The 46,579-nt window shown below is 59.9% G+C and carries 44 protein-coding genes and 1 tRNA gene; 14 read left to right on the top strand and 31 right to left on the bottom strand.

Features of this window, described 5'->3' with window-relative positions:
- The 3 genes from G5253_RS16655 to trhA form a co-directional block, all read right to left on the bottom strand.
- The coding region (locus tag G5253_RS16655; RefSeq protein WP_421203781.1) for a retention module-containing protein at positions 1-1,472 on the bottom strand (1,472 nt) is incomplete at its 3' end.
- 229 nt (positions 1,473-1,701) lie between these two features.
- Positions 1,702-3,363, bottom strand: a complete 1,662-nt coding sequence (locus G5253_RS16650; RefSeq protein WP_216952965.1) for a putative transporter — start codon at positions 3,361-3,363, stop codon at positions 1,702-1,704.
- 127 nt (positions 3,364-3,490) lie between these two features.
- Complete coding sequence (gene trhA / locus G5253_RS16645; RefSeq protein ID WP_158111314.1) at positions 3,491-4,126, bottom strand: PAQR family membrane homeostasis protein TrhA; 636 nt, start codon at positions 4,124-4,126, stop codon at positions 3,491-3,493.
- A gap of 175 nt (positions 4,127-4,301) precedes the next feature.
- Between trhA and G5253_RS16640 the strand changes: the two genes are divergently transcribed.
- The 3 genes from G5253_RS16640 to G5253_RS16630 all read left to right on the top strand — a co-directional run bounded on the left by G5253_RS16640 (position 4,302) and on the right by G5253_RS16630 (position 6,800).
- Positions 4,302-5,825: an aminotransferase class V-fold PLP-dependent enzyme gene (locus G5253_RS16640; protein ID WP_421203779.1), complete on the top strand. Its 1,524-nt coding sequence runs from the start codon at positions 4,302-4,304 to the stop codon at positions 5,823-5,825.
- Positions 5,826-5,915: 90 nt separating this feature from the next.
- Positions 5,916-6,479: a septation protein A gene (locus G5253_RS16635; protein WP_005354349.1), complete on the top strand. Its 564-nt coding sequence runs from the start codon at positions 5,916-5,918 to the stop codon at positions 6,477-6,479.
- Between the two features lie 24 nt (positions 6,480-6,503).
- Positions 6,504-6,800, top strand: coding sequence for a YciI family protein (locus G5253_RS16630; protein ID WP_216980214.1), 297 nt, complete (start codon positions 6,504-6,506; stop codon positions 6,798-6,800).
- Positions 6,801-6,887: 87 nt separating this feature from the next.
- Here G5253_RS16630 and cysQ read toward each other — a convergent pair whose 3' ends face one another.
- The 11 genes from cysQ to rpoE all read right to left on the bottom strand — a co-directional run bounded on the left by cysQ (position 6,888) and on the right by rpoE (position 16,566).
- The gene (gene cysQ, locus G5253_RS16625; RefSeq protein WP_421203777.1) at positions 6,888-7,655 is read right to left on the bottom strand and encodes a 3'(2'),5'-bisphosphate nucleotidase CysQ; all 768 of its coding nucleotides are present in this window, start codon (positions 7,653-7,655) and stop codon (positions 6,888-6,890) included.
- A gap of 202 nt (positions 7,656-7,857) precedes the next feature.
- Positions 7,858-8,595, bottom strand: coding sequence for a pyridoxine 5'-phosphate synthase (gene pdxJ / locus G5253_RS16620; RefSeq protein WP_421203775.1), 738 nt, complete (start codon positions 8,593-8,595; stop codon positions 7,858-7,860).
- 84 nt (positions 8,596-8,679) lie between these two features.
- Positions 8,680-9,390: a DNA repair protein RecO gene (gene recO, locus G5253_RS16615; protein ID WP_005335391.1), complete on the bottom strand. Its 711-nt coding sequence runs from the start codon at positions 9,388-9,390 to the stop codon at positions 8,680-8,682.
- Positions 9,391-10,290, bottom strand: a complete 900-nt coding sequence (gene era, locus G5253_RS16610) for a GTPase Era (RefSeq protein ID WP_042053921.1) — start codon at positions 10,288-10,290, stop codon at positions 9,391-9,393.
- On the bottom strand, positions 10,287-10,958 hold the full coding sequence (gene rnc, locus G5253_RS16605; protein ID WP_005335394.1) for a ribonuclease III: 672 nt from the start codon (positions 10,956-10,958) through the stop codon (positions 10,287-10,289). Before rnc ends, era begins: the two co-directional genes overlap by 4 nt.
- Complete coding sequence (lepB, locus tag G5253_RS16600; protein ID WP_005335395.1) at positions 10,959-11,882, bottom strand: signal peptidase I; 924 nt, start codon at positions 11,880-11,882, stop codon at positions 10,959-10,961.
- 3 nt (positions 11,883-11,885) lie between these two features.
- Positions 11,886-13,679 (bottom strand): translation elongation factor 4, encoded by a 1,794-nt coding sequence (gene lepA, locus G5253_RS16595; protein WP_005335396.1) that lies wholly within the window; start codon positions 13,677-13,679, stop codon positions 11,886-11,888.
- Positions 13,680-13,795: 116 nt separating this feature from the next.
- Complete coding sequence (locus tag G5253_RS16590) at positions 13,796-14,257, bottom strand: SoxR reducing system RseC family protein (RefSeq protein ID WP_040068038.1); 462 nt, start codon at positions 14,255-14,257, stop codon at positions 13,796-13,798.
- Between the two features lie 100 nt (positions 14,258-14,357).
- Positions 14,358-15,338, bottom strand: coding sequence for a MucB/RseB C-terminal domain-containing protein (locus G5253_RS16585; RefSeq protein ID WP_216980206.1), 981 nt, complete (start codon positions 15,336-15,338; stop codon positions 14,358-14,360).
- A 21-nt stretch (positions 15,339-15,359) separates the two neighbouring features.
- Positions 15,360-15,962: an RseA family anti-sigma factor gene (locus tag G5253_RS16580; protein WP_227342014.1), complete on the bottom strand. Its 603-nt coding sequence runs from the start codon at positions 15,960-15,962 to the stop codon at positions 15,360-15,362.
- A gap of 22 nt (positions 15,963-15,984) precedes the next feature.
- Positions 15,985-16,566 (bottom strand): RNA polymerase sigma factor RpoE, encoded by a 582-nt coding sequence (rpoE, locus tag G5253_RS16575; protein WP_005335411.1) that lies wholly within the window; start codon positions 16,564-16,566, stop codon positions 15,985-15,987.
- A 182-nt stretch (positions 16,567-16,748) separates the two neighbouring features.
- Here rpoE and nadB point away from each other — a divergent pair, with 182 nt between their 5' ends.
- Positions 16,749-18,356: an L-aspartate oxidase gene (nadB, locus tag G5253_RS16570; protein ID WP_005354382.1), complete on the top strand. Its 1,608-nt coding sequence runs from the start codon at positions 16,749-16,751 to the stop codon at positions 18,354-18,356.
- A 156-nt stretch (positions 18,357-18,512) separates the two neighbouring features.
- On the opposite strand, the gene G5253_RS16565 is transcribed toward nadB, so the two are convergent.
- Together G5253_RS16565 and G5253_RS16560 are read right to left on the bottom strand one after the other, a co-directional pair.
- Entirely contained in the window at positions 18,513-18,905 is a 393-nt protein-coding gene (locus tag G5253_RS16565; RefSeq protein WP_323876225.1) for a protein YgfX, read from the bottom strand.
- 19 nt (positions 18,906-18,924) lie between these two features.
- Positions 18,925-19,194 (bottom strand): succinate dehydrogenase assembly factor 2, encoded by a 270-nt coding sequence (locus G5253_RS16560; RefSeq protein WP_113739619.1) that lies wholly within the window; start codon positions 19,192-19,194, stop codon positions 18,925-18,927.
- A 111-nt stretch (positions 19,195-19,305) separates the two neighbouring features.
- Between G5253_RS16560 and ygfZ the strand changes: the two genes are divergently transcribed.
- Positions 19,306-20,214 (top strand): tRNA-modifying protein YgfZ, encoded by a 909-nt coding sequence (ygfZ, locus tag G5253_RS16555; RefSeq protein ID WP_021229471.1) that lies wholly within the window; start codon positions 19,306-19,308, stop codon positions 20,212-20,214.
- Between the two features lie 6 nt (positions 20,215-20,220).
- Here ygfZ and G5253_RS16550 read toward each other — a convergent pair whose 3' ends face one another.
- Positions 20,221-21,102 carry a LysR family transcriptional regulator gene (locus G5253_RS16550; RefSeq protein WP_005335421.1) on the bottom strand — a complete coding sequence of 294 codons (882 nt, stop codon included), beginning with the start codon at positions 21,100-21,102 and terminating at the stop codon, positions 20,221-20,223.
- A gap of 125 nt (positions 21,103-21,227) precedes the next feature.
- Here G5253_RS16550 and G5253_RS16545 point away from each other — a divergent pair, with 125 nt between their 5' ends.
- Positions 21,228-21,674: a PACE efflux transporter gene (locus G5253_RS16545; protein WP_005335423.1), complete on the top strand. Its 447-nt coding sequence runs from the start codon at positions 21,228-21,230 to the stop codon at positions 21,672-21,674.
- A gap of 162 nt (positions 21,675-21,836) precedes the next feature.
- Here G5253_RS16545 and G5253_RS16540 read toward each other — a convergent pair whose 3' ends face one another.
- Positions 21,837-22,193, bottom strand: coding sequence for a hypothetical protein (locus G5253_RS16540; RefSeq protein WP_069529227.1), 357 nt, complete (start codon positions 22,191-22,193; stop codon positions 21,837-21,839).
- A 244-nt stretch (positions 22,194-22,437) separates the two neighbouring features.
- On the opposite strand from G5253_RS16540, the gene cutA reads away from it, so the two are divergent.
- From cutA to G5253_RS16520, 4 genes are all read left to right on the top strand, one after another.
- Positions 22,438-22,755, top strand: coding sequence for a divalent-cation tolerance protein CutA (gene cutA / locus G5253_RS16535; RefSeq protein ID WP_421203771.1), 318 nt, complete (start codon positions 22,438-22,440; stop codon positions 22,753-22,755).
- Positions 22,752-24,551 (top strand): protein-disulfide reductase DsbD, encoded by a 1,800-nt coding sequence (locus tag G5253_RS16530; RefSeq protein ID WP_421203769.1) that lies wholly within the window; start codon positions 22,752-22,754, stop codon positions 24,549-24,551. The genes cutA and G5253_RS16530 overlap by 4 nt, the downstream gene beginning before the upstream one ends.
- Entirely contained in the window at positions 24,541-25,032 is a 492-nt protein-coding gene (locus G5253_RS16525; protein ID WP_421203767.1) for a GNAT family N-acetyltransferase, read from the top strand. Before G5253_RS16530 ends, G5253_RS16525 begins: the two co-directional genes overlap by 11 nt.
- A 70-nt stretch (positions 25,033-25,102) precedes the next feature.
- A complete protein-coding gene (locus tag G5253_RS16520) occupies positions 25,103-25,516 on the top strand; it encodes a hypothetical protein (protein ID WP_042080037.1) in 414 nt (137 codons plus the stop codon).
- A gap of 54 nt (positions 25,517-25,570) precedes the next feature.
- Here the strand turns inward: G5253_RS16520 and G5253_RS16515 are convergent, their stop codons facing one another.
- The 11 genes from G5253_RS16515 to G5253_RS16465 all read right to left on the bottom strand — a co-directional run bounded on the left by G5253_RS16515 (position 25,571) and on the right by G5253_RS16465 (position 39,630).
- Positions 25,571-26,158: a hypothetical protein gene (locus G5253_RS16515; RefSeq protein WP_421203765.1), complete on the bottom strand. Its 588-nt coding sequence runs from the start codon at positions 26,156-26,158 to the stop codon at positions 25,571-25,573.
- A 238-nt stretch (positions 26,159-26,396) separates the two neighbouring features.
- The gene (locus G5253_RS16510) at positions 26,397-27,701 is read right to left on the bottom strand and encodes an NAD(P)/FAD-dependent oxidoreductase (RefSeq protein ID WP_421203764.1); all 1,305 of its coding nucleotides are present in this window, start codon (positions 27,699-27,701) and stop codon (positions 26,397-26,399) included.
- Between the two features lie 159 nt (positions 27,702-27,860).
- A complete protein-coding gene (gene fbaA, locus G5253_RS16505) occupies positions 27,861-28,940 on the bottom strand; it encodes a class II fructose-bisphosphate aldolase (protein ID WP_005335434.1) in 1,080 nt (359 codons plus the stop codon).
- 115 nt (positions 28,941-29,055) lie between these two features.
- Positions 29,056-30,219, bottom strand: coding sequence for a phosphoglycerate kinase (locus G5253_RS16500; RefSeq protein WP_005340965.1), 1,164 nt, complete (start codon positions 30,217-30,219; stop codon positions 29,056-29,058).
- A gap of 61 nt (positions 30,220-30,280) precedes the next feature.
- Positions 30,281-31,291 (bottom strand): erythrose-4-phosphate dehydrogenase, encoded by a 1,011-nt coding sequence (epd, locus tag G5253_RS16495; protein WP_005335438.1) that lies wholly within the window; start codon positions 31,289-31,291, stop codon positions 30,281-30,283.
- Positions 31,292-31,351: 60 nt separating this feature from the next.
- Positions 31,352-32,281 carry an ROK family protein gene (locus G5253_RS16490; RefSeq protein ID WP_421203761.1) on the bottom strand — a complete coding sequence of 310 codons (930 nt, stop codon included), beginning with the start codon at positions 32,279-32,281 and terminating at the stop codon, positions 31,352-31,354.
- Positions 32,282-32,393: 112 nt separating this feature from the next.
- Entirely contained in the window at positions 32,394-33,461 is a 1,068-nt protein-coding gene (gene hemE / locus G5253_RS16485; protein ID WP_201908575.1) for a uroporphyrinogen decarboxylase, read from the bottom strand.
- A 182-nt stretch (positions 33,462-33,643) separates the two neighbouring features.
- Positions 33,644-34,423, bottom strand: a complete 780-nt coding sequence (nudC, locus tag G5253_RS16480; protein WP_421203759.1) for an NAD(+) diphosphatase — start codon at positions 34,421-34,423, stop codon at positions 33,644-33,646.
- 221 nt (positions 34,424-34,644) lie between these two features.
- Positions 34,645-37,809: a bifunctional proline dehydrogenase/L-glutamate gamma-semialdehyde dehydrogenase PutA gene (gene putA / locus G5253_RS16475; protein WP_421203757.1), complete on the bottom strand. Its 3,165-nt coding sequence runs from the start codon at positions 37,807-37,809 to the stop codon at positions 34,645-34,647.
- Between the two features lie 313 nt (positions 37,810-38,122).
- Entirely contained in the window at positions 38,123-38,728 is a 606-nt protein-coding gene (locus tag G5253_RS16470; protein ID WP_216952951.1) for a TIGR04211 family SH3 domain-containing protein, read from the bottom strand.
- A 152-nt stretch (positions 38,729-38,880) separates the two neighbouring features.
- Positions 38,881-39,630 (bottom strand): potassium channel family protein, encoded by a 750-nt coding sequence (locus G5253_RS16465; protein WP_421203755.1) that lies wholly within the window; start codon positions 39,628-39,630, stop codon positions 38,881-38,883.
- 100 nt (positions 39,631-39,730) lie between these two features.
- Here G5253_RS16465 and G5253_RS16460 point away from each other — a divergent pair, with 100 nt between their 5' ends.
- Positions 39,731-40,981, top strand: a complete 1,251-nt coding sequence (locus G5253_RS16460) for a methyl-accepting chemotaxis protein (RefSeq protein WP_421203753.1) — start codon at positions 39,731-39,733, stop codon at positions 40,979-40,981.
- 140 nt (positions 40,982-41,121) lie between these two features.
- Here the strand turns inward: G5253_RS16460 and gltX are convergent, their stop codons facing one another.
- Positions 41,122-42,537 carry a glutamate--tRNA ligase gene (gltX, locus tag G5253_RS16455; protein WP_058057262.1) on the bottom strand — a complete coding sequence of 472 codons (1,416 nt, stop codon included), beginning with the start codon at positions 42,535-42,537 and terminating at the stop codon, positions 41,122-41,124.
- 273 nt (positions 42,538-42,810) lie between these two features.
- Here gltX and G5253_RS16450 point away from each other — a divergent pair, with 273 nt between their 5' ends.
- From G5253_RS16450 to G5253_RS16440, 3 genes are all read left to right on the top strand, one after another.
- Complete coding sequence (locus tag G5253_RS16450; protein WP_421203751.1) at positions 42,811-44,913, top strand: methyl-accepting chemotaxis protein; 2,103 nt, start codon at positions 42,811-42,813, stop codon at positions 44,911-44,913.
- A gap of 99 nt (positions 44,914-45,012) precedes the next feature.
- Positions 45,013-45,681 carry a LysM-like peptidoglycan-binding domain-containing protein gene (locus G5253_RS16445; RefSeq protein WP_005349384.1) on the top strand — a complete coding sequence of 223 codons (669 nt, stop codon included), beginning with the start codon at positions 45,013-45,015 and terminating at the stop codon, positions 45,679-45,681.
- Between the two features lie 274 nt (positions 45,682-45,955).
- Positions 45,956-46,165: a cold-shock protein gene (locus tag G5253_RS16440; protein WP_005338972.1), complete on the top strand. Its 210-nt coding sequence runs from the start codon at positions 45,956-45,958 to the stop codon at positions 46,163-46,165.
- Positions 46,166-46,404: 239 nt separating this feature from the next.
- Here the strand turns inward: G5253_RS16440 and G5253_RS16435 are convergent.
- Positions 46,405-46,480: transfer RNA gene (locus G5253_RS16435), tRNA-Gly, on the bottom strand.
- Positions 46,481-46,579: the final 99 nt, after the last annotated feature.

The following is a 46,579-nucleotide window of genomic DNA, read 5'->3' as shown; positions in this document are numbered from 1 at the left end:
ACGGCGATGTCCTGCTTAGACTCGGCCGCGTTGATCACGTCGTCAGGGGTGATGTTGCCATCCAGGGTGATGCTGGCATCCGGTGGCGTGGTATCGAGCAAGGTGGTATCGTCGGTGGCGCTGGCAGGGTTACCCGCCGCGTCGATGACGCTGGCCACCACGGTCAGGTTGCCATCCGCCAGCCCGCTCAGATCGGCGCTGGTCTTGTAGTTGCCATCGACATCGGTGATGGCAGTGACTGTCAGGCTCTTACCGGCGGCATCACTGATCACTAGGGTCACGGTGCGACCCGGGCCCACATCGGAGGTGCCGCTGATGGGTGCGTTGGCCACATTGCCCGCGTTCACGTCATCCAGGCTCACCGTGATGTTCGCCGTGGTGTCCACGCTACCATCGTCGTTCGACGTACCTCTGTTGCCAGCCGGATCGGTGACGCTAGCCGTTACCTGATAGCCACCTTCCGCCAGCGGAGTAGTGACATCTACGCTGTAACCACCACCCGGTTGCACGATGGCGGTCAACGTTTGTTGAGTGCCATTGGCATCGGTCACGACCAGAGTGACCGTGCTGCCAGCAGGTGCATCCGTAGTGCCCGTAATGGTCGGGGTGGTGTCATTGGTATTGTCAGGTGCATCAACAGTAATCACCGGAGCGGTTACATCCACACTGCCATCATCGGTCGCGGTGCCGGTGTTGCCGGCCAGATCGGTCACGGAAGCCGTCACCTGATAGCCCCCTTCGGCCAGCGGTGTGGTGACATCCACGGTGAAGGTGCCATTAGGTGTGACAATAGCGGTCAGGGTCTGCTGATTGCCGTTGACATCGGTCACCACCAGGGTCACCGTGCTGCCTGCAGGCGCATCCGTGGTTCCGGTCAGGGTCGGAGTGGTGTCATTGGTATTGTCTGGCGCTACCACGGAGATGGTTGGAGGCGTAAGGTCAAATACCTCATCTTCTCCAGCCGCATCCAGCGGTGGCTCGCCATTGGCGTTGTAGATAGTATCGAAGGTGGCTTCAGCAATGGTTGCGGAACCGGTACGGTCGATGGTGACAAAACCGCCGTTGCCACTGGCTCCGGCGACACCACCAACACCACCAACACCACCACCACCGGCAGCAGGTGCACCGCCTGCGGCGGAGGCTTCAAAGGCCTGGGTCGGGTCAGCGCCACCCAAAATGGCTTCTTGCAGGGCACTGATATCATCGGGTGTGCCTGCGGCACTGTTTTGCGCCAGCTGGGGAGCATCTTCCTCTTCGGCAGGCTCACTCTGCTCGCTGGCAGGTTGCACATTGAAAGACTGTCCGCCGCCCATGAAACTGGCGCCATCCGGCGACATGATCACCGCCCCTTTCGGCAGCACATCCCCTTCCACCAGCAACTTGCGGCTACCATCTGCAGCCACCTGATAAACTTGACCTTTGAGCTGGGTGACGGTTACGCCCTGTTCCAGAGTAACGGAATTGGTAATCATGTTCTCTCCTGAATCCTGATTTGCATGCAAAAAGCCACAGCCTACTCTGCACAGAGAGAGAGCAAATAACCAGTTCGAAAATTCGAAAGAATAGACTGATTTGAGGCTGGACCGTTCAGCCAGACAGAAGGGTGACGAGGGGATTACCGAAAAATAAAAACTAAAATTATCAATACATTACATTATCATGACAGGAGCATGACAAGGCATGCTCCTGTCAGAATTAACCCTATGCACCGGCCCAGAGGATGATGGCCAGCAGTTGCGGCGAGATGATCCGCAAGAACATCACCAGCGGGTAGACAGTGGCATAGGAGAGCGCACTGGCACCACTGGTCGGGTGCATGGCGTTGGCAAAGGCCAATGCGGGAGGATCCGTCATGGAGCCAGCCAGCAAGCCACAGAGGGTGAGATAGTTCATCTTGCCATAGAGACGCGCCAGCACCCCGACCACCAGCAAGGGGATCAGGGTAATCGCTGCCCCATATAGCATCCAGGAGGGGCCATCACCGTTGATCAGGGTATCAACAAAGCCGGCCCCTGACTTGAAGCCAACCACCGCCAGAAACAGCACGATCCCGATCTCCCGCAGCGCCAGGTTGGCGCTGGGGGGCATGAACCAGTAGAGCTTGCCGATGCTGCCGATCCGCGACAGGATCAGCGCCACCACCAGCGGCCCCCCCGCCAGACCCAATTTGAGAGCGGCCGGGAATCCGGGCAGGTAGAAGGGGATGGAGCCGAGCAATACGCCGAGGCCAATCCCGATAAATACCGGCAACATCTGCACCTGTTGCAGTTTTTGCTGCACGTTGCCGACCACATTGGTCACGGCCTCGATGGCATCGAGACGACCTACCAGGTTGAGGATGTCACCAAACTGCAGACTGGTCTGGCTGGTCGGTACCAGCTCGATACCGGCCCGGTTGAGGCGCGAGATCACCACGTCATAGCGCTGTTTGATGTCAAGATCGCGGATCTTCTTGCCCAGCACCTGCTCGTTGGTCACCACGACCCGCTCCACCCTCAGGTCGGTACCGCGAGTCGATAGGGAAGTGTCGACCTCTTCACCCAGCACCAGCAACACCTTGTGCAGTGCATGGCGCTCACCAACTAGGTGCAGCAGGTCGCCCAGCTCGATACGGGAATCAGGGCGCGGCACCATCAGCTCGTCGCCACGCTTGAGCCGTGAGCAGATGACATCAGACTCGTCGAGACTCGGGATCTCGCTCAGCATCAAGCCATGCATGTTGGGGTTGCGTACCGCGATGTTGATGGTCTGCAAGCTCTCCTTGGTTTTACCTGTCTGCAACTCGAACTGGGCGGCTTCATCGTCGATCTTGATGCGAAAGAAGACCCTGACCAGCCACATGGTGAGCAAAATGCCGCAGATGCCGAATGGATAGGCCACTGCGTATCCCATCCCCATCAGCCCGGTTGAACCATGGGGAGCTCCCAGCTCCGCCAGGATCTGCTGACCCGCACCAAGAGATGGGGTATTGGTCACGGCACCGGAGAAGACCCCGAGGATCACCGGTAGCGGCACATCAAACAGTTGATGAAGTGCCGCCGCAACGATGCACCCCAGGATAACCAGCAAAGCAGCAAAGGCATTGAGCTTGAGTCCGGAGCTGCGCAATGACGAGAAAAAACCGGGGCCGACCTGAATGCCGATGGTATAGACAAACAGGATCAGGCCAAACTCTTGAATAAAATGGAGTGTTTGCTCATCGAGCGCCAGCTCTGACACCCCGGCAAAGTGACCCACTATGATGCCGCCGAACAGCACCCCACCGATCCCTAACCCAACGCCATAGACTCGCCAGTTTCCAAGCCAGAGTCCCAGCACTGCCACCAGCGACAACATGCTGATGGAAAGCGCGATTTCACTCATTTCGTGCATCCTTTGCGAATTGAACTGGCCCTAGCTTGTCAGCAAACGCTGATGCCAACTGTGTGATACCGCACGAATTTATCCTTTTACGCGCCAAAAATACCAATTAAGGGCTAGTTACAAGACGTTAGGCGACGTAGCCGTAAATGGCCATAAAGTGACAAACGCTGCCACCCAGCACAAAGAGATGCCAGATGGCGTGGTTATAGGGGAGCTGCTTGGCCACATAGAAGATGACCCCGAGGCTGTAGATAAGGCCGCCAAGCCCGAGCAGCAACAACCCCTCACCGGCCAGATGGATATAGAGCTGGTAGATGACCACCAGCGACAGCCAGCCCAACATCAGGTAGGTAAAGAGCGACAACTTCTTGAAGCGGTTGATAAACACCAGCTTGAACACCACCCCGGCCAGCGCCAGGGCCCAGATCACCACCATCAACCCCTTCGCCAACGGCGTATCGAGCGCCACCAGCAGAAAGGGGGTATAGGTGCCGGCAATCAGCAGATAGATGGCACAGTGATCAAACACCTTGCACCAGCGTCTGGCACGCCCTTCAGCCATGCTGTGATAGAGGGTCGAGGCGAGATAGAGCAATACCAAACTGCCGCCATAGAGGCTGTAGCTCACCAGCGCCTGCGTACCCTGTCCCCATCCCTTGATGAGCAACAGCACCAGCCCGACAATCCCCAGCAACAATCCCGCACCGTGACTCAGCCGGTTTGCCAGCTCCTCCCGGGGGGAGTAATCCATCACACCACTCATAACATCGACTCCACAATAACTGTGGCTCACTCTACCCAGCACCATTTCGGAGTACAAGTGTTCGCTTAAAAAATGGGGTGGCTGTCACCCGCCCCCCTTTGGTGTATGCTCTGCCGCCGATGCCCGAGACAAGCGGCATAGACACCTAACCCGGTGACCTGGTCTGGAGAACCTGATGAAGTTGACTGAGTTGTTTGCACAAGCGGATCCCGCCTTTGGCGAGGCGATGAACACCTTGCTGGAGAGCTTCCACCACTCCGACGACAGTCAGGCCCCCTATCAGCGCGACCTGTTCACCCACCAGCTCGATCAATCCCGCATGCCTGCAGTCGGCCAACCTATCGAGGAGTATCTGGCGCGGCTGGCTACTCTGGTACCCGGCGCCTCGCACCTCATCTCGCCACGCTACATGGGCCACATGACGGCGCCCCTGCCGGCCTATACCGCCGAGCTGTCGCGCCTGCTGGTGATGCTCAACCAGAATCCGATGAAGATGGAGTCCTCCCGCCTGCTCAGCTTTCTGGAGCGGGAGGTGCTGGCCAAGCTGCACCGCCTCATCTATGGCAGGGACGATGCGTTCTACGGCGAGCAGATGCATGCCAAGGATGCCGCCCTCGGCGTCATGACCAGCGGCGGCACCATCGCCAACGTCACAGCTCTCTGGCTGGCCCGCAACCGCGCCTGCGGCGACAACCTGTTCGCGCTCTATGAGCAAGGCTATCGCGGTGCAGTCATTCTCGGTTCACGGCTGATGCACTACTCCTTCGACAAGGGGATGGATCTGCTGGGACTGGGCGCCCGCAGCGTCTGGCGCCTCGAGACCGACGAGCAGAACCGGCTCAGTCTGGCTGCGCTGGAACAGGCGCTGATCCAGTGCAAAGAGCAGAAATTGAAAGTACTGGCATTGGTCGGCGTGGCAGGCAGTACCGACTTTGGCTCCATCGATCCCCTGCCTGAGCTGGCGGCCATTGCCGAACGAGAGCAGATCCACTTCCACGTGGATGCTGCCTGGGGTGGCCCGACCCTCTTCTCCCCCCGCTATCAAAACCTGCTGGCCGGGATCGAGCGCGCAGATACCGTCACCCTCGATGGCCACAAACAGCTGCTGGTGCCGCTCGGTACCGGCATGCTGCTCTGCCGCCAGCCCGACCTGATGATGGCGGTCAAGCGGGAGGCGCCCTATGCCATTCGCGCCACCTCGTTCGATCAGGGCCGCTTTACGCTGGAGGGCACCCGCCCGGCCAACGCCCTCTATCTGGACGCCGCCTTCCAGCTGTTTGGCCAGCAAGGCTATGCCGACCTGATCGAGGCCAACTACGACCGGGCCCGGCTGATGGCAGAGCTCATCGAAAGCGACCCCGCCTTCGAGCTGATGTCTGCTCCGGTGATGAACCTGCTCTCCTATCGCTGCATCCCGCCCCATCTGCAGGGCAAGGTGCTGGATGAAGCGGCCAATGCGCAGATCAACGACTTCAACGTAGCCCTGCAAAAAGCCCAGCGGGCCGAGGGGCACAGCTTTGTCTCCCGCACCCAACGAGCGGTGGTACGCTACGGTGCCCAACCGCTCACCCTGCTGCGCGCCGTGCTGCTCAACCCTCTGATTGAAGAGCGCCATATCCGCGACCTGCTGGCCGATCAGCTGCGACTGGGGATCTCCATTGCACGCCAACTGTTTGGCGACAGCGCGGAACCGGCGTAAAAATGAGCGGTCTTATTCATTTGCCGTTGTCCGCCATGCAGGTAGACTGGGCAAAATTTGCAGGCCATCTTTGAGGACTAGGCGCCAACAATGAAGCAATTTATTGAATTTATTCCACTTATCGTTTTCTTCGCGGTCTACAAGTTCTACGACATCTACATGGCTACCGGCGCACTGGTGGTGGTCACCGGTCTGCAGCTCGCCTATAGCTGGATCCGCTATCGCAAAGTCGAGAAGATGCAACTATTCACCTTCCTGCTGGTCGGCTTCTTTGGCGGCCTCACGGTTTTCTTCCACGATGACACCTTCATCAAGTGGAAAGTGACTGTCATCAACGTACTGTTCGCACTGGGTCTGCTCATCAGCCGCTACGGCTTTGGCAAGAACCTGATCAAACAGATGCTGGCCAAGGAGCTGCAGGCACCCGATGCAGTCTGGGACAAGGTCAATCTCGGCTGGGTCGGCTTCTTTACCGTCTGTGGCCTGCTCAACCTCTATGTGGCGTTTAACCTGCCGCAAGAGATGTGGGTCAACTTCAAGGTGTTCGGCCTGCTGGGGATGACGCTGGTCTTTACCCTGCTGAGCGGCGTCTATCTCTATCGCCACATCCCTGCCGAGCAGTTGTCCCAGCAAAAAGACGAACCCAAAAAATAACCCTCATCAGAAAAGGATCCTCTCATGTGGTATCTCATCTACTCCGAAGATGTCCCCGATAGCCTGCCACTGCGCAAGCAAGTTCGCCCTGCCCATCTGGCTCGCCTGCAAGCCCTGCAGGATGAAGGGCGCCTGCTGACCGCCGGTCCAAACCCGGCCATCGATGCCGAGGATCCGGCCGATGCAGGCTTTACCGGCAGCACCGTCATCGCCGAGTTTGCCTCGCTGGCTGACGCCAAAGCCTGGGCCGATGCCGATCCCTATGCTGTAGCTGGCGTCTATGCCAAAGTGACCATCAAGCCGTTCAAGAAAGTCTTTTAAAACTGCGTCAAATACAAAGAGGCCGGAACGGATGTACAACCCGCTCCGGCCTCTTTTTATTGCGCGATGCTCAGCGCACCAACAAGGTCACGCTCTGGCGACAAACCAGGGATTGAGGATATCGGGCTTGTTGTAGGCAAGGGATGAGCCATCGAGCTGGGTGACGCTGCCCCCCGCCCCCTCCAGCACCGCCTGCGCCGCACCAGTATCCCACTCGCAGGTAGGAGCGAGGCGCGGATAGAGCTCGGCGCCCCCCTCGGCGATGATGCAGAACTTGAGGGAGCTGCCCATGGAGACCAGCTCGATCTCACCAAAAGGTGCCAAGAAATCGAGGGTCGCCTGCGACAGGTGGTTGCGACTGCCCACCACGCGCCACGCCTCACCTTCACGATGAGGCTGGGTCTGGATGGGCTCGCGCTTGCCATCGGCGATGCGCCAGGCTCCGAGCCCCTTGCCACCGTACCAGAGCTTGTCCAGCACAGGCGCATAAACCAGTCCCCAACGCGGCACCCCCTCTTCAATCAGCGCGATATTGACGGTGAACTCGCCGTTGCGGGAGACAAACTCCTTGGTGCCATCGAGGGGGTCCACCAGCCAGTAGCGTGACCAGCCGTGGCGCGCCGCCATCACCTCGGGGCCCGACTCCTCCGACAGCACAGGGATATCGGGGGTCAGCCGCGCCAACGCCTGCACAATCACCTCATGGGCCCCCTTGTCGGCAGCGGTAAGCGGACTCTCGTCGCGCTTGTACTCCACCGCAAAAGGCTCGCTGTAGATCGCCATGATGGCCGCCCCCGCCGCACGGGCGACAGGTTCCAGATCGGTGATATCGGGGTGGTACAGGGGATGCTCCATAACAATCTCGTCCAACTCACAGGGTCAACCAGTGTAACCCTTTTGACATCAACTGCTTATAGCCGATTGTGCTGGGTTATTACAGCTCTATAGCCGCCAACCCATTGCCCTCACTTGAACAACACCTGAAATAACAAAGGACGCCGTGGCGTCCCTTGTTATTTCTAGCGGCCGGTCTCAGGCCGCGGGCCTATTTTGCAACTCAGATCCCCTGACGGGCTTCCTGCATCAGCAGACGCATATCGCTCACGGCCTTGGCCAGACCGTCGAAGGCGGCGCGGCCGATGATGGCGTGGCCGATGTTGAGCTCATAGAGCTCGGGGATGGCGGCGATGGCCTTGACGTTGTGGTAGTGCAGGCCGTGGCCGGCATTGACCTTGAGCCCCTTGCCAACGGCATAGGAGGCGCCGGCGGCGATACGCTTGAACTCGGCGTTGCGCTCGGCATCTGTGGTGGCATCGGCATAGCGACCGGTGTGGATCTCGATAAAAGGGGCGCCACTCTCGGCAGCCGCATCAATCTGGATGGGATCGGCGTCGATAAAGAGGGAAACCTGGGCCCCCACCGCGGAGAGACGGGCAACAGCGTCAGTCACCTTGTCCCGCTGACCGGCCACGTCCAGACCGCCCTCGGTGGTCACTTCGGTGCGCTTCTCCGGCACCAGACAGACGAAGTGGGGCTTGATGCGGCAGGCGATGCCGATCATCTCTTCGGTCACCGCCATCTCCAAATTCATTCTGGTCTGGATAGTCTGGCGCAGGATCTCCACGTCGCGGTCGGTGATGTGGCGGCGATCTTCACGCAGATGCACGGTAATGCCATCGGCCCCGGCCTGTTCGGCCACGAATGCGGCCTGTACCGGATCCGGATACTGGGTGCCACGGGCGTTGCGCAGGGTGGCGATATGGTCGATGTTCACACCCAGATAGATTTCACTCATTGAGAACTCCTTGAAAGGCTTCATCTGTTGACTGCGCGGTCAGCGAATCACCCCGCGCCAATATCCGTATGTCTGTAATCTGTGTCAGCCTTGCATACTGGCTTTGCGTTTTAAAAACAGCTCCCGGCTCTTTAGCTGGCGCTTGCCCAGATAGGGTTGCAGTGCCAATCGGCTGAAACGTTTGGCCGCCTGCAGCAAGGGAGGGGTATCGAAACGTCCCTCGGCAAAGGCGAGCAGGTGGGCACCGAGAAACAGGGTACGGGGATCCGGCGCCCGCTCGCAAGCAACAAAGCCCAATTCACGCTCGAAGCCATAGAGCAGGGTCGGCTCGATGGGCGACTCGTCGTCCGCCGTGTATTCGAAATCCACCGCATATCCAAGTGCTTGCAACAGCAGGAACTCGAAGCGGCGCAGCGGCAGCTCAGGCGTCTCGCCGTCGGCCAGCGCCATGATGGCACGAGCATAGGCGTCGAACACTTCGGGGAACGGGGTGTGCGCTTCCAGCAGGTAGTAGACCAGCTCGTTGAGATAGAGGCCGTAGAAGAGACGATCGCCGCCGAGACGCAGGGAGTGATCCGGGCATTCGACCTGGGTGAGGTTCTTGAGATCCCCCTTGCCGCGCCAGGCGATGGTGAGCAGGGTAAAAGGTTGCAGCAGCCCCTTGAGAGGGGAGCGTGGCCCGCGAGAACCGCGAGCCACCAGAGTAAATCGGCCACTATCCTGGGTGAAGACCTCGACCAGCTGGCTGGTCTCCCGATAGGGCCGACTGTGGATGACGAAAGCCGGGGTCAGCAATCAGTCGTCGCCATACCCGAGGCTGCGCAGGGCGCGCTCATCATCAGCCCAGCCCGACTTGACCTTGACCCACAGCTCGAGGTGCACCTTGTTCTGGAACAGACGTTCCATATCGAGGCGCGCCTCGGTGCCGATGGTTTTGATCTTCTCGCCCTTGTTGCCGATGACCATCTTCTTCTGGCCATCGCGCTCGACCAGGATGAGGCCGTGGATGTGGTAGAGACCGTTCTCTTCCACCTTGAAGCGTTCGATCTCCACCGTCACCGAGTAGGGCAGCTCCTCACCGGTGAAGCGCATCAGCTTCTCGCGGATGATTTCGGAGGCCATAAAGCGGGAGGAGCGGTCGGTCACGTAATCTTCCGGGAAGAAATGGACGTTTTCCGGCAGCAGATCCTTAGCCCACTCGCGGATCTTCTCCACGTTGGTGCCCTTTTCGGCACTGATGGGCAGAATATGGGCGAAGTTCATCTGTTGGCCCAGCCACTCGAGGTGGGGCAGCAGATCTTCTTTCTCTTTGACGTTGTCGATCTTGTTGACCGCCAGCACCACAGGGCACTTGAGATTGCGCAGCTTGCCCAGCACCATCTCGTCGTCTTTGGTCCAGTGGGTACCGTCGACCATGAACACCACCATGGCCACATCACCCAGCGAACTGGTAGCGGCACGGTTCATCAGGCGGTTGATGGCCCGTTTCTCTTCAATGTGCAGACCCGGGGTATCTACATAGATGGTCTGGTAGTTCTCCTCGGTATCGATCCCCAAAATCCGGTGACGGGTGGTCTGGGGCTTCTTCGAGGTGATGCTGACCTTCTGGCCAAGCAGCTTGTTGAGCAGGGTGGACTTGCCCACATTCGGGCGGCCCACGATGGCGACAAAGCCGCAGTAGGTGGTATCTGTCATGACAGTTTTTCCAATGCTTGCTGCGCCGCGGCCTGTTCGGCCTTGCGACGGCTGGTGCCGACCCCGACGAGGGGACCATCCAGACCTTCCACGTCACACTGGACGGTGAACTCCTGGTTGTGTGCCTCGCCCTTGACGTTGGTCACAGTGTAGGTCGGCAGGGATTTGCGGCTTCCCTGCAAAATTTCTTGCAGACGGGTCTTGGGATCTTTCTGCTCGATGCCCGGCTTGATCTCTTCCAGGCGGCTGGCGTACCAGCTCAGCAGCAGTGTCCGCACCGTCTCAAGATTGGTATCCAGATAGACGGCACCGATCACCGCCTCGACCGTATCGGCCAGAATGGATTCGCGGCGAAAACCGCCGCTCTTGAGTTCGCCGGGACCGAGGATCAGGTGATCCCCGAGGTCAAACTCCCGGCCCAGTTCGGCCAGGGTCTTCTCGCGCACCAGGGTGGCGCGCATCCGGCTGAGATCCCCTTCCGCCGCTTGCGGGAAGCGGTGGAAGAGATCGTCGGCAATCACCAGACTCAAAATCGAGTCACCCAGAAATTCCAGTCGTTCATTGTGACGGGAACCGGCGCTGCGGTGAGTCAGCGCCCGGGTCAGCAGTTCCAGATCCGCAAAGACATGCCCGAGACGGGACTGCAGTCTGTTCATCTTGATATTCATTTACTTGATTCCGCCAATGCGGTTGAAGCGCACACCTGTCGGTACCCAACTTGGCAGCAGGGAGCCTTCTTCGCGCTCGAATTCAAAACTTATCCAGATAGCGACCGCCTTGCCGACCAGATTTTGCTCGGGCACAAAGCCCCAGAAGCGGCTGTCGGTGCTGTTGTCGCGGTTGTCGCCCATCACGAAATACTGACCTTCCGGTACCACCCACTCGTCGGGGTAGGTGCCGGGCTGGCGATAGTAACGGCCAACCATATCGGGCATCAGCGGGTTGCGCAGGGTCTCGTGGGAGACATCACCCAACTGCTCGGTATAGCGGTCAAGGGGGATCCCCATCTGGGTAAATTCGCCTCTTTGTTCAAACTTGACGTCGAGCTTCTTGAAGCCCGGGCACGTTTTCCCTTCCTGCTCCTCGCACTTGGGCCGGATCATCAGCTCCTTGTTGCGATAGATGACCCGATCACCCGGCATGCCGACCACCCGCTTGATGTAGTCAACGCGCGGTTCAAGGGGATACTTGAACACCACCACGTCGCCACGCTTGGGCTCGCCAGTCTCGAGGAACTTGGTGTTGGTCACCGGATCCCGCAGACCATAGGCAAACTTTTCCACCAGGATGAAGTCGCCCACCAGCAGGGTGGGCATCATGGAACCTGACGGGATCTGGAACGGTTCAAAAATGAACGAACGCAGGATCAGCACAAAGGTGATGACCGGGAAGACCCCGGCGGTCTGTTCAATCCAGACCGGCACGGGGGCGACCTTGGCCAGGGTCTTCTCATCCAGGTGGGCACCGCCATGGGCACGAGCCACGGCAATCTTGGCGGCGCGCTGCTTGGACCAAATCATCTTGTCCAGACACCAGATAACACCGGTGATCGCGCAGACCACCACCAGGATCAGGGAAAACGTGCTTGCCATCTATTAATCCTTTCCGACGTGGAGAATCGCGAGGAAGGCTTCCTGCGGCACGTCGACACGGCCGAGAGACTTCATCCGCTTCTTACCTTCTTTCTGCTTGTTCAGCAGTTTCTTCTTACGACTCACGTCACCACCGTAACACTTGGCGGTTACGTCTTTACGCAGTGCCTTGACGGTGCTGCGTGCGATGATCTGGTTGCCGATGGCCGCCTGAATGGCGATATCGAACATCTGGCGCGGGATCAGCTCGCGCATCTTCTCCACCACCTGACGACCGCGATACTGGGCGTTGTCCTTGTGGGTGATGATGGCCAGGGCATCGACGCGCTCACCGTTGATCATGATGTCCAGACGGACCATGTCGGAGGTTTCGAAACGCTTGAAGCCGTAATCCAGCGAGGCGTAACCGCGACTGGTGGATTTCAGACGATCGAAGAAGTCGAGCACCACTTCCGCCATCGGGATTTCATAGGTCAGCGCCACCTGCTTGCCGTGGTAGACCATGTTGGTCTGCACGCCACGCTTCTCGATACAGAGGGTGATCACGTTGCCCATGTACTCCTGCGGCAGCAAGATATGACACTCGGCGATCGGCTCGCGCATCTCCTTGATGCTGGTGATGGCGGGCATCTGGGCCGGGCTGTCGATGTGGATGGTGGAGCCGTCGGTCAGCTCGATCTCGTACACTACGGTCGGCGCCGTAGTGATCAGATCCAGATCGTATTCACGCTCCAGACGCTCCTGAATGATCTCCATGTGCAGCATGCCGAGGAAGCCACAACGGAAGCCGAAGCCCAGCGCCGTGGAGCTCTCCGGTTCGAAGAACAGGGAGGCATCGTTCAGGGAGAGCTTGTCGAGGGCGTCACGGAACGACTCGTAGTCATCGCTGGAGATGGGGAACAGACCCGCATAAACCTGCGGCTTCACCTTCTTGAAGCCAGCCAGCGCCTTGTCGGCACCATTCTTGGCCTGAGTCAGGGTATCGCCCACCGGCGCGCCGTGGATGTCCTTGATACCGCAGACAACCCAACCTACCTCGCCGCAACCCAGACCCTGGGTATCCACCTGCTTGGGCGTGAAGATACCGATACGATCGACACCCCACACCTGACCGGTGCTCATCACCTTGATCTTGTCGTTCTTCTTCAGGGAACCGTTCTTGATCCGCACCAAAGAGACAACGCCCAAATAGGAGTCGAACCAGGAGTCGATGATCAGCGCCTGCAGCGGGGCATCCGGGTCACCTTCCGGTGCCGGGATCTTGGCGACGATCTCTTCCAGCACCAGATCAACACCCAGACCGGTCTTGGCGGAGCAGCGCACCGCATCGACTGCGTCGATACCGACGATGTCTTCGATCTCCTCGGCAACCCGCTCGGGTTCTGCGGCCGGCAGGTCAATCTTGTTCAGCACCGGCACCACTTCCAGATCCATTTCCATGGCGGTGTAGCAGTTGGCCAGAGTCTGTGCCTCAACCCCCTGGCCGGCATCCACCACCAGCAGCGCCCCTTCACAGGCCGCCAAAGAGCGGGAGACCTCGTAGGAGAAATCCACGTGGCCTGGGGTGTCGATAAAGTTCAGCTGGTAGGTGTTACCGTCTTGTGCCTGGTAGTTCAGGGTCACACTCTGTGCTTTGATGGTAATGCCGCGCTCGCGCTCCAGATCCATGGAGTCAAGCACCTGAGCCTGCATCTCGCGGTCGGACAAGCCACCGCAAGTCTGGATCAGACGGTCCGACAGGGTCGATTTACCGTGGTCGATGTGCGCAATAATCGAAAAGTTACGAATGTGTTTCATCGAGCAAGAGTCACTCAAAATTAGTTAAGGTCAGTTATGGAGGCGCGATTTTACTGGATAACCCGGCTGACGGCCATTCTTTAGTCGCCAGCGCCAGTGAAATAGCGCCTGTTCGGTCAGGGGAGGATGCGGACAGGGACGACAACGCCGAGCATCTGCGGGCCGTAACGCCCCTGATCCAGGCGGTTGGAAAAGTAACGAACCAGTAAAAAGCCCAGCACGCCCCCCAGCAGGCAGCAGAGAATGGTAATCCCCTCCCCGCCCGAGAGCAGCGGCGCCAGCCAGAGCTGCCCCAGCAAGGCGCCGGCCAACAGACAGAAAAGCGGCAGCACATAGACCAGCGCAGCCCCGCGCAGCAGACTCTCCTGCGGGATACCGAGCCTCACTTGCTGGCCAACCCGCACCTCGGCGGTCAGCCTGACTCGCAAGCGGGGGGCTTTCAGGGGAAACGCCTTGGCCACAGTGCCGGTACCGCAGTTGGATTGCTGCTGACAACCACTGCAGGCGGAGCGACGCTCGCACTCCACCCAGGCATGGTCACCCTCAATGGCCACCACGGTCGCCAGCTCTTCACTCATCTCATTCACGGCAACACCTCGTGCTCATGCAATGGCAGGATCTGAACACGACTCACAGCCAACGGCAAGCCGCACACTACTGTGAACCCAGAACATGGACTCACTGCACCGCTTCGTTGCGAGCCAGCGGCTGCACCGACTCGGCGATGCGTTTGGCTGTCTCGGCAGGCACTTCCCCAACCACGGTGATCTCGACCCCCACCTCGTTGACGTAGCTCACCAGCGAGGTCGCCCCCTGGCGGATCAGCTGCTGGCGCACCGCCTGCTTGGGATCGACCCGAGAGACGTAGACCGAGAGATCCACCAGGCCATCGGAGAGCATCATGTAATCCACCGGTACACTGGTGGTCACCAGCTGGTGCCGGTCTTGCGACAGCACCTTGAAGCCATCGGGCAACCAGGTGATCTGCCAGTTCAACTGCTGTTGCGGTGCAGGATAGGCATCCTCCAGCGCCAGCGCCGAGGGCTGCTTGCTGTTGGCCAGCTTTACCAGCCATGGGGACGGTTTTTGTTGCAATTGCAGATCCACCCCCAGCATCTGCTCCACCAGATTGCCCTCCCGCTCCACCATGTCGACTCGCAGCAACAGGTGACTACGTTCGTCAATCCAGAGCACAAAGCCATATTTGTCAGCTTCCTTGGGAACCAACCTGACGACTTGAGCGACCTCGCCGGCCACCCGGCTACGGCCAGCAAGCACAGGATCATAACTCTCCAGCACCTGTGCCAACGGCATCTTCACCAGGGTCGACCAGATACCGGGAAAGCGGGCATCCTTCAGGGTGTAGGGATCATGGCTGTTTTCAAAGAAGGTGTACTCGTTCTGACGCTGGAGATACTCGATCGCCTTGCCATCGAGATAGCTGAGATGGGCTACCTCCTTGCCATCGATCACGGCATGGCTGATGCGGATCGGTTCAAGACGTCCCTGACGGGCCTTGACCATGGACAATTCGAAGTTCTGTTGCTGCACGGCACTCTGCATCTGCTGCAACAAGGCCTCGGCCGACTTATCGTCGGCCGAGGCCTTGGCACTGATCAGCAGGAGAGAGGCCAGTAAAATACGGCTGTACTGGCGCACGTTGATATCCCTGACGACTCGTTATTGTTGGTTCTGCCTGTCTTGCAACAGGCGTTGTTGCAACTGGTGGTCACGCAGGAAGGCGTTGATCCGCTCCCGCTGTTCCTGCATCTGCTGTTCGGTCAGACCTTGCTGACGGGCACGGGCACCATCCTGTTGCGGATAATGGACGCTCACAGGCGCCGCGCTGCCACCGATTGGAATGGTATTGAGCACCGGATTGGCCGGAACGCCATCCTGTCCCTGATAATGCTGCACTCCGAAGATAACAGCGGCGGCCACGGAGGCGGCAATGGCGTATTGCCCCAGTTGCTGACCGACACGGCGGAACAACGGAACCACATTGGCATCTGTCTTGACCGGCGCAACGGCAGGTTGCAGCACGGGAGCCGTCTCGACCGGCTTGGGTGCCAGTATGGTGGGCTCATCCTCCAGCGCAGCCATAATGCTGTCACTGAGATCCAGTTGCAGATTGACCGGCAGGTCACCCCGCATGGCATCGCCGATCAGGTGGTAACGACCCCAGGTATCTTGCAAGTCGGAGTCCATCTCCAGCTCGTTCAGTACCTCTGCGTCACTCAGGTCACCATCCATCAGGGCAGAGATTTGCTCTTTATTTGCCATAAGTTAACCCGTCTTTCCCCAGTTAATTCTCGATCAGAGGTTGCAGCTTTTTATCGATTGCTTCCCTCGCCCGGAAGATACGGGATCTGACCGTACCCACAGGGCAATCCATGATTTCGGCAATCTCTTCGTAGCTCAGCCCTTCCAGTTCGCGGAGGGTGATAGCTGTCCTCAGGTCTTCCGGCAATGCCTCTATGGCTGAAAACACGGTGCGTTTGATCTCGTCAGTCAGCGCCAGGTTTTCAGGGGTTGAGACCTCTTGCAAGGCTTCACCACCACCATAAGACTCCGCTTCGTCAGCCTCCACATCACTGCTGGGCGGCCTGCGCCCCTGGGAGGTGAGATAATTCTTCGCCGTGTTCACGGCAATTCGGTACAACCAGGTGTAAAAAGCACTTTCGCCACGGAATGTCGGCAATGCACGGTAGGCTTTTATAAAGGCCTCTTGCGCCACATCGGGCACATCACCGGGATTGTTGACATACCTGGCAACCAGGTTGACCACCTTATGCTGGTATTTTTTTACCAACAGGTTGAAAGCTGCTTTATCGCCGCGCTGGACCCGTTCAACCAGCTGTTCGTCCAGTAGATTCTGGTCGCTCATCAGAGCCGTAAAACCCCCATCAGGTTATCGTTTTTCTTTTCCGGCCCTTCCTAAGCGCACAAGTTCAGACAGGGAGAATCAGAGAAAGTTCGCTTCAATTGAAAAAAATGTGATGCAGGCTGCATCCTCGCCCTCGCTTGGGCTACCATGGTGCCAGTTCTTAATCCAGGCCAATGATACTTATGAAAGCAAGTGTTGAATACCTTTGCGATGTACTGATCATTGGCAGCGGTGCCGCTGGTTTGTCCCTCGCGTTGCGATTGGCAGACCACGCCAAAGTCCTGGTTCTGAGCAAGGGGCCCATCAGTGAAGGGGCCACTTTCTATGCGCAAGGAGGCATCGCTGCCGTTTTCGACGAAACCGACAGCATCGAATCCCACGTGAGCGACACGCTCAACGCGGGCGCCGGGTTGTGTGACCCGGCAGTGGTGGAGTTCACCGCCCGCCACGCCCGCGAGTCCATCCAGTGGCTCATTCAGCAAGGGGTCCCCTTCGATCAGGAGGAGAACGCCGACGGCGAGTCTCAGTACCACCTCACCCGGGAAGGGGGCCACAGCCATCGCCGCATCTTCCACGCGGCCGACGCCACCGGCAAGGCGGTGCAACTGACCCTGATCGATCAGGTGCGCGCTCACCCCAATATCCAGTTGATGGAGCGCTTCAACGCGGTCGACCTCATCACCACCCGCAAGCTCAACCTGCCGGGCAACAAGGTGCTGGGGGCCTACGTCTGGAACCGCAACGCCGAGCAGGTAGAGGTGATCCGTGCCCGTTTCGTGGCACTGGCCACCGGTGGTGCCTCCAAGGTCTACCAGTACACCTCCAACCCGGATGTGAGCTCTGGCGATGGCATCGCCATGGCATGGCGGGCCGGCTGCCGGGTGGCGAACCTGGAGTTCAACCAGTTCCACCCCACCAGCCTGTTCCACCCCGATGATCCCAACTTCCTGCTGACCGAAGCGCTGCGTGGCGAGGGGGCCTATCTGCGCCGCCCGGACGGCAGCCGCTTTATGCCGGAGTTTGACGAGCGGGCCGAGCTGGCACCGCGGGATATCGTCGCCCGCGCCATCGACCACGAGATGAAGCGGCTCGGGGCGGACTGCATGTATCTGGATATCAGCCACAAACCGGCCGATTTCATCATCAAGCACTTCCCGACCATTTATGAGCGCTGCCTCGCGGTCGGCATCGACATCACCAAGGAGCCGATGCCCATCGTGCCAGCCGCCCACTACACCTGTGGCGGCGTGATGATCGACAACAACGGCCAGACCGATATCCCCGGCCTCTACGCCATCGGCGAAGTGACCTACACCGGTCTGCACGGTGCCAACCGCATGGCCTCCAACTCCCTGCTGGAATGCGTGGTCTATGCCCATCAGGCGGGGGCCGATATTCTGGCCAAGCTGCCGATGAGCGTGGAGCCGCCGCGCCTGCCGGTGTGGGACGAGAGCAAGGTGGAAGATTCCGACGAACTGGTAGTGATCCAGCACAACTGGCACGAGCTGCGGTTGATGATGTGGGACTACGTGGGGATAGTGCGTACCAACAAACGCCTGGCTCGCGCCAAGCGCCGCATCGACCTGCTCAAGCAGGAGGTGCAGGAGTACTACGCCAACTTCCGCGTCTCCAACAACCTGCTGGAGCTGCGCAACCTGCTGCAGGTGGCCGAACTTATCGTCAACTGCGCCCTGCAGCGCAAGGAGTCGCGCGGCCTGCACTACAACCTGGATTATCCGGATATGCTGCCGGACTCCAAACCGACCGTGCTGACCCCGGAGCGGGATTAATCCCCCTTCCCGCAAAACGTTACAGCAATCAGTGACCCCGCCCCGGCGGGGTCACTTGTTTTCAACCGCTTTTCAGTCACAAAAAGAGTGTCGCCAGCCACATGGCAGCGGATCATCGCGATAAATCAGCGCATGGTCATCACGGGGAAAACTCCGTCAGTGCCTGGACGGCAGAAAGTGGATGGCTCGCGCCAGCAGGCGGTAATGTTCGGGGGGAAGGGCGTCGGAGAAGAGCCAGAGTTGCCGTGGCGACACGGCTCCACTCTCTTGCGGTTCGGGACAAAGCGCCAGCCTGAGCACGCCTGGCAGAATGCGGCTTTTCTTGTCGAGCTGATAGCGGCGACCTTGCCACTGCAACCACTGACCATCCCAGACAAGCTCGAACGGGGGCTCGGCAAGCGCACGCCAGCTCAGCCAGAGCGCCACCAGCCAGACGGGCAGCAACAGCGCCCACTGCCAACCGGCAATCAGGCCAGCCACCGGCCAGAGCAGCAACAGAAAGAGGGCCACCAGCAAATATTGCTGATGGCGGGAGGGGTGAACCGTCATGATCACCCGCTCCACAGTATTACCCCTGGCGGTCGTGGCGCGCCTGATTGCGCTCCAGGATCATCGGGATCATGGCGGCAAATGCGGGATCGGCAGGGACACCATGACCCATGCACCATTTGAACAGATCCGGATCGTCGCTCGTCAGCAGGCGGATAAAGGTCTGCTGATCGGCTTCGCTCAGGGAGTCGAACTCGTGTTCGAAAAAGGGCATAAAGATCACATCCAGCTCGAGCATACCGCGACGGCAGGCCCACTTCAGGCGGGATTTTTCAACTGGGCTCAACATGGCACTCTCCTTACAAAGACCGGGGGATGGTACCAGCTGGATTTTCCGGCTGACAAACATTAGTTACGTCTTTACCATGCAGCTCACATACTTTCTCTCTGGAATACCATCGTGAGCCTGCAACCACCTGTTTTTCCTGCCGAGCCGACCCGCTTCCCCCTGACCAAGCTGGCCATCACCCGTATCAGCGGCCAGGATCGCGCCAAATATCTGCAAGGTCAGGTCACCTGTGATGTCAACGCCCTGCAACCGGGGCAACAGACCCCGGGCGGCCACTGTGATCCCAAGGGCAAGCTGTGGAGCAATTTCCGCCTGCTCTGCCTCGACGACAGTCTGCTGCTGCTGACCAGCTCTTCGGTGCTGGAGCGCCAACTGCCGGAGCTGAAGAAATTTGCCGTCTTCTCCAAGGTCGAGATCACCGCCGATGAGCGTCACGCTACCGGGATCGCCGGTGCGGGCAGCGATGAGTGGATCACTGCCCAGTTCGGCCTTGAGCAGAGCGGTCTTATCGACGGCGGCATGGCGGTGAAGATTGAGCAGGATCGCTGGCTGCTGGTGAGCAATCAGCAAGCCGACGCCCTGCCGCAAGGTGACGAGTCACTCTGGTGGGGGCTCGAGATCAAGGCGGGCCTGCCACACATGGAAGCTGTGCATCAGGGGGAGTTCATCCCGCAGATGCTCAACCTGCAGGCACTGGACGGCATCAGCTTCAACAAGGGCTGCTACATGGGTCAAGAGACGGTGGCCCGCGCCAAGTATCGCGGCGCCAACAACCGCGCCCTGTTCCTGCTGGCGGGGACTACCGGCGAGCCGGTCAATGCGGGCGATACCCTGGAGCTGCAACTGGGTGACAACTGGCGCCGCAGCGGCATGGTGCTCAACGCCTGGCAACAGGCCGGGCAGGTGTGGCTCACCGCCGTACTGCCGAAAGATACCGAGGCTGACGCCCAATTCCGCCTCAAGCAGGACGAAGGCTCCCGCCTCACCCTGCAACCCCTGCCTTACGCCCTGACCGAGTAAGGTCGGCTAGCGAGGCACCCGCGCCAGCAGTGCCTCCTTCAGCCAGCGCCCCGCCTGCCCCAGCGGGCGGGCGCGATGCCACTGCAGCTCCAGCGCCAGCGCGTGGCTGGCGATAAAGTCGGGCTCCAGCACCACTACTTCGCCCCGCTTCAGCGGTTGATGCAGCAGAAATTCCGGAATCGCGGACCAGCCAAGACCCCGTTTGACCAGCTCCAGCACCCCGAGATCCCCCTCGACCCACCACACCTGAGCCGAGATACGAAAACGCTGGCGCTCGCTCCCTTCCCGTCGGCCGGTGACCATCAGCTGGCGTGCCCCCTGCAGATCGACCTCCCGCAGCGGCTGCTTGCGGGCCAGCGGATGATCCGGTGACACCACCAGCGGCATGGTCACCTCCCCCAGCGAATGGGCGACAATCTCCCGCTGGGGATGCACTTTCTGATAGCTGATGCCGAGCTGGGCCCGACCGGTCACCAGCATCTCGGTCACATCTTCCATCAGCGGGAAGAGCAGCTCCAGCTCCACGGTCGGGTAGCGAGTGGCGAACTCCTCCAGCAGGGTGCCGAGCCAGGGGAGGTGGGAGTCATCATCGATGGCCAGAGTGAGGCGCGTCTCCACCCCGGCCGCCAGCTCTCCGGCAATGGATTGCAACCGTTCACTCTGCGCCAGCAGGATCCCCGCCTCCTGCACCATGCGGGCCCCCGCCTCCGTCAGCTGCGGATAGCGGCCGCTGCGGTCAAACAGGGTGAGCGCCAGATCGATCTCCAGATTGGCGATGGCGCTGCTCACCACCGACTGCGCCTTGCCCAGCTTGCGGGCGGCAGCGGAAAACGAGCCAGTTTCGGCGGCCGCCAGCAAGATCCTCAGTTGTTCCAGTGATGGCGTCATCTTGTGGCCCTCCGGCAAGCTCTCCAATCCATCTATTTTAGCGATGGATACCAACATGAATCTATCGCTAAAGTTCTATAGATTAACCAGCAATTCGTGAATGAACCTGATTGAGAGAGTGACTTATGCGTACCCGTAACGATCGCCTGCGCCATGCCATTGGCTTTGAATTCATTGGCCTGCTGATTGCCGCCCCGCTGGCCAGCTGGGTTACCGGGGTCGGGCTAAACCATATGGGCCCGCTGGCACTGTTCTTCTCGGTGCTGGCCACGGTCTGGAACTACATCTACAACATCGGGGTCGACAAGCTGCTGCTCAAATATCAGGGCCATACCCACAAGACCCTGTGGCAACGGGTGCTGCATACCTTCGGCTTTGAGGGCGGTCTGCTGATCGTCGCGCTGCCGGTCATGTCCTGGTGGCTGAGCGTCAGCATGCTGGAGGCGCTGGTGCTGGATCTGGGCTTCGTCGTCTTCTACCTGATCTATGCCTTCGTCTACAACTGGGGCTATGACAAGGTGTTCCCCATCCCCCGCGAAGTGCCGCACGGCATGCCACAAGAGGCGCGCTAAGGCACGAATCCGTTGGATTGAAACCAAGAAGTGAAGGGCAACAAGGAAAGACTACAGAAGAAACGACACGGCCCCATCATGGCAGACATGATGGGGCCGCAAGAGGGATCAGCGCTGGCAGGCCGGCTGATTCAGAGGTAAGGATTCAGGCCTGCCCGTCGCTCAGGCCTGGGCCTTGAGCTCTTCGCCGCTCTCATCAGTTGCGACAGCCTCTTCAGGCTGCGCCTGGGCGGCCTGCAGCGCTTCCAGCTCGCTCTGATAATCGCTCAGGATCTGCTGAGCAACCGCCATATCTCCCTTGTGTTTGCGCTCGAACAGATGGTGCTGCACCACGCCGTTGAGATACTCCACCGTGATGGGCTGCTCCAGGGTGGCCATCAGCTCCTCTTTCTCCAGCTCGGCATTGATTTCATCGGCGGTCGTGCGCAGCAGTCCGGCCAATTGAACCAACATGCGGCGCTCACCTTCGCGCAGCAGGCTCAACATGCGGTTTCTCTGCTGCTCATTCTGTTGGGTCATACATTTCCTTACGTCAATTGGGAACAAGCCCGCTCATTCTGCCCTGTCCCCATGACAGCGTCTATCTCATGCCCCCCACAAATTTTTGGCGCTGGCTCACAAATGGCTACAGATGCTATTTGCAGTGGCTCTGGGGTATAGTAGCCGCTGATTTTCAGGCGCTTTTTTCACCTTCATCCGCGGAAAGGGATGAGACGGCAAGGGCGCCTGCCCGGTTTACCCCAACGAGGTGAAGATCCGCTTTATGACCGACGCCATTGTGGTGCTCTGCACCTGCCCAGATCAAACCAGTGCCGACCTTCTCTGCAAACAGCTGCTGAACCAGCGGCTGGCCGCCTGCATCAATCAACTGCCGGGCATTACCTCCGTCTATCGTTGGCAAGGCAAGGTGGAGCGCGCCACCGAGATCCAGCTCATCATCAAATCCCGTCAATCGCGCTTTGCCGAGCTGCAGGCATGTATTCAGGCCAATCACCCCTATGAGGTGCCCGAGCTGCTGGCCCTGCCGGTAAGTGCCGGACTACCTGCCTATCTGGACTGGCTCAATGGGGAGACCCCATGACGTTCAACCGCTTGCTCTCTCCCCTGCTGCTGCTCTGCGCCCTGCTGATGACAGCGGTGGGCAGCTCCCCAGCCCACGCCAGCGGCGCCGATCTGCTCAGCTCGCTGGGCATTGAGGCCAACGCCAAACCCAAATTTTTGCAGGTCGATGAGGCCTTTCAGATCGAGAGCGAACAGCGCGGCGATCAGCTGCTGCTGACCCTCCACATCGCCGACGATTACTACCTCTATCGCCACAGCCTGCGTTTCAAGGGGAACAACCTCACCTTCAGCGAGCCGACCCTGCCGGAAGGCACCGAGCACGAGGATGACTTCTTCGGCAAGACCCGGGTCTACTACCAGCAGGTGAGCATCGTGGTGCCGCTAAAGGAGGTGGGGGAAAATGCCACCCTGCGGGTGCGCTATCAGGGCTGTACCGACGGCCTCTGCTACCCGCCGACCGACAAACTGATCGACGTGGCCCCGCTGGTCACGGCAACCACAGCGTCCACTGCTGATACGGCACAAAGCGTCGCACCGGTTAGCCAGCAGGATCAGCTGGCCGCCGCCCTCGGCCATCAGGGGTTCTGGCTCAGCATCGTCGCCTTCTTCGCGCTGGGGCTGGGGCTCGCCTTCACCCCCTGCGTCTTCCCCATGTACCCAATCCTGACCGGCATCATCGCCGGCGCCGGTCATCGCCTCTCCACCGGTCGCGCCTTCCTGCTCTCCTTTGTCTATGTGCAGGGGATGGCGGTCACCTACACCTTGTTGGGGCTGGTAGTGGCCTCGGCAGGGCTGAAATTCCAGGCTGCGCTGCAACACCCCTATGTGCTGATCGGTCTATCGGTGATGTTCGTGCTGCTGGCCCTCTCCATGTTCGGACTCTACACCCTGCAACTGCCGAGCAGTTTGCAAACCCGGCTCTCCGGTCTCTCCAACCGCCAGCAGGGGGGCTCAGTAGTCGGGGTTGCCATCATGGGGATGATCTCCGGGCTGGTCTGCTCCCCCTGCACCACGGCGCCGCTCTCGGGGGCGCTGATCTACGTGGCCCAGAGCGGCGATCTCTGGCTCGGCGGGGCGGCGCTCTATGCGCTGTCACTGGGGATGGGCCTGCCGCTGCTGCTGCTCGGCACCTCGGGTGGCAAGCTGCTGCCCAAAGCAGGCGCCTGGATGGATGTGATCAAGCAGCTGTTTGGTTTTGCCCTGCTGGCGGTGCCGATCCTGCTGCTGTCACGGCTCTGGAGCGATCAAGTTACTACCCTCGCCTGGCTTGGCTGGGGGCTGCTGCTGTGCGGCTATCTCTATCACCACAACCAGCACCAGCCCCACTCGGTGGCCAAAAGCGTGCGCGGCTTCGTGCTGTTGCTGGCGATGATCAGCGCCGTGGTGGTGGGCAAGGATCTGCTGCAACCGGCCACCCCTGCTGCCCTCACGGCGGATGCCAGTCAAACGGCGCCGCGGTTTATCCGCATCAAGACGCTGGATGATCTCAAGGTGCAGCTGGCCGCCGCCCGCGGCAAACCGGTGCTGCTCGACCTCTACGCCGACTGGTGCGTCGCCTGCAAGGAGTTCGAGCACAAGACCTTCAGCGATCCCGCGGTGCGGGAGCACTTCGGCCAGATGGTGCTGCTGCAGGCGGATGTTACCGCCAACGACGATGCCGATATCGAGCTGCTCAACGGCCTCAATGTGCTGGGGCTGCCGACCCTCATCTTCTTCGACCGCGAGGGCAAGGAGCTGACAGGGCAGCGGGTCACCGGTTTTATGGGGCCTATCCCCTTTGCCAAACATCTCGAGATGGTAAGTGATGCACACTGAGTTGCGTCGGCTGCAGACAAGCGATGCACCTGCCTTGCAGCGGCTGTTCGAGCAGGCCCCCTCCTATCAGGCGGCGGTGAGCAATGACCCTCTCTCTGCACAGGCAGGAGAAGAGGAACTTGTCGCCTGCCCATCCGGCCTACCTCTCTCCGACAAACATCTCATCGGCCGCTGGGAGCAGGGAGAGCTCACCGCTGTCATTGATCTGCTGCGCGGCTACCCCAATCCAGACACCGCCTATCTGGGTCTGTTACTGGTGGGGGAACCCTGGCAAGGGAGTGGCCGTGGTCAGTCGCTCTATCTTCACGCCTGCACGCTGGCAAGCTCATGGGGGGCTACCCGTCTTCGCCTGTCAGTGATTGCCAGCAATGAGAGTGCTCTATTCTTCTGGCTGCGCAGAGGCTTCACCGAGTGCTATCGCCGCGAGTTGGCTGGTTATCGGGCCGAGGCCATCGTGCTGGAACGTTCACTGGAACCGTGAGCCGAGGTTTGCCGCCGCGCATTCGCGTGGCACAATCGCCCCTCTCGTTTTGCACTTGTCCGGAGTTTTGATGAAAAAGTGGTTCATCCCCCTGCTAGCCCTCTGGCTTTATGGCTGCAGTGCAGGGCCCGGTGAAGAGGATATCCGCCAGCAGGTCACCGCCAAGCTGCTGGCCGAGACAGACGCCAACCTGTTCGATATCAGCGACTTCACCATCCTCGGCAAGGAGGAGCGGATGGAGGGGGTCTATCTGGTCAAGGTGAGTTACCAGCTCCACTTCAAGCAGGGGCTCGATCAGTTGCAGGTGTTGCACGACGAGGATCTGGTCTACGACCGGGTTGGCCCCTTCCAGCAGGAGATGGGGCTGATGGAGCTCGAGCGCAAATATGGCGAGTTCGAGGCGGGCCAGGTGCTGCCACAAGAGGCCGAGGTGTGGATGATGAAGGACGAACAGGGCTGGCGGCTGGCGGAACCGGCCCAATAAAGCGCTTTCCGCCCCTTATGCTCTGCAACGACTGGACTGCCGTTGCCAACCAGCTCAAACCTGGGTATCGACCCGATACCCTTTTCGCTCGGCGGTTTCGCTCGGCAACTTGCTGGCCAACCCTGACAGCACCTCCTTGAGGGTGACCCCGCTCTCTGCCGCACCACTGCTCTCCAGCAGCTTGGTCAGCTGGTTCTGCAAGGGGTTCACCGCTTCGCTTTCGGCCCCTTGCTCGCTCTCTTTTCCCTGTCCGCCCTGCTGATCCAGCGTCTCCAGCAGGCGCTCCAGATCCCGCTTGAGCGGGTTTTCGCTGTTGTCGGCGATGGCGAGTTTGCGCTGTTCCTGCTCTTGCCGCTGTTGTTGCAATGCCAACTGTTGCTCCTGCTGCTGTTGCAGGGAGCCCATCATGGTGTTGATGAACGCTTCCAGCGAGTCCCTGATTGAAACAGTGCCACCGCCACTGCTCTCCCCTTGCGGTGACAGCCCCAGCTCATCCAGCACAGCGCTAAGGTCGCGCACCATCCGGCTGTCGCTGCCCGTTGATGGCGACGATGCGGCCCTCTCCGGTGCCTGCACGGCGGGAGAACCCTGCCGTTGCGACAGCGGGCTGAGCCCGCCTGACGCGATTACATTTATCTCCATCTTGGCCCTCCTCTCCCCGCCCCCTGGCCATTTTCGGCAAATATTCCGGCAATCTGACAACCCTTTGCCCATTGGCAGATAACCGCTCTCACACCTAAAAGATAGCGCCAACCGGACGAGATTGGCGCGAATGCATCTTTTGGTCTATCAGGCGGAACGATAGTGCTAACCCGCTATAAACAAGAGGTTGGCAAGGGGGCTGGCGTTCAGCCATCACTGCGCAGGCTGACAATGGGGGTCAGAAGATATCCTTCATCCGGTGCCACAACATTCCCAGTGCCAGCAGCGGAGAGCGCAGCGCCGGGCCGCCGGGGAAGGTGATATGGGGCACGCTGGCAAAGAGATCGAAACCCCGGCTCTCGCCGCGGATCGCCTCGGCCACCAGCTTGCCCGCCATATGGGTGGCGTTGAGGCCGTGACCCGAATAGGCCTGGGCATAGAGCACGTTGGGGTGAGCCTTCAAGCGGCCAATCTGCGGCAGCCGGTTGGCGCCGATCCCGATCATGCCGCCCCACTGAAACTCGATGGCAGTGCCAGCCAGCTCGGGGAAGACTCGCAGCATCTTGGGCAACATAAAGGCCTTGATATCCTTCGGGTCTCGCCCCGAATAGTTGCAGGCGCCGCCAAACAGCAGGCGGCCATCGGCAGAGAGGCGGTAGTAGTCGAGCGCCACGTTCTGGTCGCACACCGCCATGTTTTGCGGCAGCAATCTCTGGCGCAAGCGGCGATCGAGCACCTCGGTGGCGAGGATGTAGGAACCGGCAGGTAGCACCCGCCCCCCCAGCTCTGGATTGAGGTCGTTGAGATAGGCGTTGCAGCCGATCACCAGATAATCGGCGGTGACCCGCCCATGAGCCGTGGTCACTTCAACCTGCTTGCCGTACTCGATATGGGTCACCCGAGAGTGTTCGAACAGGGAAACCCCGAGGCTGGCGGCGGCGCGCGCCTCGCCGAGCGCCAGATTGAGGGGATGCAGGTGGCCGGAGCCCATGTCGATAAGACCGCCGATATAGCGATCCGACCCCACCACGCTATGGATATCTTCCTGCGGGACCAGCTTGAGTTCGTGCTCATAGCCGAGGCTCGCCAGATGCGCGAGATCCTCTTCAAAGCCAGCCAGATGGCGCTGACGGGTGGCCAGATCGCAGTAGCCCCAGGTGAGATCGCACTCGATCTTGAAACGCTCGACCCGCTCGCGTACCAGCTGCACCGCCTCCAGCCCCATCAGGTCGAGTTCGCGCACCCCCTCCTCACCAATCCAGCGGACAAACTGGCTGGTATCGTGGCCAATACCGCGAATAAGTTGACCGCCGTTGCGCCCGGAGGCGCCCCAGCCGATACGGTTGGCCTCCAGCAAGGCGACCTTGTAACCGGCATCCGCCAGATTGATGGCGGTATTGAGACCGGTAAAACCGCCGCCGATGATGCAGACGTCAGCCTTGTGCTCCCCCTCCAGCTCAGGCCACTGTTGCGAGTCGTTGCGGGTGGCCGCGTAGTAGGAGGCGACGTGCTCCTGATATCCGTTGTGCTTTCCTGCCTGCATACTCAGCATCCTGCCTTGGTTGCAAATTGTTTAATAAAATAAGCAAAGTTGTTTCGATAATACCCAGTTCCCCCTCCACTCACCAACCGGTGCGGATCACAGAAATGCAAAAGGCGCCCCGAAGGGCGCCTTTTCATGCAATCAAGGTGCTGTAACGAATTACAGTACGTCGATGGCGTTCAGGTCGGAGAATGCTTTCTCCAGACGAGCGATCATGGAAGTCTGACCTTCACGCAGCCATACGCGCGGGTCGTAGTACTTCTTGTTCGGCTTGTCGGCGCCTTCCGGGTTGCCCAGCTGGCCTTGCAGGTAAGCTTCGTTCTTCTTGTAGAAGTTCAGCAGACCTTCCCAGGTTGCCCACTGGGTGTCGGTGTCGATGTTCATCTTCACTACGCCGTAGGAGATGGACTCGCGGATCTCTTCCAGAGTGGAACCTGAACCACCGTGGAATACGAAGTCCAGAGACTTGGCCGGGATGCCGAACTTCTCGGAAACGTACTTCTGGGAAGCGTCCAGGATGGACGGGGTCAGCTTGACGTTACCCGGCTTGTATACACCGTGTACGTTACCGAAGGAGGCAGCGATGGTGAAACGCGGGCTGATCTTGGACAGACGCTCGTAAGCGTAAGCAACATCTTCCGGCTGGGTGTACAGAGCGGACTGATCCATGTGGCTGTTGTCAACGCCGTCTTCTTCGCCACCAGTGCAACCCAGTTCCAGCTCCAGAGTCATGTTCATCTTGGCCATGCGGGTCAGGTACTCGCAGCAGATGTCGATGTTCTCTTCCAGAGACTCTTCGGACAGATCCAGCATGTGGGAGGAGAACAGCGGCTTGCCGGTTTCAGCAAAGTGCTTCTCGCCCGCTTCCAGCAGACCGTCGATCCACGGCAGCAGCTTCTTGGCAGCGTGGTCGGTGTGCAGGATTACCGGCACGCCGTAGGCTTCGGCAACAGCGTGAACGTGCTTGGCACCGGAGATGGCACCCAGGATGGCAGCTTTCTGACCTTCCAGCTTCAGACCCTTACCGGCGGTGAACACGGCACCACCGTTGGAGAACTGAACGATAACCGGCGCTTTAACCTTGGCGGCAGCTTCCAGTACGGCGTTCACGGAGTCGGTACCAACGCAGTTTACGGCCGGCAGAGCAAAGCCGTTCTCTTTAGCGATGGCGAACACTTTCTGAACGTCATCACCAGTGATCACGCCGGGTTTTACGAAGTCGAAAATTTTCTTAGACATGTTTAATCGTCCTGTCTCGTATGCCGTTAATAAAAAATGGGGGGTTCATCATGAACCGGCACAGCGGGCACATGATAAACGAAACGGGAGGCTTTTGCCCCCCGTTCCGGGTCAATTAGGCTTTGGCGCGCTGTTCCAGAATCGCAACAGCCGGCAGAACCTTGCCTTCTACGAACTCCAGGAAGGCGCCGCCGCCAGTGGAGATGTAGGAGACTTTGTCAGCGATGCCGAACTTGTCGATGGCAGCCAGGGTGTCACCACCGCCAGCGATGGAGAAGGCCGGAGAAGCAGCAATGGCTTCAGCGATAACCTTGGTGCCTTCAGCAAACTGGTCAAACTCGAATACACCAACCGGGCCGTTCCACAGGATGGTCTTGGCGTTCATGATGATGTCAGCCAGGGCCTTGGCAGAATCCGGGCCGATGTCGAAGATCATGTCGCCGTCGGTCACATCGTTAACAGACTTGATGGTAGCCGGAGTGGACTCGGAGAACTCGGCACCTACAACCACGTCGGTGGTCACAGGAATGTTGGTCTCGGCAGCCAGTTTCTTGGCGGTGTCGATCAGGTCGTGCTCGCACAGGGACTTGCCGACGTTGTGACCGGCAGCAGCGATGAAGGTGTTGGCGATGCCACCACCGACAACCAGCTGGTCAGCGATTTTGGAGAGGGATTCCAGAACGGTCAGCTTGGTGGAGACCTTGGAGCCGCCAACGATGGCAACCATCGGGCGCTCGGGCTTCAGCATGGCTTTGCCCAGGGCTTCCAGTTCACCCGCCAGCAGCGGGCCGGCACAAGCGACCGGAGCGAACTGAGCCACACCGTAGGTGGAACCTTCGGCGCGGTGAGCAGTACCGAACGCATCCATTACAAAGACATCACACAGGGCGGCGTATTTTTTGGCCAGCTCTTCGGTGTTCTTCTTCTCGCCTTTGTTGAAGCGGCAGTTTTCCAGTACAACCAGCTCACCGGCAGCGACTTCTACGCCATCCAGGTAATCCTTGGCCAGGCGAACCGGGCAGGACAGAGCGTCTTTCAGATAGTTGACAACCGGAGCCAGGGAGAATTCTTCGTTGTATTCACCCTCGGTCGGACGACCCAGGTGGGAGGTGATCATCAGCTTGGCGCCCTTTTCCAGAGCCAGCTTGATGGTCGGCAGAGTCGCAACGATACGTGCATCGGAGGTGACCTTGCCGTCTTTTACCGGTACGTTCAGGTCAGCACGGATCAGAACGCGTTTACCCGCCAGATCCAGGTCAGTCATCTTGATAACAGACATATTCAGTCCTCTATATTTTCCAGGTAATGTTAAAAACAGTAACCTTTCGCCCGGGGCAGGCTCAGCCTGCGGCCATCATGGCCCGGGTGGTATCCAGCATCCGGTTTGCGAAGCCCCATTCGTTATCGCACCACATCAACATCTTGACGAGGTTGGCATCGCTCACCCGGGTCTGGGTACCATCAATGATGCAGGAGTGTGCATCATGATTGAAGTCTACGGAGACCAGAGGTTCTTCCGTGTAATCCAGAATACCGTGTAATGTACCTCTGGATGCCCGTTGCAGGGCTTGATTTACGTCAGTAACTGTCACTTTTTTACGAACAGTAATACTGAGATCCATCGCTGTTACATTGATGGTCGGCACCCGCACCGCGATCGCCTCAAACTTGCCGGCGAAGTGGGGCAGGATACGCTCCAGCCCCTTTGCCAGCTTGGTGTCCACCGGAATGATGGACTGACTGGCAGCGCGGGTTCGGCGCAAGTCACTGTGGTAGGCATCGATGACTTGCTGATCATGCATGGCCGAATGAATTGTCGTAATAGTACCACAATTTATCTCGAATTCTCGATGCAATGTTTCAATCACCGGCACCACGCAGTTGGTGGTACAGGAGGCGTTGGAGACGATCCGCTCCGCTCCGGTGAGGGTATGATGGTTGACCCCGTAGACCACGGTGGCATCCACATCGGCATCCGCCGGGTGGGAGAAGAGCACCTTGCCCGCCCCCGCAGCCAGATGCAGCTCGGCATCGGCCCGCGAGCCAAACACCCCGGTGCAATCGAGCACCACATCCACCCCCAGCGCCCGCCACGGCAGCTTTGACGGATCCCGCTCGGCAAACAGGGAGATGAGATCCTCCCCCACCAGCATGCTGTTGCCCGCCAGTTGCACCGGATGGTGGAAGCGACCGTGACTGGTATCGTAACGGGTCAGGTGCACCATGGCCTCGGGGGCCGCCAGCTCGTTGATGGCGACGATCTTGATGGTCTTGTCGCGCCCGCTTTCATAGAGGGCTCGCAACACGTTGCGACCGATCCGCCCGTAACCATTGATGGCAATCTTGATCATCGAGAATCCGTTTCCTTTAACCAGCAACAGGGCGGCACACCGGCCACCCGGGAGCCCCGGCTACGACAGCAGGGCCTCCTTGAATTCACCGCGGGCCAGCAGTGCGGCCCCGAATACCCCGGCACTGTCACCCAGGGCAGGAGCAATAATGGGGGTTGCGAAGCGGGGATTAAAGAGGAAGGGCAAAATTGTCTGCCGTCCGGCGCTGTAAAGGCTCTGCACATTGCCCACCCCACCGCCGATGACGATCACATCCGGGTCGAGAATGTTGACCACATTGGCCAGCGCCTGACCAAACAGCAGGTGCAGCCGGTCGATGGTGAGCTTGGCCACATGATCGTGAGCCGTGGCGGCCGCGATTTGGGCGAGCGAGAGGTGGCGCTTGGCCTTCGCCTCGTACCAGGCCTCCAGCGCCGGACCGCTGATCAGGGTCTCGACGCAGCCACGCTTGCCGCAGTAGCACTCGGGGCCATCAGGGGAAAGCACGTTGTGGCCCCACTCACCGGCGATGCCGTGGTGGCCGTTGAGGATCTGGCCGTTGATGACGATACCGGAGCCGACCCCGGTGCCCATGATGATGCCGAATACAACCTTGGCATCGGGGTGGTGCTGGCGCACCGCCCCCAAATGGGTTTCTGCCAGCGCGAAGCAGTTGGCGTCGTTGGCAATCAGTACCGGCACGCCCAGCTTGCGCTCCAGATCCTCCTTGAACGGCTTGCCGTTGAGCTCGGTGGTGTTGCAGTTCTTCATCAGGCCGGTCTGCGGATCCCGCGCCCCCGGCGTGCCCATGCCGATGACGGCCGGGCGCTGGCCAATCTTCTCGGCGCACTCAGCTACCAGCTTGGCGATCTGGCCGATCATGTGCTCATAACCGCCAGCCCGCTCGGTGGGGATGCGGTGGCGCAGCAGCACCTCGTCGCCATCCAGCACCACGCATTCACACTTGGTACCGCCAAGATCGATACCCCAATCCAGTGACTTGCTGCTCATCTTGCCTCCTGCACGGCCGCCACGCTCTCGTCATCGCGGCGCCATTTTTTAATGTAAAACGGGGCCTGACGGCCCCGGATTTCAAACAAACTATTCTTCTCCCACCCCGGCCTTAGCGACCGTGGTACTGGGCGGAGAGCTCGTGTACCGCGTTGACAAACACGCCAGCGTGTTCCGGGTTCACATCCTGATGGATGCCGTGGCCGAGGTTGAATACGTGGCCATTACCGTGACCGAAACCGGCCAGAATGGAGGCGACCTCTTCACGGATGCGAGCAGGAGTGGCGTAGAGCATGGAGGGATCCATGTTGCCCTGCAGCGCTACCTTGTCACCGACCCGACGCTTGGCGTCGGCAATGTCTGTGGTCCAGTCCAGACCCAGCGCATCGCAACCGGTGGCTGCAATCTGCTCCAACCACTGACCACCGTTCTTGGTAAACAGGGTGACCGGCACGCGGCGACCGTCGTGCTCGCGGATCAGGCCATCGACAATCTTGTGCATGTACTGCAGGGAGAAGTCGCGGTAATCGCGCGGGGTGAGCACGCCGCCCCAGGTGTCGAACACCATGACAGCCTGCGCACCCGCCTTGATCTGGGCGTTGAGGTAGGCAATCACGCTGTCGGCCAGCTTGTCGAGCAGCAGGTGCAGGGTTTGCGGCTCTGCATACATCATCTGCTTGATCTTGGTGAACGCCTTGGAGCTGCCCCCCTCCACCATGTAGGTGGCCAGGGTCCATGGGCTGCCGGAGAAGCCGATCAGCGGCACTTCGCCCTTCAGCTCGCGGCGGATGGTGCGCACCGCGTTCATCACGTAGCCCAGCTCATCTTCCGGATCCGGAAGGGGCAGCGCCTGCACATCGGCCATGGAGGTGATCGGACGCTCGAAGCGCGGGCCTTCACCCTGCTCGAAGTAGAGACCGAGCCCCATGGCATCGGGCACGGTGAGGATGTCGGAGAAGAGGATGGCGGCATCGAGCGGGTAGCGGCGCAGCGGCTGCAGGGTGACTTCACAGGCCAGCTCGGCGTTGCGGCACAGGGACATGAAATCCCCCGCCTGGGCGCGAGTCGCCTTGTATTCCGGCAGATAACGGCCAGCCTGGCGCATCATCCATACCGGGGTCATATCCACGTCCTGACGCAGCAAAGCGCGCAGGTATCGATCGTTCTTCAGCTCTTTCATCCCAGTTCCTGAGTTCGTATCACGCATAAAATGGCGGCCATAATACCACTTTGCCCACCGGATCGGACTGCCCAAAACGTGGCAAATGGGCGCACGGTTGCAAAGATGTGAAGGGGCGCAAACCAGATCGCCCCGTTTTTAAAAAGAAGTGCAAAAAGGTTGGCGAAAAGATAAGCGCCTCGTTACCCCTCGCCAGCCAGTGACAACTCGATCAGCCGCCGGGCAATGGTGCCGTGAGGCGGCAAACGCGGCAGCCGGTCGGCGGCAAAGAAAGCGGCGGCGACCAGTTCGTCATCCTGCACCCGGATCTCGCCGCTCTCGTAGTCGGCGGTAAAGCCCATCATCAGGCTGTGAGGGAAGGGCCAGGGCTGGCTCGCCACATAGCGCACATTGCGCACCCGGATGCCGCTCTCCTCGAACACCTCCCGTGCCACACACTGCTCGAGGTTCTCCCCCGCCTCCACAAAGCCGGCCAGCACGGTATACATGGGATCGTCCGCCTGATAGTGACGGCGATGAGCCGCCAGCAGGATCTCCGGCCCCTTGCGCACCGCCACGATAATGCAGGGGGAGATGCGCGGATAGACGCTGTGCCCTTGCTGGCACACCTGCGCCCACTCCCCCGCCTTCGGGGTCATGGGGGCGCCGCACTCGCCGCAGAAACGGTGGGTGCGGCGGAAGGTGGCGAGCTGCCAGGCGCGGCCAGCGAGACGAAAGCCCTCTTCGTCCCCCGCCACCATCAGCTGGCGCAGAGGGCTCATAGCGCTCGTGTCAGTCTCATCACCCAGATCGAGCAGATAGCAGGGCAGCCCCTGCCACTCGTCAAAACGCTCGAAAGGGGCGTCAGCCAGCGCTGCGGGCAGGCACGCTTTACTACCCTGTGGCACCTGACCCTGCTGATCGAGCAGTACCAGATGATCGCCCCCCAGCACGAACCAGCGGGCTTGTTCAGTTAATGACATCGGATAAACACTCTCGTTAAAACAGAACCCTGACCACGGCTGGCCGAGCAAGGGGCAAACGCCGCGCGAATGGCTCCCATCTTACGACCAGCACGGGTCGCTGACGACCCCGTCGTGGCCGATTGTCCCATTCGTAAAAAACGGATGGTGCAAATAAAGAGGCCGCCCGAAGGCGGCCCGTTGTTATCCGGCATCCCGTATCCGGTTTCTATCGACGCGGATCAGGCATCGCCCATCGCCAGCAGGGAGGCGTTGCCGCCCACTGCAGTGGTGTTGATGGTGCGGGTCTTCTCGGTAACGAAGCGGCTCAGGTAGTGGGGGCCGCCCGCCTTGGGGCCGGTGCCGGAGAGCCCCTGGCCGCCGAACGGTTGCACCCCGACCATGGCGCCGATCTGGTTACGGTTGATGTAGACGTTACCCACATTGATGCAGCTTGCCAGCTCCTCGGCGTGGGATTCGTTGCGACTGTGGATCCCGAGCGTCAGGCCATAGCCGGTGCCGTTGATGTCGCTGATCACCTTGTCCAGATCCCGGGTGGCGTAGCGCACCACGTGCAGGATGGGACCGAACTGCTCCTTCACCAGCTCGCGGATGGAGCCGATCTCCAGCGCGGTCGGCTGGACGAAGTGTCCCTCCATGGTCGCGGCGGGCATCGGCGCCTGGGCAATCAGGCGAGCACGCGGGATCATGTAGGCGAGGTGAGCATCGAGACCGGCCTTGGCATCGGCATCGATCACCGGGCCGACGTCGGTGTTGTGCTCGGCCGGGTTGCCCACTTTCAGCTCCTGCATGGCGCCGGTGAGGATCTCCAGCACCCGCTCGGCAATCTCCTCCTGCAGGTAGAGCACCCGCAGGGCCGAGCAGCGCTGACCGGCGCTCTGGAAGGCGGCGCTCACCACGTCGCGCACCACCTGCTCCGGCAGCGCGGTGGAGTCGACAATCATGGCGTTCTGGCCGCCGGTTTCGGCGATGAGCGGCAGGATGGCGCCATCGCGCTGGGCCAGGGTCATGTTGATGAGCTTGGCGGTCTCGGTGGAGCCGGTGAAGCAGACGCCGCCGATACGCGGATCCGCTGTCAGCTTGGCACCCACGGTGGCGCCGTCACCGGGCAGCAGCTGTAGCACGTCGCCCGGAATACCAGCCTGATGGGCCAGAGTCACCGCCAGATGGGCAATAAGGCCGGTCTGCTCCGCCGGTTTGGCGATAACGGTGTTGCCGGTGGCCAGCGCTGCAGCGATTTGGCCGAGGAAAATCGCCAGCGGAAAGTTCCACGGACTGATGCAGACAAACACCCCGCGCCCCTGCAGGAACAGCTCGTTCTGCTCGCCGGTGTAACCGGGCAGCAGGGTCGCCTGCCCCATCAGGCTGCGGGCCTGCACCGCGTAGTAGCGGCAGAAATCGACCGCTTCACGCACCTCGTCGATGCCATCTTGCAGCAGCTTGCCCGCCTCGCGGGTACAGAGGGAGACAAACTGCTCGCGGTGCGCTTCCAGCAGATCCGCCAGCTTCTCCAGCGCGGCGGCACGCTCGCTCACCGGGGTTTCACGCCAGCGCGGGAAGGCGGCGTGGGCGGATGCTAAGGCCTGCTCCACCGCCTGCTCGTCGGCCCAGTGGATCTTGCCGACGGTGAGGCTCACATCCTGCGGGCTCAGCACGGTGCGCGCCTCACTGCGCTTGAGGGTCTCGCCATCGACGATGGGGCCCGCCAGCCACTGCTTGCTCTCCAGCTCTTTCAAGCGGACGAAGAAGGGGCGCTGGATGGAGAGGATGTTCATGTTGACGCCGCTGGAGTTCTTGCGGTCGGTGAAGAGGTTCACCGGCTGCGGAATCCGGTCGTTAGCAAAGCCGGAGTAGCGCTTGAGGGTGCGCAGCGGATGCTCGGCCAGCGAGTCCACCGGGGTATTGGGATCCACCAGCTTGTGAACGAAGGAGGTGTTGGCCCCGTTCTCCAGCAGGCGGCGCACCAGATAGGGCAGCAGATCCTTGTGGGCGCCGACCGGCGCATAGATGCGGCAGTGCAGGCCGGGATTGTCGTTCAGCACGGCGTTGTGCAGCTCCTCCCCCATGCCGTGCAGACGCTGGAACTCGAACTGGCGATCGCCAGCCATCTCCAGAATGCTGACCACGGTATTGGCATTATGGGTGGCAAACTGGGGGGCGATAAAGCCGCGAGTCGGCTCGCTCAGCAGGTAGCGGGCGCAGGCGAGGTAGGAGATATCGGTACCCGCCTTGCGGGTAAACAGCGGGTAGCCGGGCAGGCCCGCCTGCTGGGCATATTTCAGTTCGCTGTCCCAGTAAGCGCCTTTTACCAGTCGCACCGGAATGAGGTCACCCTGCTCGCGGGCCAGCGCGGTGAGCCAGCAGAGTACCGGCAGAGCGCGCTTGGAGTAAGCCTGCACCACCATGCCGAGTTTGCCCCAGCCAAGGTTGGCATCGGAGCGGTAGAGCAGCTCGAACAAGTCCAGCGACAGCTCGAGGCGGTCCATCTCCTCGGCGTCGATGCTGATGGCCACATCCTTGTCGCGGGCCAGACGCACCAGCCCCACCAGCCGCTCGCACATTTCGCCGAGCACCCGTTCGCGGTTGGCCACGTCATAGCGCGGATGGAGTGCCGAGAGCTTGATGGAGATGGAAGGGGCCGGGCCGCCGTCGCTGATGCGCTCGTTGCCGACAGCCTCGATGGCGTTACGATAATCGGTCAGATACTTGTCGGCATCCTGCATGGTCAGCGCCGATTCGCCCAGCATGTCATAGGTGTGGGTGTAGCCCAGCTCGCGGGATTTGCGGCTCGCCTTGAGCGCCTCCTTCATGTCGCGCCCCAGCACGAACTGCTTGCCCATGATCTTCATGGCGGCATACATGGCAGAGCGCACCACCGGCTCCCCCAGCTTGTTGACCATGCGCCCCAGCAGGTTGGCCGGGTTGCCGTCCAGCTTTTTGTCGAGCTTGATTATCTTGCCGGTCAGCATCAGCCCCCAGGTAGAGGCGTTGACCAGAGTGGAATCGCTCTTGCGGAAATGGGAGGACCAGTTGGCGCCGGAGAGCTTGTCCTTGATCAGGGCATCGGCGGTCTCGGCATCGGGAATCCGCAGCAGCGCCTCGGCCAGACACATCAGGATGATCCCCTCCTGGGTATCCAGACTGTACTCCTGCAGGAAGGCGTCGATACCGTCACCGGAGCCGCTCTCCTTGCGCACCTTGGTCACCAGGGTACGGGCACGCTGGGTCACCTGCTCCAGCGAGGCGCCATCTCCCGGCAGCATGGCCGACAGTTCGGCCAGATAGGCATTTTCATCCACCACGTAGTTTTGGGTGATGGCTTCGCGCAGGGCGGCTAGATCGGAGGGGATATAGTCAGCGGCAAGCACTTGAGTAGCTTTGAACATATGGGGTCTTCCTGTACGCCCTAGGGCTGATATCGACAAAGGCGGACGCGCCGCCGAAACGCCGATAATGTATACAATGTTGCACCCTATATGAAATGAATTTGTTGCCACTCTTTAACAAAGATCGCTCATTCCCCCTATGAATTCCCTTTTGAAGCCAATACGCCAGCAAGCGTGAGGGTCATCTGACTTCATTTTGTATACGATCTGCCGCTGCTCTATCGCAAAGCAGCCACGCATTCCGCCCAATGCGCCCCAAAAAAGAAGGGCCGCCACGGCGACCCTTCTCAGCAATTCATTCAGCCAGAGGCTGTCAGTTCATCCAGCGATCGCCACGACTGCGACGACGGGGCAGCATGGGCAGCAGGATGCCAAGCAGGATACCGGCCCCCACCATGGCACCACCACGGATAAACCAGTCCATCTGCATGTCGTGCTCCTGGTTGTCGTAGCTCTGGGTCAGGGCATCATTCTGCTCTTTGAGATTGCTCATCTCCTCACCCTGACTGACCAACTGGGCCTTGAGAGCGGCGATCTCCTTGCTCTGGGCAGCGATCTGGCCATCCTTTTCGGTAAAGCGTTTCTCGTTGTCACCGTTGAGATTTTGCAGGCGGGCCTTGAGCTCATCCCGCTCCTTTTCAACCTGAGGGAGCCGCTCACGCAAGCTGGGCTCACTCTGTAGTTCGCTGCTTTTTATCCACCCTTCGCGGCCACGCCCGTCCACCACCTGGGTGAATCCGGCCTCGCCGTTCACAGCCTTCACCTCCAGCGGTTCACCAGCCTTGACGCTACCGAGGATCCGGTACTGGGTACCCGGACCATTGTGGATATAGGTAAAGATGTTGTCTGAAACATAACGGGTATCGGCCAGTGCCTGTTGGGCACACAAGCAGATCAAAATCCCGAGAAGGGCGCGCATGGTCGATCGGTTCTCTTTTTCTGGTGTGGACAAGAGGTTGAATGTTAAGCCGCCAGCAGGCTAAAGGACAAGCAAAGAAAAAGCACCTCCCCCGCTCTGCCACAACCGATAGCTGGGAGCTGGCTCGCAACTTGCGCTCCCGTGCGACAACCTTACTTCTTCTTGAGCTCGCGCACCTCGCTGCGCAGGGCGCGGATCTCTCGCAGCAACTCCTCTTGCTGGTTATTGTAGTGATGACGCCACTTGTCGGTCTCGCTCTCCTTGGCAGGCTGCAAAAAGATGCTGGCCATAAAACCGCTTATGGCACCAAACAGACCGACCCCGAACAGGATCAGCAGGCTGGCGACAAAACGCCCCTCCTCGGTCTTGGGTACCAGATCGCCATAGCCCACGGTCGACAGGGTCACCAGCGTCCACCAGAAGGCGTCATAGGGGGTCTCAATCTGGCTGCCGGGCTGGCCCGACTCAATCCAGTACATGACGCCGGAGCCCAATCCCAGCAGCAGGACGAAGAGGAAGAGGATGCCGGAGAGGGTGGTCTCGTTGCGCTCGCGACGGAACATGGCCCAGAGATCCGGGTGCTCCTTGAACAGTTGATAGACCCGCCACAACTGGAGCAGTCGGGCCCAACGCAGCTGCTCCACCATCGGCAGACTACCCGGCAGATAGAACCAGTTTGCCTTGAAGTAGGCTTTGCGGTCTGGAGCACGGATCCAGCCATAAGCAAAATGCGCGAGGAAGAAGTAGCAGATCAGACTGTCCAGGTCATAGAAGAGCTGCAGGGTCTGGGGAGTTAGGGTTTCGTGGCCCCACCAGCGGGCCGTCACCAGCAGAACCGAGACAATCGACAGAAATGCCATCAGCAGATCCATCGCCCGTAGATGAGTTAAGTGATGTCGCATACATTTTCCAACTTTAAGCACAGTGCGAATTAATAAAAGAGAAGATAATGCCGATAGCCTTGAGGGCAAAGGAAAAGCGATATTCAAAGGAGATTTTACGATGCAGTTGAACCTGCTGGAGAAGCGGATGAGCAACATTCGGCTGGTGCCGAAAGTGGTGTTGCTGATGGTGGTGAGTACCATTTTGCTACTGACCAAACTCTGGTTTGATACCAACAATCTGGAGACCACCCTGCTCAGCGAGGGGCTTGATCCGGACAAAGCCAACGCCATTGCCGACCGCCTGCTCTGGAGCGGCCTGATGGAGACCACCATCATGGGTCTGCTGTTCGTGATCCTGCTGATGACCGGTTCCCGCCTGATGGTCAAGCAGGTGCACTATCTGGTGGATCTGCTGGAGCGCTTCGCCAAGCGGGATCTCAGTCACAAGGTGTTGCTCAAATCTCGGGATGAATTCGGTGACATCGCCAAGGCGGTCTCCCACTCGCAGGAGAACCTCAAAGCAGTGTTTAACAACCAGCGCGCCGCCTGCAAGGAGCTCAACGACATCGCCTCTCAGGTCACCCTCTGCATGGAGGAGACCAACGAAGCGATCAACGAAGAGTTCACCCAGATCGAACAGCTGGCGAGCGCCATGAGCCAGATGGTCGGCGCCATTCGCGAAGTGGCTGCCCATGCGGATCAGGCCTCTCACGCCACCGCCGAAACCAGCCAGCTGGCGGAAGAGGGAAGCCGCTGCGTCGCCGATACCGTCAGCACCATCGACACCCTCTCCGGCAACATCCAGCGCTCCGCCACCGTGGTCAACGAGGTGGAGCAGGGGGTCGAGCGCATTGGCTCTGTGGTCGACACCATTCGCGGCATCTCGGAGCAGACCAACCTGCTGGCACTGAACGCAGCCATCGAAGCGGCTCGCGCCGGTGAAGCGGGTCGTGGCTTTGCCGTGGTGGCCTCCGAAGTGCGCGAGCTGGCCAACCGGGCTCAGGCCGCCACCGTCGAGATCCAGAAGATGATCGAACAGCTGCAGGGCAATGCCCACCAGGCTGGCGAACTGATGGCCCAAAGCGTACAGCAGGCCGACAAGGGGGTGGAACAGGTGACCCAGGCCGGTACCCAGCTCGCCACCATAGTGCAGCGGGTACAGGGTGTCGCCGACATGAACCGCCACATCGCCGCCGCCTCCGAGCAGCAGAGCTCGGTCGCCGAAGAGATGCGCGGCAATCTGGAACAGGTCAAGCAGATTGCCGAAGGCTCCGTCGTGGTGCTGCGCGAGCTGCAAGAGGCCTCCGAGCTGGTCGAACAGCACAGCAAGGAGCTCGACAGCCAGATCCACTCCTTCAAGCTCGCCTGACTGCTCGCCCTGGTCGGGCATGACCGCGTTGTGCCCTGCCGCCGCTCCCGGCCATAAAAAAATCCGAAACCAGTGGTTTCGGATTTTTTCTATCGGACAAAGGGCAGGCTCGGCTATCGCCTTGCCCACTCTTGCACAACTTACTCGGCAGCCATACGGGCTTCGATGTAAGCCAGTGCGCGGTCGATACGCGCCAGTACGCGCTCCTTGCCCACCAATGCCATTACGGCGTCGATGGCAGGGGATTGACCCAGACCGGTGACGGCCACACGCAGCGGCATACCAACCTTGCCCATGCCCTGACCCAGCTCGGCGGCAGTGGCTTCAATCAGCTCGTGCAGCGCTTCGGTAGTCCAGCTATCCAGTGCAGCCAGCTTGGTTTTGGCCAGAGCCAGCGGCTCGGCAGCCACGCCGCGCAGGTGCTTCTTGGCAGCGGCTTCGTCGATGGCCTCGTACTCTTCGAACAGGTAGCGGCTCTGGGCGGCCATCTCGACCAGGGTGTTGCAGCGCTCGGCCAGCAGGGTGACCACGTCGGCCAGCGCCGGGCCATTGCTGGTGTCGATCTTCTGGTTTTCCATGTGCCATGCCAGATGCTTGGCAACATAGGCCGGATCCAGGCTGCGCATGTAGTGGTTGTTCAGCCACAACAGCTTGTCGGTGTTGAAGGCGGAGGCAGACTTGGAGATGGCATCCAGGCTGAACAGCTTGATCATCTCTTCCAGGCTGAAGATCTCCTGATCGCCGTGGGACCAGCCCAGACGCACCAGATAGTTCAGCAGCGCTTCCGGCAGGTAGCCGTCGTCGCGGTACTGCATCACGGAGACTGCACCGTGGCGCTTGGAGAGCTTGGCACCGTCGTCACCCAGGATCATGGATACGTGGGCAAACTCAGGTACCGGCGCGTTCAGCGCCTTGTAGATGTTGATCTGGCGCGGGGTATTGTTGATGTGGTCTTCACCACGCACCACGTGGGTGATCTCCATATCCCAGTCATCGACCACTACGCAGAAGTTGTAGGTCGGCGCGCCGTCGGTACGGCGGATAATCAGATCGTCCAGCTCGGTGTTGGCGAACTCGATGCGGCCACGGACGTGGTCATCGAACACCACGGAACCTTCGGTCGGGTTGCGGAAGCGAATCACGTGCGGCGCATCGGCCGGGTGATCGTGGGCGTGGTCGCGGCACTTGCCGTCGTAACGTGGCTTCTCGCCGTTGGCCATCTGGCCTTCGCGCAGCGCTTCCAGACGCTCTTTGGAGCAGTAGCACTTGTAGGCGCGGCCATCGGCCAGCATCTCGTCGATCAGAGCGTTGTAGCGATCGAAGCGCTTGGTCTGGTAGTAGGGGCCCTCATCCCAGTTCAGCTCCAGCCATTCCATGCCCTCAATGATGGCGTCGATTGCCTCCTGAGTGGAACGTTCCAGATCGGTATCCTCAATACGCAGCACGAACTCACCGCCCTGGTTCTTTGCAAACAACCAGGAATAGAGTGCGGTACGGGCACCGCCGACATGCAAAAAGCCGGTCGGGCTGGGAGCAAAACGGGTTTTGACTTTCATCTTTAAGCCTTGTGTAGAGGGCCTTGGGCCAATTCGTTAAAAAAACCGTCGCATTTTAGCACCGACAATCACGGATGGGAAAACCATGACGCCATTGCGGGCTAAAGTAGGGGGTTAAATCTGTCGCCATTTGCATCTGTAGCCCGATATTTGAAGAGGATCGCAAAACAGAAGCCCCGTTTCCGATTTGCTATGCACAATGCTGGAGAGCTGCCTCCTCCGGTCGATACCCAAATAACGCTCACCACACTTCTCACGAACAAGGAAGAGACGATGCAGTTCCGTTCTATCCAGAATCGCATTCTAGTGATGGCCGGGATCGCCATGACCGCAGCCCTGGTCATCCTGATCCTGCTCAACCAATACTCCGGCCAACAGACCCAACAACTGACCATCAGCTCCAGCCGTGAAGCGCTGCAGCAGGAGGCATGGCAGAAGGTCAGCGCCAATGCCCGCGCCGAGGCGGCCACCATCACCCAGCTGCTGCAAAAAGGGCTCTCCTACACCCAGCAGATGGCCAGCGCCCTCGCCCTGCAACAACAGGGCAAACTACCGCTGGATCGCCAGCAGGCCACCGACCTGCTCAAGGCACAATTGGCGTTGGAGCCCCAGCTCTATGGCGCCTTTGCCGGCTTCGAGCCCAACGGTTTCGACGGTCAGGATGCCAGCTTTGCCGGTCAGACCGCGCTCGGTAGCGACAGCAAGGGGCGCTTTGTCCCCTATTTCTATCGCGACAAGGATCAAATCGGCACCGATCTGCTGCTCTCCATCGAAAAAACCGACCCGGACGAATTCGGCAATCCCGCCAACGACTACTACGCCTGCCCGAAACGGGAAGGACGGTCTTGTCTGATCGATCCCTTCAAGGTGGATATCAACGGTCAGCAGGTGCTGGTGAGCACTATCACCACCCCCATCATGGTGGATGGTCAGTTCAAGGGGATCGCCGCGCTGGATCTGGCGGTGGACTCCATCAGCCGTCAGGCACAGTCCCTCAACAGCAACATCTATGACGGCAAGGGGGAAACCCTGATCGTCAGCGCCGCCGGTGTCATCACAGGCACCAGCGGTGATGCCAGCCTGCTCGGCAGCAGCGCAAGTAAGGTGCTGGGCAACCAGTGGCAGCAGTACCTGAAACCGGAAGTTCAGCGTCAGGAGCTGGACGAGTCATTCCGTATTTCCGTCCCCATCATGGTGCCGGGAATGAGCCGCAACTGGGCCATCATCGTCACCCTGCCCTACAAGGTGGTACTGGCGGGGGCCGATCAGCTGGAGAGCCAGCTCAATGAGATGAACCGGGCCGCGGTGACCCAGCAGCTGGTCGGTGCCTTTATCGTACTGGTACTGGCGCTGGCCACCATGCTGGTGATTGCACGCAGCATCACAGGCCCCATCCGTCAGATGGTCAGCCTGGTGGATGACATCGCCGATGGTGAAGGGGATCTCACCAAACGCCTCACGACCCGCTCGGTGGATGAGCTGGGGGATCTCGCCAAGGGGATCAACCGCTTTATCGACAAGCTGCAAGGGTTGCTCGGGGATGTGCTCAAGACTGCCAGCGAGGTGAACCGCTACGCCGGTGACACCGATCGCATTGCCGGTCAGACCGACAACAATCTGCAGCATCATCAGGCCGAGATGGAGCAGATGCTGACCGCGGTACAGGAGATGTCCTACGTCAGTCAGGAGGTCGCCACCCACGCCAACAATACCGCCGACTCGGCCAAACAGGCGCAAAGCGCTGCCGATCAGGGCAAGGAGCGCTTCCAGCAGGTGATCCAGTCGATGCACAAGGTCGCGGCAGAAGCCGGTAAAGGGGCCGAAGTGGTGGAAGGGCTGGCTCACGACAGCGCCCAGATCACCAGCATCCTCACCGTCATTCAGGGGATTGCCGACCAGACCAACCTGCTGGCCCTCAACGCCGCCATCGAGGCTGCCCGGGCTGGCGAACAGGGCCGCGGCTTTGCGGTGGTGGCCGACGAGGTGCGCAAACTGGCGGGTAATACCCAGCAGGCGGTGCAGAACACCCAGGAGTTGATCGAGAAGATCCGCCTCAGCTCTACCAATGCAGTCAACGCCATCACCCAGAGCCAGCAGCTGACCCATCAGGCGGTGGGCGAGGCGGATCTGGCGGAAGAGGCGCTCGGCAGCATCTACCAGGCCATCTCCACCATCAACGACATGACCTATCAGATCGCCTCCGCCGCCGAAGAGCAGAGCTCGGTCTCAGAAACCGTCTCCGGCAACCTGTCAAAAACCAACGCACTGGCCAACGACATTGCTCAGGATGCGACCGAAATGGCCAAAACCAGTCAGGCATTGCGTCAGGCGGCCGACAAATTGCAGCAATTATTGGGTCAATTTCGTCTCAGCTGATAATTTTCCGCCTCAGGACTCTCCCCCTCGGGGGCGAGTCCGTTTACCATAGGCGACGAATTTGCCTGATGGCAGGCAATGTAGTGAGAGGTAAATGCCGTGCCCACCCCGGACCGTCGCCCACGAGGCCATAACAGACGAGCCCAGCAGCGTCGCCAAGACGAATCACAAGGATCCCTGCTCCATCGCATCAATGCCGCGACCCTGTCCCTGCGCCAACGTTTTGGCCAAGGGATGAGCAACCTCGGCCAACGCCGCCAGGATGCCAAAGCAGGCAAATTCAAGCTGTCCAGCCCGCTGCCCCGCAAAAACACCATAGGTCTGCTGATCCTGATCCCGCTCTGGTTGCTGGTACTGGCCTGGGAGCCGGCACCATCCGTTCCCAAAGCAGCCCCTTCCGGCTCGCTGGAAGTGCCGCTGGCCGTACCTGCTCAAGCTCTAACTGTCGGTAATGGCGCGGCAGGCAGTGCCCCCGCGGCAGCCAAGCCGGTCGAAGAGAAGGTCAACGGTACCTGGCTGCAACACGATGTGCAGGCGGGTGAGACCCTCTACTCCATCTGGCGTAAATTCGAGTTGCCGGGTGCCGAGCTGAGCCGCCTGATCGCCATCGAGGGACCGGATCGCCCCCTGACCCGCCTGCAATCGGGCCGCTCTATCTTCATCCTGGTGGACGACACCCGCCGCATCCAGCGGGTGGAGATCCGCTCCTACGGTCAGGCGGTTTATCGCTACGACCGGCAGGGCGAAGGGTTCGCCCTCAAGGAATAATAAAAACGGGAGGCGCTGGCCTCCCGTTTTTTTCAGTCAAATATCTTCAAATAAGCTACTGACTTCACAATATTTTTAGCTTGTTCAAAAAACGAAAGGGGTCAAATTGACAAGGATCGGCGCTAACGTACAATCGTTTGTGCTTTAGACAGGGATTGTTCTACGTGCTACTGGGACAAAGAGACGTGGTCAGTCATGAGCCAACCCCTGCTTGCAAGGCAAATGCAGCCCAGCACGGGCTTAGTTTCATTTTGTTATTGATAGGATTTAGCACATGTCTGACATTCGCACCGGCCAGGTAAAATGGTTCAACGAAACCAAGGGTTTTGGCTTTATTGAACAATCCCAGGGTCCGGACGTATTCGTTCACTTCTCCTCCATCCAGAGCACCGGTTTCAAAACCCTGGCTGAAGGTCAAAAAGTCCAGTTCACTGTGACCCAGGGCAAAAAAGGCCCTCAGGCTGAAAACGTTACTCTGGTCTAAGCCCGCGCCAGTGAATCATGCAGGAGGAGCCAAGGCCCCTCCTCTTTTTTGCCCGCAATTCTCGCCTTCCACCACCAGTCACAACCGCTTGCCTCGTACAATCCGCACCATGAGCCCACATCCCCTTCCTGTTGGCAGGAGGTGGTAGAGACGCGCCTAGTAAACGCCAGATACGACAAAGCATCGCAGCGCGATGTGATGGGTAATTCAAAGGGATTATGAAAGCTTCGAAGAGAGATTGGAGCGGGAAACGAGACTCGAACTCGCGACCCCGACCTTGGCAAGGTCGTGCTCTACCAACTTAGCCATTCCCGCAACGGAATGTCACTTACAAATGTTTGGAGCGGGAAACGAGACTCGAACTCGCGACCCCGACCTTGGCAAGGTCGTGCTCTACCAACTGAGCTATTCCCG

It is taken from the genome of Aeromonas sp. 602658, from assembly GCF_049173005.1.
GTDB classification, from domain to species: domain Bacteria; phylum Pseudomonadota; class Gammaproteobacteria; order Enterobacterales; family Aeromonadaceae; genus Aeromonas; species Aeromonas veronii_A.
Note: the sequence above shows the minus strand (reverse complement) of the source record. Positions and strands in the feature narration are given on the sequence as shown.

Excerpts from the sequence above, each read along its gene's own strand:
- G5253_RS16650 (WP_216952965.1), bottom strand. The coding sequence starts at position 3,363 with ATGAGTGAAATCGCGCTTTCCATCAGCATGTTGTCGCTGGTGGCAGTG.
- trhA (WP_158111314.1), bottom strand. The coding sequence starts at position 4,126 with ATGAGTGGTGTGATGGATTACTCCCCCCGGGAGGAGCTGGCAAACCGG.
- G5253_RS16640 (WP_421203779.1), top strand. The coding sequence starts at position 4,302 with ATGAAGTTGACTGAGTTGTTTGCACAAGCGGATCCCGCCTTTGGCGAG.
- G5253_RS16635 (WP_005354349.1), top strand. The coding sequence starts at position 5,916 with ATGAAGCAATTTATTGAATTTATTCCACTTATCGTTTTCTTCGCGGTC.
- G5253_RS16630 (WP_216980214.1), top strand. The coding sequence starts at position 6,504 with ATGTGGTATCTCATCTACTCCGAAGATGTCCCCGATAGCCTGCCACTG.
- cysQ (WP_421203777.1), bottom strand. The coding sequence starts at position 7,655 with ATGGAGCATCCCCTGTACCACCCCGATATCACCGATCTGGAACCTGTC.
- pdxJ (WP_421203775.1), bottom strand. The coding sequence starts at position 8,595 with ATGAGTGAAATCTATCTGGGTGTGAACATCGACCATATCGCCACCCTG.
- era (WP_042053921.1), bottom strand. The coding sequence starts at position 10,290 with ATGACAGATACCACCTACTGCGGCTTTGTCGCCATCGTGGGCCGCCCG.
- rnc (WP_005335394.1), bottom strand. The coding sequence starts at position 10,958 with ATGAATATCAAGATGAACAGACTGCAGTCCCGTCTCGGGCATGTCTTT.
- lepB (WP_005335395.1), bottom strand. The coding sequence starts at position 11,882 with ATGGCAAGCACGTTTTCCCTGATCCTGGTGGTGGTCTGCGCGATCACC.
- lepA (WP_005335396.1), bottom strand. The coding sequence starts at position 13,679 with ATGAAACACATTCGTAACTTTTCGATTATTGCGCACATCGACCACGGT.
- G5253_RS16590 (WP_040068038.1), bottom strand. The coding sequence starts at position 14,257 with ATGAGTGAAGAGCTGGCGACCGTGGTGGCCATTGAGGGTGACCATGCC.
- G5253_RS16580 (WP_227342014.1), bottom strand. The coding sequence starts at position 15,962 with ATGGCAAATAAAGAGCAAATCTCTGCCCTGATGGATGGTGACCTGAGT.
- rpoE (WP_005335411.1), bottom strand. The coding sequence starts at position 16,566 with ATGAGCGACCAGAATCTACTGGACGAACAGCTGGTTGAACGGGTCCAG.
- nadB (WP_005354382.1), top strand. The coding sequence starts at position 16,749 with ATGAAAGCAAGTGTTGAATACCTTTGCGATGTACTGATCATTGGCAGC.
- G5253_RS16565 (WP_323876225.1), bottom strand. The coding sequence starts at position 18,905 with ATGACGGTTCACCCCTCCCGCCATCAGCAATATTTGCTGGTGGCCCTC.
- G5253_RS16560 (WP_113739619.1), bottom strand. The coding sequence starts at position 19,194 with ATGTTGAGCCCAGTTGAAAAATCCCGCCTGAAGTGGGCCTGCCGTCGC.
- G5253_RS16550 (WP_005335421.1), bottom strand. The coding sequence starts at position 21,102 with ATGACGCCATCACTGGAACAACTGAGGATCTTGCTGGCGGCCGCCGAA.
- G5253_RS16545 (WP_005335423.1), top strand. The coding sequence starts at position 21,228 with ATGCGTACCCGTAACGATCGCCTGCGCCATGCCATTGGCTTTGAATTC.
- G5253_RS16540 (WP_069529227.1), bottom strand. The coding sequence starts at position 22,193 with ATGACCCAACAGAATGAGCAGCAGAGAAACCGCATGTTGAGCCTGCTG.
- cutA (WP_421203771.1), top strand. The coding sequence starts at position 22,438 with ATGACCGACGCCATTGTGGTGCTCTGCACCTGCCCAGATCAAACCAGT.
- G5253_RS16530 (WP_421203769.1), top strand. The coding sequence starts at position 22,752 with ATGACGTTCAACCGCTTGCTCTCTCCCCTGCTGCTGCTCTGCGCCCTG.
- G5253_RS16525 (WP_421203767.1), top strand. The coding sequence starts at position 24,541 with ATGCACACTGAGTTGCGTCGGCTGCAGACAAGCGATGCACCTGCCTTG.
- G5253_RS16520 (WP_042080037.1), top strand. The coding sequence starts at position 25,103 with ATGAAAAAGTGGTTCATCCCCCTGCTAGCCCTCTGGCTTTATGGCTGC.
- G5253_RS16515 (WP_421203765.1), bottom strand. The coding sequence starts at position 26,158 with ATGGAGATAAATGTAATCGCGTCAGGCGGGCTCAGCCCGCTGTCGCAA.
- G5253_RS16510 (WP_421203764.1), bottom strand. The coding sequence starts at position 27,701 with ATGCAGGCAGGAAAGCACAACGGATATCAGGAGCACGTCGCCTCCTAC.
- fbaA (WP_005335434.1), bottom strand. The coding sequence starts at position 28,940 with ATGTCTAAGAAAATTTTCGACTTCGTAAAACCCGGCGTGATCACTGGT.
- G5253_RS16500 (WP_005340965.1), bottom strand. The coding sequence starts at position 30,219 with ATGTCTGTTATCAAGATGACTGACCTGGATCTGGCGGGTAAACGCGTT.
- epd (WP_005335438.1), bottom strand. The coding sequence starts at position 31,291 with ATGATCAAGATTGCCATCAATGGTTACGGGCGGATCGGTCGCAACGTG.
- G5253_RS16490 (WP_421203761.1), bottom strand. The coding sequence starts at position 32,281 with ATGAGCAGCAAGTCACTGGATTGGGGTATCGATCTTGGCGGTACCAAG.
- hemE (WP_201908575.1), bottom strand. The coding sequence starts at position 33,461 with ATGAAAGAGCTGAAGAACGATCGATACCTGCGCGCTTTGCTGCGTCAG.
- nudC (WP_421203759.1), bottom strand. The coding sequence starts at position 34,423 with ATGTCATTAACTGAACAAGCCCGCTGGTTCGTGCTGGGGGGCGATCAT.
- putA (WP_421203757.1), bottom strand. The coding sequence starts at position 37,809 with ATGTTCAAAGCTACTCAAGTGCTTGCCGCTGACTATATCCCCTCCGAT.
- G5253_RS16470 (WP_216952951.1), bottom strand. The coding sequence starts at position 38,728 with ATGCGCGCCCTTCTCGGGATTTTGATCTGCTTGTGTGCCCAACAGGCA.
- G5253_RS16465 (WP_421203755.1), bottom strand. The coding sequence starts at position 39,630 with ATGCGACATCACTTAACTCATCTACGGGCGATGGATCTGCTGATGGCA.
- G5253_RS16460 (WP_421203753.1), top strand. The coding sequence starts at position 39,731 with ATGCAGTTGAACCTGCTGGAGAAGCGGATGAGCAACATTCGGCTGGTG.
- gltX (WP_058057262.1), bottom strand. The coding sequence starts at position 42,537 with ATGAAAGTCAAAACCCGTTTTGCTCCCAGCCCGACCGGCTTTTTGCAT.
- G5253_RS16450 (WP_421203751.1), top strand. The coding sequence starts at position 42,811 with ATGCAGTTCCGTTCTATCCAGAATCGCATTCTAGTGATGGCCGGGATC.
- G5253_RS16440 (WP_005338972.1), top strand. The coding sequence starts at position 45,956 with ATGTCTGACATTCGCACCGGCCAGGTAAAATGGTTCAACGAAACCAAG.